Origin of the sequence: Gracilibacillus sp. YIM 98692 (assembly GCF_010993965.1) — a bacterium.
Taxonomy (GTDB): domain Bacteria; phylum Bacillota; class Bacilli; order Bacillales; family Amphibacillaceae; genus Gracilibacillus.
This window is the reverse complement of sequence record NZ_WIXM01000020.1, coordinates 1-57,671: the sequence shown is the minus strand read 5'-3', so window position 1 is coordinate 57,671 and position 57,671 is coordinate 1. Positions and strand designations below refer to the sequence as shown.

The window sequence follows — 57,671 nt, the reverse complement described above, 5'->3', positions numbered from 1 at the left end:
TAGCTGCTGCTGACCTTTTTTAGCATCGTCATAGCTAGGCGGGGTCATGCGTGTCATCTTACTTTTTGTTACCTTTTCAATAAGGTGAAGATGCGGTACTTCTCTTGGGGTAATAAAAGAAATAGCCTCTCCCATTTTGCCAGCACGACCTGTACGACCGATACGGTGAACGTAGCTTTCCGGATCTTGTGGTATATCAAAGTTGTAAACATGTGTCACACCAGATATATCTAAACCACGAGCTGCTACATCTGTCGCTACTAAAATTTCAATACGGCCAAATTTAAATTTCTTTAAGACAGATGTTCGTTTTCCTTGAGTTAAGTCGCCATGTATCCCTTCTGCGCGAAATCCTCTTGCTTGTAACCCTTCTGTTAATTCATCCACACGCTTCTTAGTACGGCCAAATACAATGGCTAATTCTGGTACATGGACATCTAACAAATTGGTTAAAGTATCAAACTTTTGCTTTTCATTCACTTCAACAAAATATTGATCAATATTGGATACCGTCATCTCTTTTGCTTTTACTTTTACTTCTTCTGGCTGCTTCATTAAAGTAGACGCAATATTACGTATCTCCTTAGGCATTGTTGCAGAAAACAATAAGGTTTGCCTATCTTCTGGGATCGCCTTTAAGATATCACGAATATCATCGATAAAACCCATGTTAAGCATTTCATCTGCTTCGTCCAAAACAGCTGTTTGGACATCATCTACTCGTATCGTACGGCGTCTTAAATGATCTAATAAACGCCCTGGTGTAGCCACAACGATGTGTGGACGGTCTTTAAGTGCTCTAATTTGTCGTTCCATATGCTGCCCGCCATAAACAGGAAGTGTTCGAACACCCTTAAATTTACCTAGTTTGTGCAACTCTTCAGACACTTGAATCGCTAATTCACGAGTTGGAGCTACAACCAAACCTTGGATTTTACGAGTATCTTTATTTATTTTCTCGATCATCGGAATACCAAAGGCAGCTGTTTTACCAGTCCCTGTTTGAGCTTGACCAATAACATCCTTACCTTCGACTCCTAATGGGATTGTTTCTGCTTGAATTGGCGTTGCCTCTTCAAACCCCATTTTTTCTAATGCTTTCATTATCGACGCTGAAATATTTAATTGATTAAACTTTGTCACTATCTTTTTCTACTCCTTTTTTCTTTCAAAATCTCATCTCTTATCATTTATTTTTCTCATTATAATCAGTTTATCCAATATAGCTATATAAAATAAAGGGAAAGGCCCTTTTTCTTCATAAAAATTAATTTAAATTACATGTAAAATATTGACTATTCCTAATGTGCAAAGAAAAAAGCCTTCCTCCACAGTTGGAAGAGGCTTATAAATGACCACTCAATGGATTATTTCATCATAACACACTCTCAATCAAAATTCCATATAATTTTTTCCATGCATGCATATTCTTACACGTTTTGATTATGATTCATGCAAATTACTGATATACTATACTTAAATTCAGCTAGAGAGTAGGTGAGCGCATGAAAGATAGACTGATCTATCCTTATATCGCCATTATGATTGGAGTACTTTCTGTTTCTACTGCTGCTATTTTCGTCAAGCTGGCAGAAAGCGCACCTGCTGCTATCATCGCCAATTACCGACTATTGATTGCAGCTGTCTTGATGCTCCCATATGTATTATTTATGAAACGAACAGAATTGTTACGGTTAGATAAAAAGGAATGGATATTCACGATATTTGCAGGTGTTAGTTTAGCTGTTCATTTCATCGTATGGTTTGAATCTTTCAACTATACATCTGTCGCTAGCTCTGTAGTTATTGTCACCTTGCAGCCTATATTCGCTTTTTTAGGGACTTACTTATTCTTCAAGGAAAGATTCTCTGCTGGAACCATCATCAGCATGTTCATCGCTATTTTTGGCAGTATTATAATCGCCTGGGGAGATTTTCAATTAGCGGGAAATGCTATATATGGAGATGTTTTAGCCTTACTTGGAGCTATTTTTATCACGATATACTTTTTATTCGGTCAACAAGTCCGCAAAAAAATGTCTGCTATCAGTTACACATGTGTGGCTTATAGTGTAGGCGCCTTTATTTTAATCGTGTACAACCTGTTGTTAAAACATCCATTTACAGGCTATGATACGAATCATTGGTTATTTTTCATAGGGATTGCTATTATCCCTACTATTTTAGGGCTTAATTTGTTAAATTGGTCCTTAAAATGGGTCAGTGCTTCTGTTATTTCAATAGGAATTGTATTTGAACCTGTTGGTGCATCCATATTAGCTTATTTTATATTAGATGAAGGTATTACGTGGACTCAATGGTTAGGCGGAATGATTGTACTGTCCGGTTTATTACTATTTATAGCCAGCACAAGACGTAAACGCAAAATGAAAATTACGATCACAAATTAGGCAACGACATTCCCTGATCTCAACTTCAGGAATAGGTCGTTGCTTTTCTTAATAAAAAATGATATACCGACTGAATGACGATATCTTTATCTTCTCCTAAGCAAATTAAATGTTTGGAATCATGAAAATATATAATCTCTGCATCTACTGGAATTTCTTTGTCTAAATAGTGTACAGATTTATATGGAACCATGCCGTCCTGTATGCCTTGTGCAATAAAAACAGGACAATGGATTTGCTTTAGGTAAGGTTTTGTAAATTTCATACATTTCAAAAATTCTAAATTAGCAGAAAGTGGGACAGAACCGTACTTCCCTTTATAATGATTGAATAACGGATCCTCTTTCAATTGTTTTTTTATGGCTTTTTTACCAAAGTCAAGAATATCTATGCTCATTTGTGAGATGCTTATAAATTTTCTAGAAGTAGACAATAATACGAGTTTTTCGCATGGGTACGACGCTGCTAAATAAGCGGCAATCATCCCCCCCATTGAAAATCCGATAATATAAATAACATCGTGTTTTTCTTTCAACTGTAAATAAGCATCCTCTGCCGTAGAAATCCAATCCGTATAAGAAACATCACCTAAATCTAATGCTTTACCATCATCCCCTAACCCATGACCTGGTAAACGGGGTGACATAACTTCCCAATCGGTTTGTTCTTTTAAATATGTAGCTAGGGGCTCGACTTCATAAGGACCACCGGTGTAACCATGGATAAGAAGACAAGCAGTCATACACACTCTTCCTTTCACTCTTTCTTATAATTCACTTACTCTTGTTGCTTTTTCTCACAGCAGTTGTAACCGGGCATTACTTTAGAAAAAAAGCGCTTAGATACCGCTCCGGAAATACACTTCACTTTCCGCGGGTAGCACTTCAGCTTCCTCTTCAGCAAAGTACGCTCACCACGAGGGATCTTCAGCCGTTGCTTTCCCGAAGGATTCCCTTGTATATTTCCTCTGCTAGTGAGAGGTAAGAATCATGATCATATGTTAACTTGTAAAAACAAGATCCTTGCCGATGCGGGACAAGGATTTTTTCAAAATATAATAAAACACATTTATTTTTGGAAAGCTTTTAGAAAACTACCGACGTTCTTAAAGATTGGTGACACTTGATTATAGGTACTAGCAAGTTGGTTGACGGTTTGAAACACCTTGTCAAAATCCATCTCACCATTCTTATCTTGAAAGTAGTGAACAAATGGATTCGGCTGTTTCCCCATTGGTACTTGGGGAAAAGACGTATCTTGCTGAATAGGCATTAAAGGTTTTTGGTAATATTGATAAGGTGTTACAGGTCCTTGCATTTGGTTTACAGGCTGATTTTGAATGAAAGACGGATTGACTTGTTGTTCATACATAGGCATATGATATGGATACGGAACTTTTCTATACATATTATCCATTCTTATCCCTCCATTTTCGCACATCTTTTCTAGTTTTAGCCTATGCGAAAAATGGAATTTCGTTCACGCTTTATAAACCAAGAACTTCTTTTAATTTATTTCTTTGAAATCCCAGTAAACGACAATGTTTACTCACGATAACAGCTGGCGTCAAGTACAGTCCGTTTTCCTGTAACTTCTCTAAATTATCTCTATTTTCTGATGTATTAATTAAATGAAATGGTACGTTATACTCTTCTAAAAAAGTTACCAATTGATTGCATTCTTGACAGCCGTCACTTACAAAAACTTGTATTGGTTTCCCATTCATCGGTGATCCTCCTAGCTGCATGATCATTTCATGCAAACTATTCCCCTCACCAATTTCTGCTAAACCTTTGTTTATTTTCCCGAAGAATTATCTGCATATGTACCAAGTCTTTTCAAGAACTCAATCGTTTGTATCTTCTCTTCTGTTTCTAACCCTGCGGTTATAGCTTCTATTTGCTTCCAATGTTCTGGAAAAATCTGATTCAATAAATCTTTTCCTTCTTGTGTAATGGAAGCATATGTTATGCGACGGTCATTGGGACATGGATTCCTTTTCACATATCCCTTTTTCTCCAGTTTATCTACAACATATGTAATACTTCCACTCGCTAATAAAATACGATCTCCTATTTTTTGCAGCGGCTGTTCTCCTCTATGATAAAGCAGCTCTAAAACACCAAAGTCCGTTGTATTAAGACCATGACTTCTAATATCTTTGGCAACTTGATCTGCTACCGATCGATAGGCTTTGGATAATACAACAAAAAGCTTCAGGGAAGGGTCCTGCTTTTTCTCATAATATATTTCTTTTTCCTCTTCCATCCCTTTCATCCTCTCAACTTCAAGATACTTTATATGTCATGCTTACAGTTAACCTTCACCGTCAAGGGTGGCTAAATACAATTTTAACTTATGTTTTTATTTTTTTGTTCATTTGTATATCTAAGATAACATAAAACGAAGCGATGTACACCGTAATTTGTGCAAATATCTTCCAATCGCATGAGCCAAACATAAATAAATGTAATTAACAAAACGAAACTAAACCTTTAACACCCCAATATTATATACGCAGAAAAAAGAAAAAAGGTTTCTAAAATAAAGAAAACTTGTCGATTGACGAGCCTTTGGCGAAGTCAGAGACGTAGTTGCACTTATCTATATTCCTAGAATTGTCCACTACGTCGAAATTGCTTCCTTGCTGACAATTTATACTTTCCTATAAAAAAAAGAAGCAAGAAAAGTTGTATTTCTTGCTTCTTAACTCATTACTTCTTTCATTTTTCTTGCAACTTCTTGTGGATTCTCTGATTTTGTAATAGCACTGCCCACAATGATGATATCAGGATCCTCTTTCGCAATTTCAGGAAGCGTATCTAAATGGACTCCACCAGCTACGGAAGTTTCGAAATGATATCCTTTCACTAAAGAGAATAAGTCGGTGTTAAAGCTACCTTCTTGTTGTTTGTCTTTACCAACGTGCAGACTCACAAGGTCTACATTTAAATCTTGTAATTGTGCAATTTTATCGCTTGAATCGACTTCCAACAAATCAATCATAATACGCTTTTCATATTCTTCTGCTACCTTCAAAGTATCCTTAATGGTTAAACTAGAAGAAAAAGCCATTACAGTAACAATATCTGCACCTGCATCAAAGGCTTGTTTTGCTTCATGCTTACCTGCATCACAAGTCTTCATATCTGCTAAAATTTCTTTGTTGGGGTACAGTTCTCGTAATTCACGTACAATGGACATGCCATATTCTTTAATAACTCCTGTTCCAACTTCCACGATATCTATAAACTCTTCTGTTTCCTTTACAATCCGAATACACTCTTCTCGTGGCAGCCTGTCTAAAGCTAATTGTAATTTCATCAAAAAACCCCTTTACCTTTCTATTACATCTATCTCACCAAGACGCCCTTGCACATCTTCATAATAAGGAAGCCCTTCATTATCTCCAATGACTCCTACTACCATAGAACCTATCGTGTTGGCAAAATCAAGTGTTCTTTCTAGTGACCAATCATGTAAAATCCCATAAAGGAAACCTGCATTAAAACCATCTCCAGCTCCTACTGTATCCACTACCTTTGGAGCTTTTACTGGCCCAGCTTCTATATATTCGCCGTTATGATAACCAACAGATCCATTCTCTCCTTGTTTAATTGCTATATAGGAAATCTCTAATTCTTTCAAAGCACCTACGATTGCTTTTGGTTCTTTTTCTCCGATAATGATTTCCATTTCTTCGTCGCCAGCAAGCAAAATATCCACATGAGGAAGTATCTTGGATAATGTATCCCTTGCTGCTGCCTTCGACCACATGCGTAAACGAATATTCGGATCAAAGGAAATTTTAACATCGTGTTTTTTAGCTAAAGAAATAGCTTGATCGAATATTTCTATATTTTTGGGATCAATAGCCGGAAAGATTCCTGTCAAATGTAACACTTTGGCTTGTTTAAAATAGTCTTCATTCAAATCAGCCGGTGTCATTGCTAAGATAGGAGACTTATCACGATAGTAAAACGTCCTCACATTTCCATCTTCCATAATCTCTTTAAAATTCAGAGAAGTAGGATAATGATCCACTAGCTGAACCTGTGACACATCAATTCCTTCCCCACGAGCAAAATTTTTAATATACTTTCCAAATTCATCATTTCCTAAAGTGCTAATATAACCAGATGATAGTCCAAGGCGGGAACAACCTATTGCTAGATTCAACTCTGCTCCTCCTATTTTTTTATCAAAACTATTTACAAATTTCATAGGACCTGTTGAACTAGGGTTAAAGGCAATCATTGCTTCCCCAATAGTAATCACATCATACATTTTCGCTCCTCCTCTGCTTGTCTTGATGATGTCTGAAAATCAGCCTTTCGTTAAGACCATATTTCTATCTTACCGTTACGTCCCTCTATGACTTTATCAGCCATATCAATAAAGAAACCTGTTTCCACGACACCAACAAGTAATTTCAATTTCTCATGTAAAGCTTTTGGATCCATAATGTTATGAAACGTACAATCCAAAATATAATTTCCATTATCCGAAATAAATACGTCTTTTCCTTTTTTTCGTAATGTTGGAACACATCCAAATAAAGCAATCTGTTTCGCTGTTATATTCCATCCGAACGGGAGTACTTCAATGGGAAGAGGGAAAGTGCCCAACTGTTGGACGACTTTTGATTCATCCACAATAATAATTAGCTTTTCTGCCATAGTATCCACTATTTTCTCCCTTACCAAAGAACCTCCTCCACCTTTAAGGAGCTGTAACTGAGGGTCTACCTCATCGGCACCATCTATAGCAAGATCAATATGCTCTACTTCTGTAAAATCCGTTAGAGGGATTCCTAATTCCCTTGCCAAACACTCCGTCTTAATGGAGGATGGGATCCCCCTTATCGTTAATCCTTCCTTTTCTATCCGATCTGCTAATCTTTTAAGCATCCAATTTACTGTAGATCCTGAACCTAGCCCGATGGTCATCCCATCTTTGATTTCGTTGACCGCCTCTTCTCCAGCTATTTTTTTGTTATAATCCATATGATTGGTAACTCCTTCTTTTATCTCATCAGTCCATCCAAACCATTAAAATAATGTCGGGTTTATCAACTTCGGAACATAAAAAGCAACATCAGGGAAAAATGCAATAAACATTAATACGATAATGACAATAATGATATACGGTAATACAGCTCTAAAGGATCTTTCAATGGAAAGCTCCCCAATTTTAGCGGCAAGTAATAAGCATAGCCCATATGGCGGTGTCACAAGGCCTATAGCTAACGTAATAATGACAATTAAACCAAGATGTATTGGATCAATGCCAAACTGTAATGCAGTTGGTAAAATAACAGGAACAAATAATATCATTGCTGGAATCGCATCCATAAATGTTCCAACAAAAAGAAAGAATGCAATAATGATTAGTATAAAAATGGCTTTGGAACCAATGCTGTTGGTAAAAAATTCTTGAGCTAGAGTCCCTAATTGGTAATAACTCATTAGCTCACCTAATGCACTTGCTGTAGCTAATGCAAATAGGGATAGTGAGCTTAACGCTAACGTATCGACAATTATTTTCGGTAAGTCTTTTAACTTTAAAGTTTTATAGAAAAACATGCTGATGAATAACGTATATAAGGACGCTATTGCTGCAGCTTCAGTTGCTGTAAATATCCCTGAAACAATGCCCCCAATAATAATCAGGACCGTCAGTAAGGCAGGCAGACTTTCCATGAATAATTTGAATATTTTAACAAATTCTACTCTTGCTGATTTAGGGTATTTTCTCTTTACAGCAATAATATACGTAAAAATCATCATACTTAATCCAATTAAAACTCCTGGCACAATTCCGCCAAGGAACAATGCACCGACAGATGCATTCGCAATACCAGCGAAAATAATCATTGGAATACTCGGTGGTATAACCACCCCTACGGTAGAGGATGCTGCGGTTACTCCTACCGCTGTTTCTTTGTCATAGCCTTTTTTAATCATGCTTGGAATAAGGATTTTTCCAACGCCTGCCGTGTCTGCTTGTGAAGCACCAGAAACACCAGCAAACATCATAGACACTAGAATGTTTGAATGTGCTAATCCTCCACGTATTGGCCCGACAATGGCTAACGCTAGATCAACTAATTTAACTGAAATTTTTCCAGAGTTCATTAAGTTAGCAGCTAAGATGAATAATGGAACTGCTAATAATACAAATGAATCTAACCCATTTAACATCTTCATCGGAACCGTCATTTCAGGAATGTATGGAATGTTCATAATTCCTAACAATGCTACTATACCGATGACAAATGCAATAGGCACACCGATAAACAGTAAGACAATAAATAATCCTATTAGTAGAAAGCCCATTATCCACTTACCTCCCTTAATGATTTTACGTGCTGAATCACATGTGATATTAAATAAACAACCATCGTACCTGCCATAATCGGAACCGCAATCCACACATACCCCATTTTCATCTCTGGAAGTGACACCCAATTATAATTCCAAAAACGCTGTACAGTCAGGATACCAAAATAGAATATGGTAATATTAAATAGAATAAGCATTGTATCTATGATTAAGGAAAGCATTATTCGTAATTTCCCTTTTAATTTTCTTTGTAAAAGGTCAAAGGTGAAATGCTCTTTTCGATTAACCATTACAGACGCACCCATAAAAACTGCCCATATAAAAGAATAATTCGCTACTTCTTCTGTCCAAATAACTGAAATTCCTAGTTGACGTGTAGTAATTTGAATCAAAATGACAGCAAAGAATAGCGCCAAAAATATGGCACCTGCTGCTAATTGGATTTTTTCTAGTGTTTGAATAAGCTTTTTCATGCTGTCCCTCCTCTTAACAAAATTTCACAAACGACACCTCCTAACATCACATACAGTACATGAAACCTATAACTTAACTAGGAAGTAATTAGGCTAATCATTTTGCAAGTGGCTTATTTTAGTTGGAAGGAGTTGTCCTAAAAGTCAACTTACTCTACACACAACTGGAATATACTTTCCGCTTGCTCCTTGCGAGCTAAACCTCACAGTTGTGTCTCTTAATCTCGCTTTCCCACAGCAATGTCGTATATTCCAGTTGATGAAACTGTTAACTCATCCACGTTCTTGAATTATGAACTTCTTTATTCCATCTCTCTAATTTGCTGCAGAAGATCTTCTGCTCCCATTTCTTTTGCTGCTTCATCTTGAATAGGTTTTGCTAAATCAATGAATGGCTGTCTGTCAATTTCATTCACTTCTGCCCCATCATCTAACGCTTTTTGCTTATATTCTTCTTCCTGCGTATATAGTGCTTCTCTCTCTGCTTGCACAGACTCTTCAGCAGCTTTCAAAATAATTTCTTTTTGCTCATCTGAGTAGGAATCAAACGTGTTGCCATTCACTAATAGCAATCTCGTTGTATAATCATGGCCTGTTTCCGTAATATACTTGCCATTTTCAGTCGTGTGGTGATTTTGCTGCACAAAGTATGGATATGCATTTTCAGCAGAATCTACAACACCTTGCTGCAGCCCTTGATATAATTCACCCCATGCTACAGATGTTGGAACCGCTCCAGTTTGCTTCCAGTAATTCGCTACAACTCCTGATGTTTGCGTTCTCAATGTTAAACCCTTTAAATCATCCATGGATTGAAGTGGTTTTTTACCATAATAGTGTCTTACACCAGCTGTCCAATAGCCGACAATCTTAAAATCATTATTTGATTTTTCATTAATAATTTCTGCTACTTGCTGACCAATTTCACCGTCCACCACATTTTCCCAATGATCATAACTACTAAATAAATATGGCAGTGCAAATAAATCTACTTCTTTAATTCCTGTTTGTGTCATAAATCCTGGGGAAACAAGGACAACATCCGCTCCACCTGTTTGCAATTTCTCAACAAGCTCTGATTCACTTGTACCAATTGTTCCGGCGTGTACCTCTACTTCAATAGCCCCGTCAGATTCCTCTTCTGCTACTTCTTTAAACTTCACTAATCCATCTTGATATGGGTTTTCTGTTGATGTTTGATTGTGTGCAGCAATCAATTTAATACTATCTACTGAATCACCATTTTCTCCATTCGCACTGTTATTTCCACAACCCGCTATAATAGTTGTCATTGCAACTAATAATAAAAATGCAATCCTTTTCATTTTAAACGCCCCTTTTTTATTAATTATGATAAATTCAATTCCTTTTGCATTGTAACAAAACGACTTGCCTGTAATGCTAGATTGTCATAGTCTTCCCTTGTGTGAAGCTTCGATACATTTACTAAGTTACTTCCAATACCCACAGCTTTACTTCCATGAGCAATAAATTCATTCATATTATCTAACGTAACACCACCTGTTGCCATTAATGGAATATGGGGTAATGGACCGTGAACATTTTTCATATACTTTGGACCAAATGCATCTGCCGGAAATACCTTCACCATGCCAGCTCCATGTTCGTAAGCAGTTACAATTTCTGTCGGTGTTAAGGCACCAGGTATATTTAAAACGCCATATCGATTTGTCAGTTTTAAAGTTTCTGTATTTAAGGTAGGGGAAACAATAAACTCTGCCCCAGCCATAATAACTGCTCTTGCTGTTTCTGGATCTAAAACAGTTCCAGCTCCAATGCCAATTTTCCCGCCATACTCCGCAACTGCTTTCTCGATTAGATTGGTAATGCGGGGAGTTTCAGCAGTTATTTCAACAGCTTTAACCCCACCTTCATCCAATGCTTTTAATATAGGAATTATATTGTTTTCATCTGCTTTTCGAATAATGGCGACAACTTTGTGCTCACTAATTGTTTGAATAAGTGACATTACTAACATCCATCCTATTCTAAATTTGCATGTTTTTTATTTAAGCTTGATTCATCTTCTATTTCTTGACTTTGCAAAAGATAAACGATTACAGCATCTAGCAATAAATGTGCTGATTGATCAAATTGACTTCCCAACGGTTGAATAGTATCTGGTTCATGTGGCAGTCGCTTTTTCGTTGCTGCTGGAATCTGAACATGACAATCACTAATCTTTCCGATTCCCGAGTCTTTATTTGTTGTGACTAGAGCGACTGCTGCTCCCACACTCTTAGCTTGTTTTGCATAATACTTTAACGTTTCCGTGCTTCCAGAACCAGAAATAACAAGTAAAATATCCTCTGCTTCAATACTAGGTGTAATGGTCTCTCCTACCACATAAACATGATAGTTACTATGCATTAAACGCATCGCAAATACTTTCCCTACTAACCCAGAACGTCCAGTACCGGCTATAAATATTCGCTTTCTTCCTTTTAACTCATTAGCTAATTGCTTCAACTCATCGGCATTGATTCTTTTCAATACCTCACTGATTTCATTTGCAATGGTTTCGGTTACCTGTTTCATTTGCATCACCTCTATATTACGTTTTCAAAACTGTATGAACCATTTCTACTAAACCGATTTACTAAACCGGTATAGTAAAAGTATAAAATACCTGTAAGCGTTTTACAAGGCTTTTTTTTTAATATAACCTGTATATTTATGGGAATGCTTTTCATTTACATCATATCACTGTATTATTGTTTAATTCCTTGGAAGAATCCCTGATGATAAGCTCACAAGGAAACGTCAACTCATGATTTTCTATCTCTTCTTTATTAATTTGTTTTAATAATAATTCAGAAGCCTTTTCTCCCATGTGATAAGATGGTTGAGCAATAGTTGTCACAGGTGGATGAACCAAATGTGCAAAAGGAATATTATCAAAAACTGCCAACGCGAAGTCTTTACCGACTTTCAGCTTGTGTTCCTTGGCAAATTCTAATACCTCTAAAAACACAAGGTCATTTCCTGCTAAAATAGCTGATGGCGGATCATCTAACGCAAATAGTTCTTCTAGTTCTTTTTTTATCTTCTTAATATTTGCGCTAATCATGAATGGTTGGCGTATTTCTATTCCATTATCTTGCAGCGCTTTTTTATAACCTTCTTGTCGTTCCACCCTAGTGGAAATTGTTAAAGGTTCTGTAGCAATAGCAATCTGCTTATGGCCATTTTCCATAAAATGCTCGATTGTAGTTTTCGTTGCTTCTATATTATTAGAAACAACGGATGGAGCTATTAAATCAGGTACTTTTCGATCCATAAACACAATCGGATACCCTTCCTTCATCATCCTTTTATACAGATCAAAATTTTCACCAGTTGGAAAAATGATCAGTCCATCCACTTGTTTAGCACGAAGCATCTCAATATATTTCTTTTCTTTCTCCGGATCATTATCTGCGTTACATACGATGGTATGAATATCATGTTTGTTAAAAAAGTCCTCAATAGAGCGACTCACTTCTGTCGAGAAACGGTGCATGATATTCGCTACAATGATTCCAACCGTTGATGTACGCTTTTGCTTTAAGCTTCTGGCAAGATAATTGGGTTGATAATGAAGCTCCTCAATGGCAGCTTCTATTCTCTTTCTTGTATCTTCACGCATATACTCGTACCGTTTATTTAAAAATTGTGAGACTGTACTTTTAGATACGCCTGCTTTTTTGGCTACATCTGCCATTGTTATTTTCCCCATAACATCTACCTCTTCATTTCGATAATCTTAGGATGATTTGTGCCATGTAAATGTGACATTTGCATAGATTCTACATTCATAATTGTAATTCTTCATGTTGTATTTGAGCCATATACTTGTTTATTCCGTTCAAATCCATCGGAAATTCCAACGCTTTCATTATATTAACCGGAAAACGACGAAGAATTCGTGTCCATTCCGCATCCTCCTTATTGGGAAGCGGTACAGTAATAAGTTCATCCTCTTGTTTCTCCACATGTTTAAAATGGAGATAACAGACATGACCTGCTAATTGTTCCAATGCGTTTTCTACATCTTGATTTGTATAATACCAGTTTCCGGTATCAAATGTCATGTTAACAGGAATTTGTTGATGAGTAGCTTGTGTAAAAAAGGATGCTAGTTTTTCTATATTGCCACCATACATCGTTTGGTCATTTTCCACCAGGAGTTGAACACTATGATAAGACTTCAGAAATTCTTTCAATGGTAGAAAATCAGAAGTATTCTTTTTATAATGCCCTAGTGAGACTTTTACCCAATTTGCTCCTAATTGCTTTGCCTCTAAAAAAACTTGTTGCAATGCTTCTTTATCAAACGTTCCATTCTCAAGCCAAAGCTCAATTGGTGCCGAATAAACAATAAACAAATTGTACTTTTCCGTTTCACTTCGAATCTCTTTTAGCGGGAAACGACCTTCTGGGAATAACTCTCTGCGAATTTCTACCCCATATGCTCCCGATTTAGCAACATGTTCCACAAACCAAGCCTGACCTCTACGCTTTACTGTGTCATAAGGAAAGGAGTTTAATGGAATAATAACACCACTCATAAGAACCCCCCCTTCATACATAAACCGATTTACTAAACCGATTTATAAATAATATAACATCCATGTAAGCGCTATTCAAGAGAAAATCCATATTATTATAAGATCTAATTTTTGGTAAAACATCCAATTAAGAAAAACCAGGCAAAACCCGCCCGGTCCTGAATGATTTTTCTAATATGCATACATTTCATAGTTGAAAAAAAACTGCAACATAAGCCTTAAAAAAGCTCTGAATACCGCTCCAGAAAGCGAGTGTTTTGCAGCAGCGACGATTTAGCACTCTTCTTTAAACGAGTGGGAGGAAAATATTTATAAGTTATTGAGTAGTCTATGGATATTACGAACAAATTTTATACTTTCTGTTATGATAAAGAAAACTCGTTGATTGACGAGCCTATGGCGAAGTTAGAAATGTAGTTGCTCTTATCTATCTTCCTAATCGTGGTATCTACGTCGAATTCACTTGATCTGTAACATGATATAAATTCTGATATGCTAAAAAAGAGCTGTCTAGAAATGACAGCTCACCTTTCGTCCTCTTTATTTCTTAATGCTTAGCCTAACTGTTCTTTTAAAAATTCTAATACATCGTCCGGTGTTTTCGTATAGGCACTATGACGGTGTGCAATTTTCTCACCATTTTGGAAGATCAAAAGACTTGGAATACCCATTACTTCATACTTCTCTGCTAAACCTTGGACTTCATCACTATTTACTTGATACCATTCATGTTGGTTATATTGCTCCATAATATCACCGATAAACATATCCATACGTTTACAATCAGGGCACCAATCCGCAAAAAATTTAATAATGACTGGGTCCTCTGATGCAATCACTTCATTAAATTGATCTACCGATTCAATTGCTTTCATGGCAAAAACTCCTTCTCGTTGTTCTTCATCCAAAATCTATCATGACGTACCCATTAAAGCAAATATTCTGTTTTACTTATACTCTACTCTCCCTAATAAGAAGGCAAATAATAAGCCTCCAGCAAACGTACCGATGCATACAACTGTTTCCCATACATCTGCAGGCCATCCAGGAAAAATAACAAATACAGAACCTATGACCATTCCAATCACAAAAGCATATGTACCATATGGAAAATGTTCAAGAAAGTAAAAAATAAGTTTACTCATTATCATGATTCCAAGAGCAATACCTAACCCTACAATTCCGATAATAAGGAGATTTAAATCTTTAATCGCACTGATGATAGTTGTGTAAGAACCAATAACGTACAACAAAAATGACCCGCTAATACCAGGTAAGATCATCGCAGCACTAGCTACAAATCCAGATACAAAAATCCAAATATAAGTTGACGTAGAAAAGCTCGTCACTGGCTCTGGTTCACCTACTTGAAATAATGCCATCGAACCAACTATAATCCCGCCTGCCACAATCAAGATAATATGTTGGACTCTAAATGTATTTTTAGCATTGGCTTGATGAAATAAAAAAGGTAATACCCCAACAATTAAACCTAAAAAAGCAAATTGTGTTTGCTTTGGATAATACTCAAAAAACCACTCTATTATATTTGCTAATAAAAATACAGCAGTTAAAATCCCGATTCCTAATGGGACTAAAAATAATAGATGTTTTTTAAAATCCTTACTAAAAAAACCATTTACTGCTTCAATCAACCGGTCATAGATACCTAGAACCACAGCTATTGTACCTCCACTCACACCCGGCACAACATCACTCGCCCCCATGAGCATCCCTCGATAAATGTTTCTCCACTCCATATTCTACTCTCCATTTCCTATTCTTTATCTAAAAATTGAAGCTCTGATAGCCTTCTGGAAAGGTGCTCCTTTATCTCATTTTGATGCTTATTTACATGAGATAATTGGCTTTCTGATACTTTATGTAAAGGCAACACCTTAAAACCTGTCATTCTCCCATTCTTTATTTGATAGTCTACAAATGTAGGCAAAAAAGCCGGAGAATGGACTTTCACATGTTGATCCTGAAGATCCTTTTCAATAGAAAATTGCAACATTCCTCCTATTCGGCGATATAAGGTATTTTGTCCAGACAAGAAATTCCCCAGAGAATAAGCCACTAATGTCTGATTTCCATCTTTCCCTTCAAGCCACTCCAATGGTTGTAAAACGTGAGGGTGATGACCGATCACTACTTCTACACCCATATTTGCTGCATATTGCGCTAACTGTTTTTGTTCTGAACTCGCAAATCGCTCATATTCACTTCCAAAATGATAACTTAACACCGTGACATCGGCTAATTTTTCTGCCTTCTGCACATCTTGTTTGATCTGCTCCCAATCCATCCGATTGACTAAATAATCTTTACCTGCAGGGGTTGGAATACCGTTCGTTCCATACGTATAGCTTAAAAAAGCTACCGAAATTCCTTCATCCGTTTCGATGACACGAATTTGATTACGGTCTTCTCGAGATTTAAAACTCCCTGTGTACTCCATTCCTATTTTTTCATAATAGCGTATCGCATTTTGAATGGCTGTTTCCCCGCGATCTAGAATATGATTATTTGCCATTGTGACTAGATCAACTCCCGATTGTTGGATGGCATCTGCCAAGGCATATGGACTGTTAAACCTTGGATAGGAAGATAATCCTATGTCTTCTCCACCTATTACCGTTTCTTGATTCGCTATGGTAATCGTCGGCCCTTGTAAATAACTAGTGACGGGTTCAAACATTGGGGTGAAATCATAACCGTCCTCTGTTGCCGCATCTTCATAGACTCGGTTATGAATTAATAAATCACCAATTGCTCCAATCGATATCTCAATACTCCCAGGAAAAAATGATTCAAACAGCACTCCTGTGTCACCTTTTTTGACATCCATAGGATTATTCTTCCCTTGATGATTATTAGCATTATAATTAGACGGAGACGGTGTACAAGCTGCCATGATTAATAGCCATAACAACACATAGATCAATGGTTGTATACGCAATGTTGATGATTCCCCTTTATACTCATGCTTGCTAATCCTCGAAGTTCTATTTTATCACGGTGAACAATCGTCCGTAAGACCCACACTTCCAGACTTAGAATAATGAAAGAAGTGAGGAATAACGGACGCTAGCACCCTGATAAGTTTCGCTATCCATCAGCGGGGGATGAAGCCCCCCACTGATGGAAGTCCCTCTGTATGGAAGCTAACTTCATTTTAACATAGGCATGGAAATTTATTTTGAATATTTTGTAATGAATATACGTTTTTTATCGTCTTTATAGTGTAGCCCATTTTACAAGGAGGACAAACATGATTGAAGTAAAAAACGTAAGCCAGACCTTTCAATTAGGTAAAAAAAATGATCAAACACACCTGAATGTATTAAATGATATTTCATTTCAAGTTGAAAAAGGAGAAATCGTAGCAATTACGGGAAGAAGTGGTTCTGGAAAATCTACGCTTTTAAACCTGGTTAGTGGATTCATGCAGCCCACACAAGGTCAAATCTTGATCAATGGGGTTGATGTGACAGCATTAAATGAAGGGGATTTTGCTGATTTTCGTTTAGAACATATCGGTTTTATTTTTCAAAGCTTTCAACTAATTCCCAGCATGACCGCTTATGAGAATGTAGAACTGCCACTTGTCTTAAAAGGAGTATCCGAAAAGGAAAGAGAATCGATTACAAAGAACACTTTACAAAAAGTTGGTTTAGAAAACTATATGACCTATTACCCTAGTGAACTATCAGGAGGACAGCAGCAAAGAATCAGCATTGCTAGAGCGCTTGTCATAGAACGGCCTATTATTTTAGCGGATGAACCAACAGGTAGCCTCGATAGTGAAACAGAAGCAGAAATACTAGAGATTATTCAGCAGCTGAACCGTGATTTAGGTATCACTTTTTTAATTATCACACATGATCATAAAGTTGCTCAATTTGCGAATAAACAGATTCATATTCATGATGGGAAAATAATAGAAGAAGGTGTTGCGATATGAAGTTTAAAGACCAATGGCGATTTGTTCGCCGAAATATGAAACGAAGTAAATCACGAATTTTTATGACTGTTCTTGCAACAGCAATGGGCTGTGCTTTTTTAATTGTATTAGCATCTGTAGGTTTTGGATTACATGATACTTTAGTAAAAGATATGCTAGAAAACCGAACGGTTACGCAAATACAAATAGCCGGGAAGGATCATGACGGGGAGTTTCAACAAATTACGGATAAAGAGATAGAAGAGTTAGAGTCTATGGAAAATATAAAAGCTGTCACAAGGCGTATGAACCTCAGGCAATCTCCGACCTATCAAATAGAAGATTATACAGGATATGGGCAGACAGTTGTTGCTCATTTTCCGTCTGAAATCAAGGCAGGGCTGGAGTTAGCTGACGGTAGATTACCCGAAGCAGATAATGAGGTTGTCGTTGGCTCTCATTTTTCTGAACAATTAGTTTCTACTGAGAGTGAACAGGAAGAAATCTATGATGAAAACGGCGATATAAAAGAGGCTTATCAGTATGATGAAGGCCTTGCTGGCAAAGAGATAGATATGATTGTGACCAAATCTTCTTCTAATGGAGAAGAGGAAGAATCCAAAACCATTTCTCTGAAAGTGACGGGTGTGGTCGAAGCGCCTGCTAGAGATTGGATGCGAGATAACACGGTGTACATATCGAAAACCATTTTAGCAGAAGTGGGAGCTTTTACTGGTACTGCTCGTGGTGCTAGATCTAGCCAAGAAGATAGGCATGTTGCACAAAATAGCGAGGGATACGACGAAGTATATGGGTATGCGAACAGCATGGAAGAAATTAGTGACATTTCGAGTGACCTAAAAGATCAAGGGTATCATGTATACTCTGCTGCGGATGAGCTAAAAAATTTGAATATGTTGTTTACCATCGCTAAAACCGGCTTGATATTCATTGGAACGATTGCGATTATCATTGCTTCTATTGGAATTTATAACACGATGACGATGGCGGTAACTGAACGAACACCTGATATTGGAATCATGAAAGCAATGGGAGCACACCCGAAGAAAATCAAACAAATTTTCTTATTGGAGAGCAGCTATATTGGCCTGCTGGGAGCCATTATAGGAACCATAGCAGCTTACTTGATTAGCCTCCTCGTTAATACTGGGCTACCGATGATTTTAGAAGCAGCTTTCCAAGAATCGTTACCAGAAGGATTTAAGTTTTCTGCTATTCCTCTATCGTTAATATTGATTTCGGTTGGGATTTGTTTACTAGTTACGATTATTTCTGGATTAAAACCGGCAAAACGTGCCACACAAGTAGATGTGTTAAAGGCGATTCGGAGAGAAATTTAAATTAAAAAATGAAGAATTTGCAGCTGCTAATGATCTTGTGATTTCTTAGCAGCCGAGATTTGTAGAGGGATTTCCATCATTTGGGGATTACGGACAATTGTTCACCGTGATAAATCATATTTCTTCCTTAATGATTCTGGAGCCATTTTTACCATTTGCTGCAAAATAAGTGTGGCTACCATTACATCATCTAATATACCGAAAAACAGTAAAAAATCAGGTATTAAATCAAATGGGAAAATGATATAAGCCGCGATTAAAAGAATAGATGCCAGTTTAGATGTGATCTTTACATCACCTGATAGGAAGAATTCTTTAAAAAATGGGAAAGATTTACGAAATTTAAATAGAAACTTTAATCTGCTGAAAAATCGCATAAAACATCCCTCTTTTCTTTTTTAGTCCAGTATCAAATCATAAATGAGTCAGACTGTAATTCATTTAATTTTAAACAAGAAAGTATAATCAGCTGTGGAACGATGCGGGACTCCTTTTCGTATATCATTCCCCTTAATCATAACAGAAAAACCAGTAAGGTTAGCCCTTACTGGTTTTTCTGTTTCTTCGCTGCTTTTTCTCTTTCATTTTTGTTTAGTATCTTTTTCCGCAGGCGGATTGTATCAGGTGTCACTTCGCAATATTCATCATCATCCAAGTATTGAATCGCTTCTTCTAGCGATAACTTTCTTGTTTTTCGAATAGTCGCCGTTTGATCCTTTGTTGCGGAACGCACATTAGTTAAATGTTTTTCTTTTGTAATATTAACGGTTAAATCATTTTCGCGATTGTGCTCCCCAACAATCATCCCTGCATATACTTCCGTACCAGGCTCAACGAAAATAACCCCTCTGTCCTCTAAATTCATAATACCATATGTGGATGCCTTCCCGTTCTCTAAGGCTACTAGAACACCTTCACGTCTACCGCCAACTTGTCCTTTTACAACTGGCGCATACTCTTCGAATGTATGGTTGATAATACCATACCCTCGAGTTTGGGTCATAAATTCCGTTGCATAACCGATTAGCCCTCGAGATGGCACCTTAAACTCCATTCTAACTTGTCCTGTTCCATGGTTAACCATATCTATCATCTCGCCTTTACGAGCACCGAGCGATTCCATGACTGGACCTGTATAATCCTCTGGCACATCGATTTGCACACGTTCAACCGGTTCACATTCTACCCCATCAATTTCCTTGATAATTACCTGCGGCTTCGATAACTGCAATTCGTAGCCTTCACGGCGCATATTTTCTACTAAGATAGAGAGATGCAATTCACCACGCCCTGAAACAATCCACGCATCAGGGGAGTCTGTAGGGTCCACTCTCAAACTAACATCCGTCTCTAGCTGTGTCATTAAGCGCTCTTCAATTTTTCTTGCTGTAATATACTTTCCTTCTTTCCCTGCAAACGGACTGTTATTCACCACAAAGGTCATTTGCAACGTCGGTTCATCAATACGTAAAATCGGCAGTGCTTCTTGATTTTCGGTTGGACAAACCGTTTCGCCGACGTTAATATCTTCCATCCCTGCTACGGCAATAATATCCCCTGCTTGAGCTTGTTCAATTTCCACTCTTTTTAAGCCGATAAATCCAAATAACTTGGTTACTCTAAAGTTTTTCACTGAACCATCTGTTTTTAGAAGCGATACTTGCTGTCCCACTTGGATCGAACCTCTAAACACACGCCCTACTCCAATTCGGCCAAGGTAATCATTGTAATCAAGCAATGTAACTTGGAATTGAAGAGGCTCTTCTCGATTATCAATTGGTGCAGGAATATTCTCCAGAATCGTCTCAAAGATCGGCTCCATTGTTTCCTCTTGTTCTTCTACTTCTAGCTCATAGCTAGAAGTTCCATTCAATGCAGATGCATAAACGACTGGAAATTCCAGCTGCTCATCGTCTGCACCAAGCTCAATGAATAGATCTAAAACTTCATCTACTACTTCATTTGGACGAGCATTTGGACGGTCAATCTTATTTAAAACAACTACTGGATGAAGCTTTTGCTCCAACGCTTTCTTCAGCACAAATCGGGTCTGCGGCATACAGCCTTCATAAGCGTCCACCACTAACAGTACACCGTCTACCATTTTCATAATTCGTTCTACTTCACCGCCGAAGTCAGCATGTCCAGGTGTATCTAATATATTAATATGTGTATCTTTATAATCAATTGCCGTATTTTTTGCTAAAATAGTGATTCCACGTTCTTTTTCAATGTCATTGGAATCCATCGCACGTTCGTCTACTTGTTCGTTTTCACGAAAAGTACCAGAATAATGTAGCAATTGGTCTACTAACGTTGTTTTTCCGTGGTCAACGTGGGCAATGATTGCAATATTACGAATTTCTTCTCTTACTTGCGTCATCTGCATTCTCTCCTCTTAATGAACGTTCAAAATATATCAACTTATCCAGTATAACACAATATTATTTTAATCATATACTGAATGTTTCTTTTTTTCATAATGCGAAAATGAAACCGTAAAAACAGCACCGCCTAACCGATTATTTTCCGCTTTAATAGTGCCATCTGACTGTTCGACAATTGCTCGGGCGATAGCTAAACCAAGCCCTGTCTCACCACTTTCTCCTTTGACAAAACGATGAAATAACTTAGACAATAATTCTTCATCCATACCTTCTCCGTCATCCATTACTTCCATACAGACTTGTTTGCCTTTTTGATAAACCGATAGCTCTACTTTATGGTTTGCATGCCTTATTGCATTTGTCACAATGTTCATGATAGCTTGAAGCATTTTATCATGATCAAAAGAAACAATGTATGGCTCTACCTTTTTCACTTCCCACTTTATTTCTTTTTCATTCGCTATTGGCAATGCTCGTTCGGTAATTTTTTCTACAAATTCTTGTAAATTTACCTCTGTTTCATCATAAATACTCTCTTCACTATCTAATTTAGCCAGTAATATAATTTCGTTAATAATTTTCTTTAGCCGGTTAATCTCTGCCACCATTACATTTAATCCGCGTTCTGCTTCTTCATTCTCAAAAACCCCATCTCTGATTCCTTCTGCATAACCTTGTATCGTCATCAAAGGAGTTTTTAATTCATGACTAGCATTTTGAAAAAAATGACGCTGTGATTGAATAAAGCTATGCAATTCATTCGCCATATCTGACACACTCTGCTCCACTTCCTTAATTTCACCCGTGGCTTTAATCTCCTGCATATCGTCAAACTTTCGCTTTTCTATTTTCTTCAATTGATGCTTCAATTGCGTTAATGGTGTAACGAGCTTAGATGTCAAATAATGACTTAACAAAACAGCTACCGCTATACCGATTAAAAAGATTAAACTCAGCCGCCATAACAAGCTTTTTTGTACTTCCTGTAAATCATCTAAGGGAGTCAATAATACAAGATGCTGCGTAGAAACGATTGAATAAAAAGGTAAGATAGACACCACGTATTTTTCATTATCCGCTTGCCATAACGGTTGTTCTGTCTCTTCCATATCATATCGATCTACCCAATCATTGACTACTTCTAACTCAGGTATGGATGAAAAAATAATTTGGTTAGATCGATCATCGTATGCAAATACTTGTAAGTTATATTGCTCTAACATATCCAGTAGCCGCTGTACATTAGACGTATTATTTAAATCCTGGTATAAAATAAAATTTACAATGAGCTGTCCTTTATCCTCTAATTGACGCTGCTCATCTTTAATTAACATTTGCAGCATTTGGGAATAAATCGTAATACCTGCCACTGTCATGATAACAACTAATAATGTTGTAAATGCAATCGTTAATTGATATTGTAATTTCATTATTCATTCTCATCCAAATGTAGTCTATATCCATATCCCCAAACCGTTTCAACAGGAAGCTTATCTAACTTCTTCCTTAAACGTTTGACCAAATCATCTACCGCTCGATCACTCCCGAAATAATCATCTCCCCAAACTAAGGATAATAATTCTTCACGGGAGAATGCCCTATTAGGCCTTGTTGCAAATATCTCTAACATATCAAATTCTTTGGCTGTTACTTCTATTTCTTCCTCATGCCAAAACACTTGTCTTGCTTGTTTATCAATTTTTAACCCTTGTTGTTCAATAAAGTCAGGTTGCTTCTGCTCCTGTTGCAACTGACCTTCCGCCCGCTTAAATAGACGTTTCACACGAGCAACAAGTTCTCTAGGACTAAAAGGCTTCGTTAAATAGTCATCACTGCCTAACTCTAAACCTAAAATTTTATCTACTTCCTCATCTTTAGCCGAAATAATAATAATAGGTACTTCACTAACTTCCCTTATCTTCCGGCATAATTCATAACCGTCCATTCCTGGTAACATAATATCTAAAATCCACATATCCGGATGCTCACTATAAGATTGTTCCCACGCAGCCTCTGCTGTTTCCATCATGGTTACTTGATAACCTTCCTTCTTTAGATAGGCTTTCACTATATCTCTAATATTCGCATCATCTTCTACAATGTATATATGCTGATTCATTGCTAACACCCACCTCTCTTTGTTAGTATTTTCGCACATTTTTTTCAAAAAATTAAGCAGTACTCCTCTTAACTTCATGCTTTACACATTATTTCCACAATTATCCCATTAATGTGCCATAAGTAATGGGTAGAATGAAAGTACAATAAAAAAACAAAGAAAGGGTGTGAATAGAATGAAGGAAGAACAAAATGATTTATATAATCAAGAACACAGACCAGAAACGAAAACAACCAAAAAGAAAGATCAAAATATGCTTTCTATGCTTTTAAGCGGTGTAGCAGGAGGGTTAATTGTCGCTCTATTCGGTGGAGGGATTATCCTCTCGATGATAGATGATCAAGAAGAAATAAGTCAGCAAGAAGTGGAGCAACAAACACAAGAAACACAGACTACGGAATCATCCGCCATACAGGCAACCAATGTAGCAGCAAGCAATTCTAATTCGTTATCAGGTATTGTAGAGAATGTTTCAGATGCGGTGGTAGGTGTATCAAATATACAACAGACAAGTTTATGGGAAGAGTCTGACGCAGAAGGTACAGGATCAGGCGTTGTGTATAAAAAAGATGGCGAATACGCTTATGTCGTAACCAACAACCATGTTGTCGAAGGTGCACAGGAAGTAGAAGTTATTTTAACAAATGGAGAGCATGTATCAGCTGAACTCATGGGTACGGATGCCTTAACAGATCTCGCAGTACTTCGAATCCCAAGTGATCAAGTAACGACCGTAGCACCAATTGGATCTTCTGCAGACTTACAAGTTGGGGATACTGCGATTGCGATTGGTAATCCACTAGGAACTGAATTTGCCGGATCTGTCACAAAGGGAATTATTAGTGGATTAGATCGTGCAGTAGATGTTGATTTAAATAACGACAGACGAGCAGATTGGACAACAGAAGTGATTCAAACAGATGCCGCTATTAACCCTGGCAATAGTGGTGGAGCCCTTATTAACGAGCAAGGTGAGGTTATTGGAATTAACTCCATGAAAATTGCATTAGGTGCAGTCGAAGGTATTGGATTTGCTATCCCTATTGATGATGCAAAACCTGTAATTGAACAGTTAGAAACAGAAGGGGAAGTTACTCGTCCATTTATCGGTATCAGTGCTGTGAACCTAGACACTGTGCCAGCACGTCATAAACAAGACACATTAAACTTAAGTGAAGATGTAGAGGAAGGCTTAGTGGTAGCACAAGTAGAAACAGGTTCTCCTGCAGATAGCGCCGGATTACAAAAATATGATGTCATTACCGCCATTGATGATCAAACACTATCTTCAATGTTAGATTTAAAAACTTATCTTTATAAAGAAACCAATGCCGGAGACGAAGTAACCATAACTTTTTTACGTAACGGAGAAGAACAAACCACTACCCTAACCCTGTCTGAACAGGGAAACCTTTAATATAGAATAGAAACCGGGCATTTAACTGCTCGGTTTTCTTAATTTTCTAATGAAAACGTTACCTATTTTTGATAAAGTAAAATAAGATAGAAATATATTGGAGGGATGAATAATGACTACTTCAAATCAGACGGTTATTGGCTTTATTGGTGCTGGTGTAATGGGGAAAAGCATGGCAAAACATTTAATCGATGCAGGGTACGATGTTCATTTATTTACAAGAACAAAAGAAAAAGCGAAAGACGTAATCGAACATGGTGCAGTTTGGGAAGATACGGTTGCAGATGTTGCCCAAAAAGCAAATGTGATCATGTCCATCGTAGGCTACCCAAGTGACGTAGAGGAAATATATTTTGGCGAAAACGGTATTATGGAAAATGCAAAACCAGGATCTTACATCATCGATATGACTACCTCTGATCCTCAATTAGCAGAACAAATTGACCAAAAAGCACGAGAAAAACAGCTACATAGCTTAGATGCACCTGTGTCAGGCGGAGATATTGGCGCTAAAAATGGCGCCCTAACAATCATGGTCGGTGGAAAACAAGCAGATTTTGATTATGTCCTGCCTATTTTTGAAGTAATTGGTACCAACATTGTCCGTCAAGGGGAAGCTGGCGCTGGGCAGCATACGAAAATGGCCAACCAAATCACCATCGCTTCGAATATGATTGGTGTTTCAGAAGCTATTATGTATGCCAAGAACGCAGGTTTAGATCCGGTACGTGTTCTAAAGAGTATTTCGCAAGGAGCTGCGGGAAGCTGGTCTCTTTCCAACCTAGGCCCTCGTATGATCAAAGGAGATCTAGCCCCTGGTTTTTATATTAAACACTTTATCAAAGACATGAAAATTGCTTTGACTTCAGCCAAACAAATGGGCTTACAAACGCCCGGTTTAGAGCTTTCGTTACAATTATACGAAGAGCTAGCAGAAAATGGAGAAGAAGACCGAGGTACACAAGCTTTAGTGAAATGGTTTGAGGAATACAGCAAAAGCACCGTGTAAAAAATTTCCCCAAAACTTATATTGATTTCTTGACTAAAAGTTTGTTACAATTAATGCTTGCAAGAGACAATGTAAATAAAATCACCCAACCTAAACACATTTATATCTTGCAAATATGAATTGATAGGTGGTTATAACATGGAGAAAAAAGAAAAATATCAAGTATTGTTGTATTACCAGTATGTCAAAATGGACGACCCTGAAGGTTATGCAAAGGAACATTTACAGTTCTGTAAAGACTTAGGTCTAAAGGGACGTATTCTTGTTGCTCATGAGGGTATTAATGGTACAGTCTCTGGTACTGTAGAACAAACCAACAAGTATATGGAGACCATGCATGAAGATCCTCGCTTTAAAGATATGGTCTTTAAAGTGGACGAATCAGATGGCCACGCCTTCAAGAAAATGCACGTAAGGCCTCGCCCAGAACTTGTAACATTGCGTCTAGAAGATGATATTAACCCGAAAAAAACAACTGGTCAGCATTTAAGCCCTCAAGAATTTTATGAAGCAATGCAAGATGAGGATACGGTTGTATTAGACGCTCGAAATGACTATGAATATGATTTAGGTCATTTCCGTGGTGCGATTAGACCAGATATCGAAACCTTTAGAGAACTTCCTGAATGGGTCGAGGAAAATAAAGATAAATTAGAAGGTAAAAAAGTACTCACTTATTGTACAGGTGGTATCCGTTGTGAAAAGTTTTCTGGTTGGCTTGTAAAACAAGGGTTTGAGGATGTAGGGCAACTTCACGGCGGTATTGTCACTTACGGAAAAGACCCAGAAGTACAAGGCGAATTATGGGACGGACAATTATATGTGTTTGATGAACGTATTTCTGTTCCCGTTAACCGCAAGGAACATGTTATTGTTGGAAAAGATTACTTTGACGGAGAACCTTGCGAACGTTACGTGAATTGTGCCAACCCAGAATGTAATAAACAAATTTTGTGCTCAGAAGAAAATGAGCATAAATATATGCGCGGATGCACACATGAATGTCGTGTACACCCTCGCAACTTATATGTAGAAGAACACAATTTATCACTAGAAGAAATAGAAGCACGTCTTGAGCGTATTAAAGAAAAAGACGGCGTTGAAAATAAAGCATAAATGATGAGTTTGAAGGCATGTAGCAGGGATGATATTATTCCGTTACATGCTTTTTTAATGTTATGCTTAGGAAAAAGGAGGGCCATATCTTATGTCTATTTATGATTACCAAGTGGAAGCCATAAACGGAGAAAAAATTTTATTAAAGAAGTATAAAGGAAAAGTATTATTAATTGTCAATACTGCAAGTAAATGCGGGTTTACTCCTCAATATGAAGGATTGCAAAACCTGTATGAGAAATATCACGAAAAAGGATTAGAAGTGCTCGGATTTCCAAGCAACCAATTTATGAATCAAGAGCCTGGTACTAATGAAGAAATTGAACAATTCTGTCAAATGAACTATGGTGTTTCTTTTCCAATGTTTGCAAAAATAAATGTTCGCGGTGATAAAGCTCATCCACTGTTTCAATACTTATCATCCCAAGCACCTGGCGTAGTATCGAATCACATTAAGTGGAATTTCACTAAATTTTTGGTCGATCGTGAAGGACAAGTTATAAAGCGTTACTCCCCAAAAACAACACCAGAAAAATTAGAAGCGGAAATAGAAAGTTACTTTTAATCAGCAATTAAGCATGATACCTTATAAAACTATATGTGCAGAATAACATCCATAAATACCAAAACCCGACCATTTCTTTACGATTTTTCTGAAATTCATACATATTTCGTAGTAGAACCAAACTGCGCAATAGAATAAGTTGCAGTGTGAAATACCGCTTCAGAAATATACTTCGCTTTCCGCGGGCTCGCACTGAGCCTCCTCGCTCGTTCCTCACTGCGGGGTCTCAGCGTCTTCGCTGTTCCCGCAGGAGTCTACGTATATTTCTTCCGCTAGCGAGTAGTAAGAACTATAATTTTTTCACTTAAAACAAGCACCAATTAGCTGCGGAAAAAGGCGAGACTCCTGTGGGAAAGGAACCCCGCAGGAAGCGCCCTTTGCTTCCGAGGAGGCTGAAGCGTTCCCCACGGAAAGCGAGTGTTTTTCCGCAGCGACGATTAAGCACTCATCTTTAAACAAGAGGGAGGAAAATATTGATAGGTTACTGCGCAGTTTATGGATATTACGAACAAATTTTATGTTTTCTTCTGTTATAAAGAGCTTGGCTTTTGTTTATGAAAGCCAAGCTCTTTTATAATGATTAAAGAAAAAAGTTTTTTAGTGAATCCCATTCTTCTAGTGTTAAGGTTACGCCTTTTCCCATTTTTTCATGATCAGGAGACCAATCACGAATATCGTATTTTGGCTCACGATCATTCCAACTAATAAGGTTCACTTCCTTTTTCCACCCTTTAGGTGATTCAGAAAGTACGGCAACATGCTCAACGATTTCATATTTAATAGCCATATTAACACCCCTTTCTCTAAGATCCATGTTCCATTTCAAAAACTTGCTGCACATCCTTGTCTCCTCGACCTGATAAATTGACGATAATAATATCTTCCTTATCCAGTTCTTTTGCTAACTCCATAGCATATGCTACAGCATGCGCACTCTCCAATGCCGGGATAATCCCCTCTGTCTCTGATAATACCTTGAAAGCATGCAAGGCTTCTTCTCCAGTTACTGTTACATATTCTCCTCTGCCTGCTTCTTTCAAATAGCTGTGTTCTGGACCAATACCTGGATAGTCTAAGCCTGCCGCGATCGAGTAAGTTGGCTTAGGATTTCCTTCTTCATCAAGTAAAGTTAAACATTTAAATCCATGAATAACTGCTGGAACCCCCTCTGTTAAAGATGGAGCTTCAGAAGGTTCCACCCCAATAGTTCGAACACTATCCTCTTCTAAGTAATGAGAAAACGCTCCAATGGCATTACTACCACCGCCAGCGCAAGCCACAACTGCTGCAGGAAGCTTCCCTTCTTTTTCAAGAATTTGATGTTTTGATTCTTCACTAATAACAGATTGGAAGAACTTTACCATCGTTGGGAAAGGATGAGGTCCAACCGCTGATCCAAGTAAGTAAAACGTATTTTGATAATTTTCTATAAGATCTCCTAAAGCAGCGTCAACTGCATCTTTTAAACGACCTTGTCCAGCATCAACACTTTTTACCTTTGCTCCTAATAATTCTATTCGGAAAACATTAAGTGCTTGGCGTTTTATATCATGTTTGCCCATATAAATGGTACAATCCATGCCAAACATAGCACATGCTGTAGCTGTGGCAACACCATGCTGTCCCGCACCTGTTTCTGCAATCACACGCTTGGCTCCCATTCGCTTTGCTAATAAAATTTGCCCAATAGCATTATTAATTTTATGAGCCCCAGTATGATTTAAATCTTCTCGTTTTAAATATATCTTTGCACCATTTTGTTTTTGAGATAAATTTTTGGCATATGTTAGTGGATTTTCTCTGCCGACAAATTCCGCTAATACTTCTTTAAATTCTTGTATAAAAGCTGGATCATTTTTAGCCTTTTCAAATTCTTCTGTTAATATTTTCAGTACATTTTCTAAATCTTCTGGTACATAGCTGCCTCCAAATTGGCCAAATAACCCTTGTTCACTCATCGTAATATCTCCCCTTTTTCTCTATTATCTCTATTTTAAGTGAACCAATAAGCAGATACAATTTATTTTTAGCATTTTCTTTTTATAGAGAGTACTTCCATCAGCGGGGGTTTTCTCCATCCCCTACTGATGTTTAGCAAAACTTATCAAGGTGCTGGCATTTGTTATCTCCTACGTATGCTTCATTCTTTTTTATAGAGTAAATGAAACATTAGTATGATGAGAATTACAAAAACCGCTAGGATATAAAATAAATTAGAAAAGCCGGTTAAGGTAATAATCCAACCTAAAACAAAGGACCCTAAGGCAATCCCGGAATCATACATAGTGAAAAATGTAGCAGTTGCATAACCACTTCTAGTTGAATCTACTTTCTCTACAGCTAAAGCTAGTAAAAATGGTAATAAGGAACCATACCCTATACCAATAACGCCTGCTGTTATTAAGAAAATAACAGGGGAATACGCAAAGCTAAGCATGATAAATCCTATAGAGAACAGCACCATACAAGGAATGATTACGGGCTTAGCCCCTCGCCAATCAAACTGTCTACCAAGAAATGGTCGAGAGGCTAACATCGTGACAGCAAAAACAAAGAAGAAATAGCCTGAGACACTTTCCAGTCCTCTTGAGCTTGCAAAAACAGATATAAAAGAAACAATACTGGAATAAGAAAAAGCTATTAGAAGACCTACCAAAGAAATAGATAATGCTTTTTCCTCAAACAAATCATGTAGAGAGAAAGTATTCCCCTTTTCATAAGAGGAGTCTACCATATCATGTGCTTTCACGAGAAAAGCACAGATCACGCTCACAATGGTAAATATATTTAGTATCACAAAAAGCATTTGGTAAGAAACCAGCTGAATTAATGTTAGACCTAGAAAAGGACCGATAACAATCGCCAAATTCATGGACATCGTAAAGTACCCCAATCCTTCTCCTCTTCGTGTAGCTGGAACAATATCTGTTGCAATAGCTGAGGTAGCCGTCGTCACAATCGCGAAAGAAAATCCGTGGAAGAAACGTAACCACAGTAATGGGACAAACCCATTAACAAACAAATAAATAATGGTTGTCACTGCAAACAATATGGTTGCCACTAATAACATTTTCCTTTTTCCGAAGCGAGCTAAAATATTACCAGAAAACGGCCTAATAAGTATGGCTGCAAGCAGCATCACCGTGACAACCAAACCACCCTGTGCTTCCGTTCCATCCCATTCATCCATCACAAACAATGGCAAAGTAGTTAGTAGTGCGTAAAAACTGATAAATACAAATAAGTTGACGAAAGAAATACTAAAAAAATTCTTCGTCCAAATCGATTGTTCTGACATGCTATTCATATCTTTCTATACCGAGTTTTTCTAATAGTTGTTGAAGCTGTCTTTGCTCTTCTTCTGTTAGTTTTCCAAGAAATCGTTGTTCAGACTGCTTAACAGCTTGGATAATCTCAGGATAGTATTGTCTAGCATTATCAGTCAATGTGACCAATCTTTCTCGCTTATCCTTACCAATTGTTCGTTGCACCCAACCACTTGTCTCCATTCTTGCCAACGTTCTTGTAACAGTTGGTGCTTCCACCTTTAAATATCGCCAAATCTCTGTCTGAGTCATATCACCTTTTTGATACAAAGTATATAGAATGGACCATTGGGAGGAATATAAATCAAATGGCTTCAGTGTTAGGTTTAATTCGTTCATAAAAAGTCTTATTTTCTGATTATATAAGTGCAGTAATTGACTAGTATCCATGGAAGCTCTCCTTTTCGAAATATATTTACCTAGGTAAATAATCATTTGTATTAGTATATAGGAATATCAAAATAAAGTAAAGATTTCTGTATTTGGAATGTAGTTAGGTACTTGTCCATGAAAATAATAAAGAAAACTCGTCAATTGACGAGCCCTTGGTGAAGCCAGAGAAGTAGTTTCGCTTACTTATCTTCCTAATTAGAATTCACTTCATCGGTAACACGATATAAATTCTCCCTTAATATAAAAAGCATTTAATGGCCTTGCCAATAAATGCTTTCTAAATTATGAATTTCTAATTATTGAATATTGTTTAAAAGGTTAGCCATCTCAATAGCTGAAACGGCCGCTTCTGCTCCTTTATTTCCTGCCTTTGTACCTGCACGCTCGATCGCTTGCTCTATGGTATCTGTTGTTAAAACACCAAAAATAACGGGAATGCCTGCATCCATTGAAACGCTAGCTACCCCTTTAGATACTTCATTACTTACATAATCAAAGTGTGGTGTAGAGCCTCGAATCACTGTTCCAAGGGTAATCACCGCATCATATTTTTTAGTCTCCACCATTTTTTTCGCTACAAGTGGAATTTCAAATGCGCCTGGTACCCATGCAATTTCTACATCATCTGTGTCAACACCATGACGTTTTAAAGCGTCTTCCGCTCCACTCAAAAGCTTTCCTGTAATAAATTCATTAAATCGACCAACTACAATACCTACTTTTAAACCAGTTCCTACTAAATTTCCTTCATATGTTTTACCCATTTTATATGCCTCCCCCATCTTGATGACGTTCTACATGTAATAAATGATCTAATTTTTCAAACTTTGTCTGTAGATACTTTTTGTTATTTTTATTTGCTGGAATTTCTATTGATTTTCGATCAACTAATTCTAGCCCATATTCCTTCATGCTTGATAGCTTACGTGGATTGTTGGTGAGCAAATGAAGTTTTCCAACTCCTAAATCTCGTAATATTTGGGCACTTATAGCATAATCTCTTGCATCATCCGGAAAACCTAATTGGTGATTTGCTTCCACTGTATCATAGCCCTCTTCTTGCAATTGATAAGCTTTCATTTTATTTATCAATCCAATTCCACGGCCTTCCTGTCGCATATATACGAGGACACCGCGTCCTTCTTTTTCAATTTCTTCTAATGCTCGTGCTAATTGCGGACCGCAATCACAGCGTTGTGAACCAAACACATCCCCTGTTAAACATTCCGAATGAATGCGGACAAGTGTAGGTTCATCTTGCTTTAAATCCCCTTTATAAAGGGCAACATGCTCTTTCCCAGTATATTTTTCTGTATAAGCAACTAATTGAAAATCTCCGTAAGCAGTTGGCATGTTAACTTCCGCTTCCTTGGTAATGAGTTTGTCATGCAATTTTCGATATCGAATAATATCTTGGATCGAAACCATGACCATATCTTGTTCCTCTGCAATTTTTTCAAGATCCTTTTGTCTTGCCATCGATCCATCTTCTTTCATAATCTCACAAATAATAGCTACCGGATTTTTACCTGCTAATCGAGCTAGGTCAACAGCTGCCTCGGTATGACCTGAACGCTCTAATACACCTGCATCTTTAGCCACTAGCGGAAATACATGGCCTGGTTTCTTAAATTCAAAAGCTGTTGTATTTTCATCCAATAGCTTCTCAATAGTTAGAGAGCGTTCATGTGCACTAATTCCCGTATGAGTTGTGTGATAGTCAATACTCACCGTAAAGTTCGTACCGTGATCATCCGTATTATCCGCAACCATTGAACCTAATTGAAAACGATCTGCATATTTTTTGGACATTGGTGTACAAATTAATCCACGGCCTTCTTTTGCCATATAGTTAATGACTTCTGGTGAGACATGGTCTGCTAACGCGACAAAGTCTCCTTCATTTTCTCTGTCTTCATCATCCACAACAATGACGATTTTGCCTTTATTTAAATCTTCTATTGCTTTTTGTACTGTGTGCTTCATTGTTGTCCCCCCTTTAAAATCCATAGTCTCGAAGCTTTTCTTCCGTTAGCGATGAGGATGGTTTGTTGGTATGTTTAGCTTGCACGAGTGTTTCCATGTATTTCGCAAGCATATCATACTCAATATTAACAATATCTCCCTGTTTTTTTTCTCCTAAAACCGTTGCTTCTTGTGTTTCAGGAATTAAAGAAATAATAAACGCCTTTTCCTCCACACCAAATACTGTTAATGACGTCCCATCTACTGCTATCGAACCTTTTAATGTAATATATCTAGTATCTGCTTCTGGAACCGTTATATAGTAGTATTTTGCATTGTCTTCAACCCATGTTCTTTCTATATTTCCAATTGCATCCACATGTCCGGATACAAAGTGCCCGCCAAATCTCCCATTCGCATGCATGGCGCGTTCTAAATTCACCTCTGATTGAGCCTTTAAGTGGGCTAGGGAGGAACCTCTAAATGTCTCTGGAATCACATCCACGGTAAATGTATCTTGTTCATAGCTGGTTACAGTTAAACAAACACCGTTGACCGAAATACTATCACCAATGTTAACGTCACTCGTTACTCTTTTCCCGCGAATTTTCATAGACAACGCTTGATTAGATTGCTGTATCGATTCAATCCGCCCTCTTTCCTCGACAATTCCTGTAAACATTTATTAGGCATCCCCTTTCGGCCGTGCAATAATCTTAAGGTCTGGACCTATTTGCTCTACCTTGATGAAATCTAAAGGCTTCGCTTCCTTCATCCATTCTGGCGACTTTCCTCCAACAACAGATCTAGCATTTTGTCCTCCTAATAGTTTAGGAGCAACATACCAATGACATTCATCAAATAACTCTTCTTGCAAAAATGCTTGATGAATGGTACCGCCACCCTCCACATATAAGGATTGTACTTTGCTTTCCGCAAGCATTTCTAACATGTCTGGAAGATATATTGTACTCGTTGGCATTTTCATCACTTCTACATGAGGGTAATTTGTTTCTACATAGCTGCAATCTGCTTCAGATCCACAAACCAGCCATGTCGGAGCCTCTTTATTAAAAATGTGATAATGATTTTGTAACGATAAATGGGTATCTAAAACAATACGAATGGGATTTTTTCCACCTTGGGGCAATCGAGTAGTAAGATGGGGGTTATCTTTTTCAATCGTTTTACTGCCAACCAATATGGCATCATGGATATGCCGCTCTCTATGGACATCAGTTCGCGCTTCTGTTCCGGTTATCCACTTACTATCACCAGTAACAGTTGCCGTTTTTCCATCTAACGTCATCGCAGCTTTTAATGTGACGAATGGACGTTTGTTATTTATATAATGAAAAAATTTTTGGTTTAATTGGAGAGCTCTGTCTTGATGGATGCCAACTTCTACTTCTATGCCAGCATCCTCTAATATAGCAATGCCTTTCCCTGATACTTTAGGATTCGGGTCAACACACGCAATATACACCTTATTCAATCCATGCTTGACGATCAGTTCTGCACATGGCGGTGTTTTACCATAGTGTGCACATGGCTCTAGTGTTACATATATATCAGCACCTTCTGCCTTATCACCAGCTTGCATAATAGCATGCACTTCTGCATGCGGCTCACCAGCTTTTAAATGAGTACCAACACCTAGTAATTCACCGTCCTTGACGACTACTGCGCCGACAGATGGATTCGGACTTGTTTGACCAGCTGTCGCTTCAGCAAGAGATAAGGCAAGCTCCATCCATTCTTCCTTTTTTTTCATTCAACCACACCCTTCCTGTTTTAATTTCAGAAGAGCGAGCATACGAAAAGCCCTAGGAACACACATTCCCAGGGCTTTATAGTTCATTTCTAAATAGCACAAAATCATCTATTCTTCGAAAAAAATAGAGTTCTGTTCACCATTTCCTTTTCCCATCCAGACTATAACTGTCGGCTTTGGAATCTCACCAAATCCACCTTCACATGTAAACATGATCCGGGTCACGGACTAAAAGCTTATTGCTTATCACCGTCGGTCGGGAATTGCACCCTGCCCCAAAGGAATTCCATCATATATAAAATTGTTATAATACCATTATTTATAAATATTATAAAGGATACACTTTACAATTGCAAAAAATTAATACCGCCCTCGGTGAAGGCAGCATTCCTTACCATTTGGTACGAAGTATCTCTTCTTTTTTTCTGGAATATTCCTCTTCGCTAATAATATCATCTTCTTTTAAACGATGAAGCTGGCGAAGTTTAGATTCATAATCACTGTCATCAGAAACCACTCTATTGTTTTCATTTTTCTCTCGCTGTACATCCACTTGATAAGAGGAAACCCCTTTATTCGAGAATACATTCACAGCATGATAACCAGTTATGGCAAGCGCAATTAAAGTCCATATGACGCCAAAAAAGCCCATATGTGACATTTGAGTAGCACCAATGAAAATAAAAATGATACCCACGATCATTCCTAAAACAGACGCACTTTTACTTGGTTTAACACGATAACGTTGAAACACCAGCATCCCCCCTGCAACAATAAGCTATATATACATTACGATTTCGTTAGTCATTTTGTTTCATCTATTTAACATAACCCTTTTTGCACAGTAAACATAAACTACGACGTAATACTATCATGACTTTCTAACATTCTTTCTTAGATGAGTGCTAGTCCGGCGCTGCGGAAAAACACTCGCTTTCCGGGGGCAGCACCTCAGCCTCCTCACTCACCAAAACCGTTCGTTGCAGGGTCTTCGGAAGCTGCTCTTCCCCCAGGAGTCTCGCATTTTTCCGCAGCTTGGTAAGCTTTTCTATTGATGTAAGAAAGAATTCTCGAAATGTTGATTTTATGAGTATCATACTTTCCATTATCAGGTAATTACTACCAGCGGAGACAACATACGTAGACTCCTGCGGGAACAGCTCGAGCTGAAGATCCCGCAGACAGCGAAGATTGAGCTGTCGAGGAAGCTGAAGCCGTGCCCGCGGAAAGCGAAGTATGTTGTTGGAGCGTCTTAATAGCAGTAACCAAAAATCAGGGAGATATAGACGTACTCCATTTACATTTTACTATTGCGCAGTTTGGTTCAACTGTGTAGTAAATGCGAGGGAGTCTTTTTAAGAGATTTGATGTTCATCTTCTCCTAAAATTCTTACTTCTCTTTCTAATTCAACGCCAAATTTATCTTTTACTGTACGTTGGACCATTTCTATTACTTTTATATATTCGGTTGCTGTTGCATTGTTTTTATTAACGATAAAACCTGCATGTTTAGTCGATACCTCTGCGCCGCCTACCCCTTTACCTTGCAGATTACTGTCTTGAATCAATTTCCCTGCAAAGTATCCTGGCGGCCGTTTAAATACACTTCCACACGATGGATATTCTAACGGTTGCTTCGATTCACGCTTATAGGTTAAATCATCCATCACTGCTTTGATATCCTCATAATTGCCTGGTTTTAGCTGAAAGGTTGCTTCTAACACAATATAGCCCTTCTCAGCAATATTACTTGTTCGGTAAGCAAGGTCAAATTCTTCCGCTTTTTTTCGATAAGCATCACCATTTGAATCTACAACCAGTGCATGGTCTAGACAATCTTTTACCTCACCGCCGTAAGCACCTGCATTCATATATAATGCGCCACCTACAGTTCCAGGGATACCACATGCAAACTCTAATCCGGCTAACTTTTTAGCTAAGGCAAAACGAGAAGCATCAATGATACGTGCTCCACTTTCTGCAATAACTTTATTTCCTTCTTGTTTAATGGCATCAAATTTCTTGAGACTGAGAACAATGCCGCGAATTCCACCATCGCGTACAATTACATTCGAACCATTCCCCAGTAATGTAAAAGGAACCTGTGTTTTTTTGGCATATCGAACTACTTCTTGTACTTCTTCTACTGTACTCGGAGTGACAAAAAAGTCTGCTTTTCCACCTAATTTGGTATACGTATGATTTTTCAAATGTTCATCCACTAATATATGTTCGGCTGTTACAACCTTTTGTAAATCCGTTAATATCTGTTCTTTATTCATCCAGAATCAATCCTTTACGATTCTATTGTGCAAAACTCTCCACACAATTAATCCTTATTATAGCAATAACAAAATATGAACTGCAAACCCTTCGACAAAAATCGAGAGGCGCTAGTCACCTCTCGATTTTGTCAAAGAAAGGCTAGTCTTAATAAGGAGACTAGCCTTTACTTTAAAGTTTTTAGGATTATTACCCCATTAATGCAATCATAAGGGCTTTTTGTGCATGCAGACGATTTTCTGCTTCTTGAAACACTACTGATTGTGGCCCGTCAATGATATCAGCTGTTACTTCCTCGCCTCGATGTGCTGGTAAACAATGCATAAAAATCGCATCTTCTTTTGCATAAGCCAATAGATCTTTATTCACTTGATAATTAGCAAAAGCTTTCTCACGTTCTATCTGCTCACTTTCCTGTCCCATACTAGCCCATACATCAGAATAAATAACATCCGCATTTTTCACTGCTTCTGCCGCATCTTCTGTAACTATCACTTCTGTTCCATCTGCAAAAGACTTGGCAAGCTCCGTAATTTTCGTCTTTGGCTGGTAATCCTTCGGTGCAGCAATGGCAACATCTAACCCCATTTTTGCCCCACCTATCATAAGTGAGTGAGCCATGTTATTTCCATCTCCAATATAAGCAAGCTTTAGACCTTCCAGTTTTCCTTTTTCTTCTTTAATCGTTTGTAAATCAGCCAATACCTGACATGGATGATAGTCATCTGTTAATCCGTTAATAACAGGAATCGAAGCATTTTCAGCTAATTGTTCTACATCTTGCTGAGAAAAAGTTCGGATCATAATACCATCAAGGTATCCTGAAAGAACTTTCGCCGTGTCCGAAATCGGTTCTCCTCTTCCTAATTGAATGTCATTTGAACTTAGGAACAATCCCATACCACCTAATTGATATATACCAGTCTCAAAGGAAACGCGTGTACGTGTTGATGATTTTTCAAAAATCATTCCTAAAGTTTTACCTTTTAACGGTTCATACATCTCACCATTTTTCTTTTTTTGTTTCACTTTGTCTGCTAGCTCTAATATATAGGCAATTTCGGCTTTCGAATAATCTGCTAATGTAAGCAAGCTCCTGCCTTTTAACTCTTCTGCGAAACTCAACGTGATACACGCTCCTTTTTGTTCTGTAAATTATGGTCTGTTAGATAGTTACGTATGGTCATAGGATCTTCCATTTCTTCTGTCGTTGCTTGAATATACGCTTTTAAGGTATCGTTGGATGTAAAACATAACGTATCAGACTTAAGTGCAGCCTCTCGTAAGGATACGTGTTCATCTTTCTCGCCTGTTCTATTCGTATCACAAATAAATGCGTATTCTTCCATCATTGTGTTTGATTCTGCTTTTTCTAAGTCTATAATACTTCTAAAATCGATACCGTGATGTTTGGCTATAGCTTCTGTTGCTTGATCAATATCAATAGAAACTGGTAATTGCTTCAATAAATGAGCAAGCTTTTCATCCATTGTAGTCAATGATAAAAAGATGCTTTTCTGACTAGTCGCCTTCTTCAAGCTGTTTTCTGTCCAGCCAAAGGCTTTCGCCATCGCTTTTTCCACTGTTGTACCTAAACCAATGGCTTCCCCTGTTGATTTCATCTCTGGACCAAGAACTGGATCTACACCTGGGAGTTTATGTGTAGAGAATACTGGCATCTTCACGGCATAATAGGGAACTTCTTGATGTAAACCAAGTGCCCATTCTTGATCCTTTAACGACTCACCCATTTGGACACGTGTCGCTAAATCTACCATTTGCACACCAGTCACTTTACTGGCAATTGGTACAGTTCTAGATGCACGAGGATTTACTTCTAATACATACACCGTCTGACGATCTTCACTTAACACAAATTGAATATTCATAATCCCTTTCACATCTAAGGCTTGGGAAATTTGCTGTGTATATTGTTCAATCATCTGCTTATGCTTATCGGTTAAGTTTGGCGCTGGGAAAATAGCAACACTATCGCCTGAGTGAACACCTGCTTTTTCCACATGTTCAAAGATACCAGGGATCAAAATATCATCTCCATCACACACTGCATCGATCTCTACTTCATACCCTTCAATAAATCGATCGATTAACAATGGGAAAATACGCTCATCATGCACACTTGCTTGTAAGTCGTTTAAATATTCCACTAATTGTTTCTCATTATGCAGAATTACCATTCCTTGCCCGCCAATAACGTAAGATGGGCGCAACAAAATCGGATAACCAATTTTTTCTGCAACAGTCTTTGCATCTCGTACAGCCATTACGGTATCCCCTGGAATGTGTGGAATTTCAAGCTGTTGTAATAATTGATAAAATTGATCGCGATCTTCCACAGCTTCAATTGATTTTAATGCAGTTCCTGCTATAGATACGCCTGCTTTTTGTAAACCATCTGCTAAATTAATAGCTGTTTGCCCGCCAAATTGAACGAGAACCTGATCCGCCTGTTCTTTTTCAATGACATGCAACACATCTTCTACTGTTAATGGCTCAAAATATAAATGATCTGCCGTATTAAAATCTGTACTTACTGTTTCAGGATTATTGTTCACAACGACTGCATCAATGCCTTGGCCTTGCAAGGACTTTGCTGCATGTACGGAACAATAATCAAACTCTACCCCTTGACCAATTCGAATCGGACCAGAACCTAGCACAAGCATACGTTTCTGTCCTTCTAACGACTCTACTTCATCTAATTCATTCCATGAACTATAGAAATATGGCGTTTCTGCTGAGAATTCTGCAGCACATGTGTCTACCATTTTGTATGATGGAGCTAATTGATTGTTCTTGAATTTTCGGCGAAGCTCACTTAATTCAACTTTCCATATATTAGATAAAACTTGATCAGCAAAACCAAATGCTTTGGCTTCTTTTAAATCAGCTGGAGTTACTGTTTCCCATTCCTTAGCAGCTAATTGTTGCTCCTTATTTATAATGGATTCTAATTCATATAAGAAGTAATGGTTAATCAGTGTAATCGCATGAATTTCGTCAACTGTCATACCACGCCTTAATGCTTCGGCTACTATAAATAGACGTTCATCTGTCGCCTTATCTAAAGCATTTTCCAATTCCTCATCACTCAATTGGTTGAGACCTGGCAGGTGCACAGAATCTAGCCCTATTTCAAGTGAACGAATCGCCTTATGAATCGCTGACGGGAAATTACGAGCAAGTGCCATTACTTCTCCTGTTGCTTTCATTTGTGTCCCTAAAAGGCGATCTGCTTGTGTGAATTTATCAAACGGCCAGCGTGGTATTTTTGCAGCAATATAATCAATAGCTGGCTCGAAACTTGCATACGTATCACCAGTAATCGGGTTTTTTACTTCATCTAAATGATAACCCAATGCCAATTTAGCCGCAATTCTAGCAATTGGATAGCCAGTTGCTTTTGATGCTAACGCACTAGAACGACTGACACGCGGATTTACTTCGATAATGATATAATCATCGTTTTCCGGATTTAAAGCAAATTGAACATTACAACCACCGATTACTCCAAGTTCACGAATAACTCTACAAGAAGAGGTACGAAGCATCTGATATTGACGATCCGTTAACGTTTGTGATGGAGCAACGACAATACTGTCCCCAGTATGCACACCGACTGGATCAAAATTCTCCATATTACAAACAATAATGCATGTATCATTTTCATCACGCATTACTTCGTACTCTACTTCTTTCCAACCTTTTACACTTTGTTCTATAAGTACCTGGTTAATTGGACTGTAATGCAAGCCATTTTTGACAATAGTACGTAATTGGTCTTCATCTTCAGCTATACCTCCGCCAGCTCCTCCAAGTGTATAGGCTGGTCTAACAATAATGGGATAGCCAACTTTTTCAGCAAAAGCTATCGATTCTTCGATAGAGCTAGTAGAAAGACTTTCGGCAATTGGCTCCCCGATATCTTTCATCAATGATTTAAATATGTCACGGTCCTCCCCTTTTTGAATCGTTTCTAGAGGAGTTCCTAACAATGTAATATCATATTCATCTAAAACACCGGCACCATCTAATAACATCGCCATATTTAGACCTGTTTGACCGCCTAAAGTAGGCAAAATGCCATCTGGTTGTTCTTTTTCAATAATTTTAGTAATCGAATCCTTTGTAAGTGGCTCTAGATATACTTTATCTGCGATGTTTTCATCTGTCATGATAGTTGCAGGATTGTTATTTACAAGAATAACTTCTACGCCTTCTTCTTTTAACGCTAAACAAGCTTGCGTTCCAGCGTAATCAAATTCGGCCGCTTGCCCAATTACAATTGGACCTGAACCGATGACTAGCACTTTTTTTATGTTGTCTAACTTAGGCATGCTGCTTCTCTCCCTTAGTAATAAACTGCTGAATAAAATCTACGAAGATATGATGTGTATCGATTGGTCCAGGATGTGCTTCAGGGTGAAACTGCACGGTCATGAGAGGCTTTGATTTATGTTTTAACCCTTCTACTGACTTGTCATTTACATTCACATGTGACACATACCAATCTGAAAATGGAACCGTATCATAATCTACCACGTACCCATGGTTCTGAGAGGTAATCATGACCTTTCCTGTTAATAAATCTTTTACAGGGTGGTTGCTTCCTCTATGCCCATATGGCAATCTTTTTGTTTTTGCTCCATGAGCCAATGCCACTAATTGATGACCTAAACAAATTCCCATTGTTGGGTACTGTTCGGAGATTTGTTTTATATTTGGTGACAGATAATCCAATGATTCTGGGTCCCCAGGTCCATTAGATAACAGAACACCATCAGGATCTAGTGACTGTATTTCAATAAATGTGGTGTCGAATGGAACTATAGTTACATCACAACCTAGAGCTAGTAATGAATTAGCAATAGAATGCTTGTAACCAAAGTCGATTACAACAACATGCGGTGCAGGATGTTTAGCTGGTGCCTCTGTTTTAAAAGTCTTTTTCTCTTTAATCGAAACCGTGGAAACAATATTAGGGTTTACAGATGTTTTAACTGGTTGATCAGAAGGGTCATTGGTAATCTTCCCATACACTTCGCCTTCTTCACGGATAATACGTGTTAAGGCACGTGTATCGATTCCAGACAATGCTGGTATTTGATATTGTTCTAACATTTCAACTAAAGTTTGTTTTGATTCATAATGATCCGGATTATCACTCGATGTTGAAACAAGAAACCCGGCTAAGGAAGGCTTGATACTCTCAAAATCAATGTCATTGCACCCATAATTTCCGATTAAAGGATACGTCATGGTCACAATTTGATCAGCATAAGACGGATCAGTCATTACTTCTTGATATCCTGTCATCGCTGTATTAAAAACAAGCTCTCCTTCTGTATATTTTGGTTTACCTAACCATTTCCCCTCTAATACGTCTCCTGTATTTAAAACCAGATAGCCATTCATCTCTTGCATCTGACATCCTCCCCAATCTTATTTAGATCTTTCTTTTTATTTATTCAAAAGTGCTTATTTTAGTTCATTCGCACAGTTATATTTAATAATTATACCATTAAACTTATATTTATACATATTAATTCAAAAAGAAAAACTAAGCCTCCAGCTGAGGCAGAGACCTAGTTTTACGGTAAATCTATTATTTTAATACATTAACCTTTTCTGCATAAACTGCTATCCATTGCTTGCTATTGCTTAACACGTTTTCTGCTTGTTTAATTTGATCTTCCACTCTATTCTTAGCTGTTCCACCGACAACATTTCTAGCATTCACTACGGCCTTAGGTGATAATACATCGTAAATATCTTCCGTAATCAATGACGAGAATTGCTGGAAGTCTTCTAAAGATAAATCTAATAAATACTTATTTTCTTGAATACAGTGTAAGACTACTTGCCCCACTACAGCATGTGCTTCACGGAAAGGAAGATCTTTATTCACTAAGTAATCCGCTAAGTCTGTCGCATTCGAAAAGTCTTCAGCTACTGCTTCATACATATTATCTTTTTTCACTTCCATTGTCTCAACCATCGGTGCAAACAATGCAAGTGCTCCTTTCAACGTTTCAACCGTATCAAACATGCCTTCTTTATCCTCTTGCATATCTTTATTATATGCAATTGGCAATCCTTTTAATGTCGTTAGCATCCCCATTAAATGACCATACACACGGCCAGTCTTACCACGTACAAGTTCCGCTACATCTGGATTCTTCTTCTGTGGCATCATACTGCTTCCCGTACAAAACGCATCATCTAATTCGACAAAGTTAAATTCAGCACTAGACCATTGCACGAGCTCCTCACTTAATCGAGATAAATGCATAATAACTAAAGACGCATTGGATAAAAATTCTACAACAAAATCACGGTCACTTACCGCATCCAAACTATTTTCGACAACTCCATCAAAGTTTAACTTTTCCGCTACAAAATGACGGTCAATTGGGAAAGTAGTTCCAGCTAGTGCTCCAGCTCCAAGCGGTGAACGATTCACACGCTTGAAACTATCCATTAAACGCTCTGTATCTCGTTGAAACATAGACACATATGCCATCATGTGATGGGCGAACAACACAGGCTGAGCACGCTGTAAATGGGTATAGCCTGGTAAAATCGTATCCAAGTTCTGTTTTGCTTGGGTTTGTAAAGCTTCTTGAACCTTTGTCAATAGCTCTACTAGCGTCACGATCGAATCTCTTAAATACAAACGCATATCTAAGGCTACTTGATCATTTCTACTTCTACCTGTGTGTAATTTACCACCAACAGCACCGACTTCATCAATAAGCAATTTTTCCACATTCATATGAATATCTTCATTTGCTTGAGTAAGCTCCGCTTCACCAGCTTTAATTTTTTCCGCTACAACTTTCAACCCTTTTTTAATGGTGTCGGCATCTTCTTTAGAAATAATTTCACATTTTGCCAGCATTTCTACATGCGCAAGACTACCTTGAATATCATATTGTGCTAATTTTTGATCAAAGCTAATCGATGCTGTATATTCATCTACTAATTCATTTGTTGGTTTTGTAAATCGTCCGCCCCAAAGTTTCATTGTTTCACTGATTCCTTTTTATCAATTTTTGTTTTTTCCATAATTTTCGCTTTATCGGCGTGTACATTGTTTACAGTAGAATGTACTTTTGTTGGTAAGCCCCACAGCTTAATAAAGCCAAGTGCTGCATCATGATCAAATTGGTCACCTTTATTGTAAGTAGCAAGGTCTAGGTCATAAAGAGAATTATCTGATTTACGTCCTATAACAAATGCTTGCCCTTTATAAAGTTGAACTTTTGCAACACCATTTACATACTTTTGTGTTTCTGTAATAAATGCTTTCAGCGCATCTGTTAATTGTGTGAACCATAAGCCATCATAGATCGCCTGCTCTAGTTGTTGCTCTACAACTGGCTTGAATTTGGTTACTTCTCTTGGAAGTGTAATGGTCTCAATTTCGTGATGAGCCTTGATAAGCGTCATCGCTGCTGGCGCTTCATAAATTTCACGTGATTTAATACCTACAAGACGATTTTCCACGTGATCAATTCTGCCAACACCATGCTTACCAGCAATATCATTCAATTTCAAAATCAATTCATGTAATGGATATTCCTGACCATTAATCGCTACTGGCTTCCCTTGTTTGAATTCAATTTCAATAATCTCTGGCTCATCAGGTGAATCAACCGGATTAGCCGTTAATTCAAATGCATCTTCAGGCGCTACTGCCCATGGATCTTCTAAAATACCACATTCATTTGCACGTCCCCAAAGGTTTTGGTCCACACTGTAAGGACTATCTAAATCGATTGGAATTGGGATACCATTATCTTGCGCATATTTAATTTCTTCATCTCTAGTCATTTTCCACTCACGTACAGGTGCTACAATTTTAAGGTCTGGATTCAATGATTGAAAAGCTACATCAAAACGAACTTGGTCATTACCTTTACCGGTACAGCCGTGTGCAACTGCCACAGCTCCTTCTTTTTCAGCGATATCTACTAACACTTTTGCGATAAGTGGACGAGATAGTGCTGATACTAGCGGATACTTATCTTCATACATTACATTCGCTTGTAATGCAGGTAACACAAAGTCCTCAGAAAATAGCTGCTTTGCATCTACTGAATAAGATTTAATCGCACCAACATCAATAGCTTTATTTTTTACAAATTCTAAATCTTTTCCTTCTCCTACATCTAAACCAACTGCAATGACATCATAATCATATTTATCTTGTAACCATTTAATAGCAACAGAAGTATCTAATCCCCCTGAGTATGCTAGAACCACTTTTTCTTTGCTCATGTGTTATCTCTCCTTAAGTTATATATATGTGAATATTTTTATTTGTTGTGATTGATTATGTATTATTATGCACTATAAAGTATATTAATTCAATAGTTATAGCGAAATTTTTTTACATTTTTAAAAAAAATTCATGATGACCTTTACATAAAATCCAACAAAATAGAAGGGTGAACCAACAAACAATAGTATATGCACAAAAATGAATAATTATGAATAATGACTGAAGAAATTTTTCTTGTAACCATTTATTAGGATCAGCGTCTAATTAAATAAAAGAAAGGGTGGTCCGTGTTGAAAAAGTATTGGTTTTTGGGATTTATTACCTTAATTTTATTGCTTCAAGCATGTTCAAACAATCAGTCATCAGAAGACTCTTATGATAGGAGCAACGAAGCTTCTTCCGATACGGCTTCCAGTGGAGAAATGGGGTTTGAGGAAAAGGAATCTGTTGCTTTGGAAAATAGACAACAAGAAACAACAGAAATGGAAGAGGCTTCAGATACTGACGTAGAAGAAAGGCAAGATGTAAATGGTGAAGAGCGAAAAATTATTTATCAAGCGAACCTTTCTGTAGAAACCAACACATACCGTGATACTATTTCATTCATAGAAGAAAAAGTGGAAGAATATAACGGTTATTTAGTATCTTCAGAAAGTTATGGCAGACAAGATAAACAGGATCGTAGAGCAACAATGAAATTGCGCATACCTGCCAATAGTTTTGAAGAATTTTTAACCATGATAGAGGATGGAGACATCAATATAATGGAACGATCTGTAAGAGGGAAAGATGTGACAGAACAGTATGTAGATCTGGATTCAAGACTAAAATCTAAGAAAGTGGTAGAAGAACGTTTACTATCGTTTATGGAAGAGGCGGAAAAAACAGAGGATTTATTAAAAATATCTGAGGACCTAGCTAAAGTGCAAGAAGAAATAGAACAATTAACAGGGAAGATCCGTTATCTAGAGAATCAATCAGACTTTGCCACGATTGACATTCGTATTATAGAACGAGATATTCAAGTTGCATCTGTTCAAGATGAGTCATTAAATACTTGGGAAAAAACAAAGGAACAGTTTATGAAAAGTATTAATTTTATAATAACAGCCGCTTCCAGCCTTTTTATATTTACAATCGGCAACCTCCCTATTTTTATATTTATAGCCATCATCTTGGCCATCACATGGATCATCATCAAAAGAAAAACCAAGCCTAAATCAACCTCATGATATTCGATAAAATAGAGATGATCTGGAAATTAGCTCACTGAACACGCAACAGGAATATACTCCCTTTCCGGGGATCTCGGATATTCCTGTTGCTGAATCCAACTTATCAGTAAAATTTGCTTTTAAAACAACCGTTTGTTATGAACACAAATTAATATTGCTCTAGATTCACTTCTTGTTTTGGCTTTCGAACTAGGCCCATAATACCTGCAATGACATAGAATACGCCGGCAAATAAGGCAAACCCGAAAGTAATCAATGTTGTTACACCACCGACAACGATAAGTAAGATACCTGCAGCTTTAGGTTTTTTGTTTCCTTTAAATAAAAACATAGCTACAATGCCGAGAATCACACATAGAATAGCACCTATTAATATTATAGTACCTACCTGCCCCATTCCTTGCATCATCATCTGTAAGTCATTAATTTCATTTTGACTAACATTAGGATCTTGCTCCACGATATCTTCTAAAACTCCTTGATTATTTTCTAACCAAATAATGAGGCCGCCAAAAAAAGCTCCGAGCGCATAAACAAATGCACCAATAATTGTTAACACAACTTCTACTGTTCTTTTCAATATGTTTCTCTCCTTCCTTAGTCTCTCTACTAACGGAAAACTCTTAACCATTATATACGATGCTAGCTAAAAAATGTTTCAGATTTTTATAGACAACCTTACCCATTCTCTTCACGATATAATCGATTGGCGGCATGTTGAACAGAACCTATCCCATTTCCAAAGAAAATGGCATGTTTGATCGCCTGATAGACAAATTGCTTACTTGTCTCAATAGCACGATAAACATTATGACCTTTTGCAAATTCTGCTGTTAAGCATGCAGCAAAACTGCATCCTGCCCCGCTTGTATGTATCGTATTCACTAAATCTGTTTGAAATAAATGCAAAGAATTACCATCAAATAATACATCAGTTGCTTGATTGTCTATACTGCCACCTTTTATGAAGACATATTCAGGCCCATATTGATATAAAGCTTTTGCATCATCCTTTAGTTCTTCTATCGTTTCTGGCACTTTTTTGTCCAAAAGCTTTGCTGCCTCTAATCGATTAGGCGTTATAATCGTTGCCTTCGGAATCAGCTTAGCTTGGAGTGTTTCAATTGCATCATCTGCCAATAACTGAGACCCCATCTTACCTATCATGACAGGGTCCACAATGATATATGAGACAGGATTCTCTGCTATTAAGTGAGATACTTTCTCTATAATTTCAGCGGAAAACAGCATCCCTGTTTTAACTGCATCTACTCCTACCATTTCTATTGAGGCATAAAATTGTGCCTCAATCTCTTCTATTGGTCGTATAAATATTCCCTTATCTACTCTAGATTGATTTGCTACAGTGGCTGTTATAACAGACATTCCGTATACCTCTTGTTCTTGAAAAGTTTTTAAATCTGCTTGTATACCAGCACTTCCCTGAGCAGCTGAACCAGCAATGGTTAACACTCTTTCCATTGATTCACCTCGATGCTTTTCTTTTATTCCTATTATATAGCGACAAAGAACCATATAATCATAATAATTTGAATAACTACCTTAGCAAATGCACCACTTAAAAATCCTAGTAAAGAACCAATAGCAGCTCGTATAGCATCATGAGTGCTTCTTTTTTGTAACCATTCTGTTACTAGAACAAACAAAAATGGGACAATTATAATGCCAAAAGGAGGTATAATGAAGGAACCAACAATGACACCTATAGCTGCCATGCGCTCTCCCCATTTACTGCCGCCATATTTTTTCACAAAATAACTATTTGCAATAATATCAGAGAAGATTAAGAGTAATGTAAATACGGACATCGCTACCCAAAAGAATATGCCTATATTAGCTGTTGCCAGAAGAAATTGATAAATCAAAAAACCTACCCAAATAACCAATACAGATGGAATAATAGGAAATACAATTCCTATAAATGATAAGATGAAACAGGTTGCGATCAGTATCCACCACAATATATCCATAAAGTCTACCTACTTTCTAAAACATATCAAACGCTCGTGTTTTCCTACTCAAAGATAACAAAAAAACGTTTACAAAACCACCTTAAATTGTACTTACATCGGCTATTGTCGGTCACGTCCTGTGACCAACGCCGATACTAGAACGCCCTGTTCGTCGTACTTCAATCCTAAACTTGGCTTCTACGTCGACTTCCTTCTTGCTGAGGAGGTTATACTATCTTAACGTGTAAAAGAAAACCTTACGGGTAATCCGTAAGATTTCCTTCTCTACATATAGTTTTTTATTCTCCTGCTAGAATATCTGCAAAAGCTTTGACATACGGAGGTAAATCAGGTGGTCTGCGACTAGAAATAATATGGCCGTCTACAACGACTGCTTCATCACTCCATAGCCCGCCAGCATTAGTCATATCATCTTTAATACCTGGTGTACTAGTTACTTTCTTACCGCTCAGTATTCCTGCAGAGATTAAAACCCAGCCAGCATGACAAATTTGACCAATTGGCTTTTTCTTTTGATCCATGTGCTGTACCATTTTCAGCACTTCTGGATATCTTCTTAACTTATCTGGCGCCCAACCACCAGGAACAAGTATAGCATCATAGTCTTCCGCATTGACATCATCAAAGGAAAGCTCCGCTTGTGCAGGGACACCATATTTCCCTTTATAGGTCTTGTCTGATTCTTTTGCCACTAAATCTACTTTAGCACCTTCCTCACGAAGGCGTAAAACCGGATACCAAAGTTCAAGATCTTCAAAATCTTCTTCAACCAGCGCAATGACTTTTTTATTTTCTAATCGCACATCCATGTCCTCCTTTTTCGGTACTATCATTAGTGTACCAAAATCAAATAGGTTATTTCGAGCCCTGACTCTTGTCAGATTTACCTTACATGTTTTAAGAAAGCGGCTGCTATGGACCTAGGATTGTTCGACTGGCTGATAGCAGATATCACCGATACTCCAGAAGCCCCTTGGTTGCTTAAATGGATGACATGACCGAGGCGAATACCTCCAATCGCAACAACTGGCGTGTCCCCTGTAATAGAACAAATATGTTGTAAACCAGCATCGCCGATCGGAACTTTTGCATCCTCCTTCGTATTTGTAGAATAGATCGGACCAACTCCAATATAATCCGCTCCATCTTCTACCGCTTGCTTTGCTTCTTGTTCATTTGTAGCAGATACGCCAATATACCAAGAGGGAGGACACTTTTGTCTAACAGAGCGAATATTTTCATCATCTTGTCCAACATGTACACCATCCGCATTAACAGCTAAAGCAAGTTCGACATCGTCATTCACGAGAAAAGGAACATTATAATCATGACATAGCTCTTTCATTTGTATCGCTAACTGCTTTTTCTCATCCCCAGTAAGGGCTCCTGCCCCTTTTTCACGAAACTGAAAAAGGGTAATCCCCCCTTTTAATGCCTCCTCTAAAACATAGAGAGGATCTTGATCTGTATTATTACTCCCCATAATAAAATATACACGCAATAGTGATTCGATCATTTTCGATCTTCTCCTACTTGAGAATAAGTTACTTTACTTCTCTCCTCTACTTCTTCTGCCATTAAATCATGAAGCTCGTCTAGAAAGCGAACTGCAAAGCTTCCAGGACTTCTTGTCTTATCCGCAGCTTTTTCTGCTGCAATACCATAATAGCTTATAGCACTTGCTGCAGCTTGTAACACATTTCCCTCTACAGCTAGAAATGATGCGATAACCGATGTTAATAAGCATCCAGTTCCCGTTACTTTAGATAGTAATGGATGACCATTTGAAATAAGGTAACCACTTGATCCATCATACACCAAATCTTGCGCACCTGTAATAGCAACAGGTACTTCCCATTTATGAAAAGCAGCTTCAGCCAGTTGCTCTAAATGGAACTCTCCTTCAGAGTCTACGCCTCTTACTTCTGCTTCCACCCCTGCTAGACTAGCTATCTCTCCAGCATTACCTCTGATTATAGATAATTTCACTTCCCGTATGATACGTTCTGCTGACTTTGTACGAAGCGGAGTAGCTCCTACACCTACTGGATCTAATACGACCGGAATCCCAACTTGATTAGCTGCTTTTCCAGCTAAAATCATAGCATCCACTTGATCCTGCGTTAAAGTCCCAATATTCAGTACAACAGCGTTAGCTATACGAGCCATATCTTCCACTTCTTCTTTCGCATGTGCCATGACTGGAGAAGCTCCCATTGCATAAAGTCCATTTGCGGTAAAATTCATCACCACTTGGTTAGTTATATTATGGATAAGTGGCTGCTTCTCTCTCACTTGTTCTATCATTCTAGCCCAATTTTCCATGCTGGACACCCTCTCTATTTGCTGTTCGGCAATCCTTGTAAACGGTGGCCCCAATGGTTGGTAGGACCATTTCCTTTTCCTAACATTAGGGAATACTTAATCGCATCCGTAATAAACGCTTTTCCTATTTCTACTGCTTCTTTCACCGTTTTCCCTTTCGCTAACTCTGCCGTAATGGCAGCAGAAAAAGTACATCCTGTACCATGAGTATGCTTTGTATCTAATCTTTCAGACGTGAAATAGGAAAACTCTTTTCCATCATATAACACATCTTTTGCTTCACCCGTTAAATGACCACCTTTTACAACCGCTGCTTGTGCTCCTAATTCTTCCACAATATACTTAGCAGCTTTTTCAGCATCTTGGTTGGTTTCGATAGAAAAATCAACTAAGAATTCTGCTTCTGGTACATTTGGTGTAACGATAGTGGCTAAAGGAATAAGTAGATCTCTAATGACAGCACGGGACTTTTCCTCCATAAGCGGGTCGCCGCTTTTTGCCACCATAACAGGGTCAATCACGTATGGGGTATCACTATCTTTTAATTTTTCTGCAATAAGTTCCATCATATCAATAGTCGCAATCATACCGGATTTAACAGCATCTGGCTTGATATCATGCCACACTGCATCAAATTGTTTGCTGATAAAAGATACAGGCAAGTGTTCCACTGCTTCTACCCCCATTGTATTTTGAGCTACAATGGAAGTAAGCACGCTCATACCATATACTTCTCTTTCTTGAAAGGTTTTTAGATCTGCATGAATGCCTGCTCCACCTGTTGGGTCTGTACCCGCTATGGTTAATGCACTGCGTACTATACTCATGCTTGTTTCACCTTCCCCTCTAATGAAAAAGGCCATTCTTCTACACGGTAAGCCATTTCCCAAAATAAGTATTCTAGTTGACAGCTTTTCATGAAAGCGTCTTTTGCTTTTTCCTTTTCACTTTCTCCTACATTTTGTGCCCATTTATCCAGCTTTTCTCTTAAAGTACTAGTTACGGAATCCACTTCTTCCTTAGCATAGAAGGTAATCCAATCGTAAAAGGGATGATCTGGAGCCGGTTTGTACTTCTCTTTTAAATAATGACCAATTTCCAAATAAGTCCATGGACAAGGTAACAGTGCAGCGATTAGTTCCCCAATACTACCATGTTGGGACACACTCTTCATATGCTTGACATAGTGATCTGCTGTAGGTGGTAACGGATATCCTTGTACTTCATCATAAGAAACCCCTGCTACCTGACACAAGTTATGATGCGGATGTATTTCACTATTTAAAATAAAAGATATTTGATTATGAAAATAGGTCATATCGTCCCTATGATCACTCTTAGCAATAGCTAATCCGTAAATATTAATAAAAGCATTTAGATATTCAAAGTCTGCTTTCACATAATGAATAATAGCTTCTTTCTTTAGATTTCCTTCCCCTAGACCTGTCACAAATGGATGCTCAAATATCCCTTGATATACATCATCTGCTATTTTTCTTAACTCATCTGAAAAACCCATTTTTATTCCTCCCCTTGTTATAAATGAAAGACCAGCTAAAGAGGTTAAAAAAACCGCTCTACGTAAAAGCAGAGCGGTTTGAATACTATAAAGATAAATTCTTCATACAGTAGTATGTTCCAACTCCACTTTCCTACGCTGGCGCTAACCAGTTCAGGTTCAAAGGGATAAAGAAACACTATTCTTATCTCAGCCGTTCGAACGGCACCCCTAGCGGATCTCTCTTATTCATTTATGTACAATAAAACACTAATGACACTAAATGTCAAGCATAAGAAAAACGAAGGTTTGTGTCATGTGTTAAAAATTAACGCTATACCTGCACTGTCGAAAGCTTACTCTATTACACCAAAGGATTGTAAAGGCCAAATTCGCATTTTTACATCACCAATTATATCCTCTTCATCTATAAAACCAAAGGACCGACTGTCTTTGCTTACACGACGATTATCACCCAGTACAAAATATTTTCCCTCTGGGACGATTTCCTGACCAGTGATATCGACAAGAGTAAAGTCATTTGTCAATTGGTCTCCCTCTGGTAATAACCTTTTAGTATCCTCTAAATATTGTTCCTCTACTTTTTTTCCGTTAATGTATAACTGGTCATTATCCATCTTGACACTATCCCCTGGAACCCCAATAATTCTCTTCACATAGTTATCCCTTGAATCTGGTGCTTGAAATGCGATTTCGTCAAAACGTTCAATTTTACTGACCTTACTTAAAATAATACGATCGCCATCTTCTAGGCTTGGCATCATGGATTCCCCTTTAACAACAGATGGAGTGATCAAAAAATGCCGGCAAACTAATACAATAATTAAAGCAATCGCTAACGCCTTAAGCCATGAAAGTAGCTCAGCGATAAATTTGTTGTTCATCATGTCCCTTCTTTCATTCGAAAAATATTTACTCCATAAAACCAGATTCATATCTCCTTCTATTATATTTATGTTATTCTTTGTTAATGTTAAGAAAAGATTAACTCATTTACTTATTTTAGCATACAATTGATGTTTTTGTTCTTTATAAAGCCAGAAAGCAGGTGAACTTTTTATGAGTAGTCACATGAATAAAATGGGGATTACTATTTTTATAGCAGGGATCATTATACTTGCGATAAATTTACGTCCAGCTATAACAGCGGTTGGACCTATTATTGGAATCATTCGTGATGATCTTGCCATGGCCAACTGGAATGCTGGACTAATTACAAGTTTACCCTTATTAGCATTTGCTATTATGTCCCCTATTGCTCCCCGTATGGGGAATAAAATTGGCAATGAACGTACGTTACTCATCGGTTTGTTGATTTTACTTGGCGGCATATGGATTCGCTCCATCGCCTATTTATTATGTTTATTTATCGGAACTACACTTGTTGGTGTTGGGATTGCCATCATTAATGTCATTTTACCTAGCACTATTAAGGCAGCTTTTCCTACTAAAATAGGGCTCATGACAGGGCTTTATACGACTTCGATGGCCGGTTTTGCGGCTATTGGTTCAGGCCTGAGTGTTCCACTAACCAATCAGCTAGGATGGAAACTTTCATTAGCTAGTTGGAGCATGCTAACCATCATCGGGGTTTTTGTTTGGGCATATGCAATGAAAAAAGCACCTATTAAGGAAAGCGTAAAATTATACGAACCTAGTACAAAAAGAATGCTTCGCTCTGGCCTAGCATGGCAAGTAACAATTTTTATGGGACTGCAATCGTTTCTTTTTTATGTGACTATTTCATGGCTAGCGGAAATTTTAATTTCCAATGGGTTTACAGCTGCAACAGCTGGCTGGTTTATAGCCTATATGCAATTTATTAGCTTGCCTCTTACTTTTCTGACACCAGTGCTCGCAAGTAAGTTAACCAATCAAAAGATGATTGTTCTTAGCTTTGGTACTTCTGCATTGATTGGCTATATAGGACTCCTTTTTTCTAGTCCATTATGGTTAACAGTTCTTTGGGTAACACTTATTGGTTTTATGCTCGGTTCCAGCATTAGTCTTGCCTTAACTTTTTTAGGGCTACGTACCGAAAATGCACAACAGGCAGCAGAACTATCAGGAATGTCACAGTCATTTGGATACTTACTTGCATCGATTGGCCCTTTTACGATTGGATTCATCTTTGACATCACAGGGGACTGGAACCCTGCTATTATCACGATCATCATCATAACATGTATCATGATCGCATTCGGAATAGGTGCCAGCAGGGGAGAATATGTTTTATCAAACGAATAATGTGCAGGAAATACTTCTGTTTTCGATTCACATATAATATTATGTAAGTAGGCTTTAATATAAAGGGGCTGTTTTAAGTGATAAAATACATCGCTTTGCTGATTATAGCAATGACCATCTGGTTCCCCTGTCTACTTACACAAGATAAACAGATTCAGGTTATTTCTATTATTGAAAATAATCTTGTTATTTCAGAAAATTTCGAGTCAACCAATTCAGATCATGATTTAACAGATTCAACATTTTCGTTGGTACTCATACTTTCCTTTATACACAGAACAAAAATAGTTGACCTTCCTATCTTGACATGGACTAGGTTGAAGCAGCTTTTGACACCAGTATTTTATCAATCGAATTATGTGATTTTATCTCCTTTAAAAAGATAATTTTTTAAAGGAGGGGAGATTGGATGCATGTAATACGAATAATCATGGTCTGTATGTTTTCTTTCACCGCTATCAGCCTTATTTCTTATCAAGGTATCGAATTCGTACACGCTTTTATGGATATGATTAAAAATAAATAAAAGAAGTCTGCCAAAAAGCAGAAGCCTCACACTTTCTTGTGTGAGGCTCATTGTATGTTTAGACTGCTTTTGGTTTTAATTCCACATCAATATTTCCTCTTGTTGCTTTAGAGTATGGACAGAAATCATGAGCTTGTTTTGCTAACTCTTCTGCTTCTTCTTGTGTTACACCTTTAATTTCAACATTTAAGACAACACCAATTTTAAATCCACCATCTTGTTCATCTTTTAAAAGACTTACTTCTGATGTAATGCTGGAATCTATCTCTTTGTTTTGCTTAGAAGCCATCAAGTTTAGTGCACCATCATAGCATGCAGAATACCCTGCTGCAAAAAGTTGTTCTGGGTTAGAACCTTTTCCATCTCCGTCACCAGCAGGATTGACTAAATCAAGATCAATTAAGCCGTCATCTGACTTAACATGGCCATCTCGACCACCTTGTGCTGTTGCTTTTGATGTAAATAAAACATTACTCATTATTAACCACTCCTCATCTAAAATTAAAACCAGATTATGGTTTTACACCTATATTCTATCAACACTATTCCTTTTCCTCCAAATGTTTAAACCTTTTTTAGGAAGAAACAAATTTCTTTACATCAACTATAATCATTGCCATATTAAAAAAGAATATTTAATTTAATTACAGGAGGGATCCAAGCATGCAAAACTTTACTTACCACAATCCAACAAAGCTTCATTTCGGAAAAGGACAACTGTCACAGTTAACAGATGAGCTTTCTAACTTTGGCCAAAACATTCTGCTCGTTTATGGAGGGGGCAGTATTAAACGAAATGGCCTTTATGATCAAGTTATAGACATTTTAAATAAGGAAAATAAAGAAATATTCGAATTAAGCGGTGTAGAACCTAATCCACGAGTTACTACTGCTAGAAAAGGCGTAGATATTTGCCATAAAGAGAGTATTGATTTTATTCTAGCAGTTGGCGGCGGTAGTACCATAGATTGTACAAAGGCTATAGCAGCTGGGGCTAAATCAGAGGCAGATATTTGGGATATTGTAACGAAAAAAGAACAAGTTACAGGTGCACTTCCTTTTGGTACAGTCTTGACACTTGCGGCAACAGGTTCTGAAATGAATCCTGGTTCAGTTATTACAAACTGGGAAACCAAGGAAAAGCATGGCTGGGGAAGCCCTTATACATATCCTGTTTTTTCCATTTTAGATCCCGCCTTTACTAAGTCAGTGCCCAAAAATCAAACCGTTTATGGCATCGTAGATATTATGTCTCATGCACTTGAGCACTACTTCCATCATGAAGAAAATACGATTCTCCAGGATCGCATGGTGGAAGGTATATTAAAAACGGTAATCGAAACAGCACCTAAACTATTAGAGGATTTAGAAAATGAAACGTATCGTGCTACAATCTTGTATAATGGAACAATGGCATTAAACGGTATGGTAAGTATGGGGTATCATGGGGATTGGGCGACTCACAACTTAGAGCATGCGGTTTCTGCTGTACATGACATTCCACACGGAGGTGGTTTAGCGATTCTTTTCCCTAATTGGATGAAATATTCTATTGATGAGAACATAGATCGTTTTAAGCAACTAGCGATTCGATTATTTGATGTGGAGCCTGAAGGAAAATCAGATAAAGAAATAGGACTAGAAGGTATTGATAGACTACGTGCATTTTGGAACAGCATTGATGCACCAGCTGCACTTGATGACTATGACATTACGGAAGATTCGATTGAAGAAATGGCAGACAGAACAGTAACAGCGAAACCGGAATTTGGTAACTTTAAATCATTAAATCGAGAAGATGCTATTGCGATCTATAAAGCTTCCTTATAAAAACTCTGGCAAAATCGACCCGGTTCTATTCACTTTATCCGCACCTAATTCGCATCAGAACCAAACTGCGACATAAGCCTTAAAAAAGCTCTGAATACCGCTCCAGAAATATACTTCGCTTTCCGGGGGCACGGCTTCAGCTTCCTCGGCAGCAAACTGCCTGCGGGATCTTCAGCTCGCGCTGTTCGAAGCCACTGAAAAAGTCCTCCATTTTTTAGGAGGACTTT

Annotated in this window: 56 protein-coding genes, 1 pseudogene and 2 riboswitches (1 of these 59 running past the window's edge); of the genes and pseudogenes, 10 read left to right on the top strand and 47 right to left on the bottom strand. The window is 37.8% G+C overall.

Annotated elements, in window-relative coordinates; genetic code table 11:
- Positions 1 to 1,143: the 5' portion of a degradosome RNA helicase CshA gene (gene cshA / locus GHD00_RS14895; RefSeq protein ID WP_163538956.1), read on the bottom strand. Its footprint begins 309 nt before the window's first position; 1,143 of the gene's 1,452 nt are visible here — the first part of the coding sequence; its start codon is at positions 1,141 to 1,143; its stop codon lies off the left edge, out of view.
- A 362-nt stretch (positions 1,144 to 1,505) separates the two neighbouring features.
- Here cshA and GHD00_RS14890 point away from each other — a divergent pair, with 362 nt between their 5' ends.
- A complete protein-coding gene (locus GHD00_RS14890) occupies positions 1,506 to 2,411 on the top strand; it encodes a DMT family transporter (protein WP_163538955.1) in 906 nt (301 codons plus the stop codon).
- Between the two features lie 25 nt (positions 2,412 to 2,436).
- Here the strand turns inward: GHD00_RS14890 and GHD00_RS14885 are convergent, their stop codons facing one another.
- From GHD00_RS14885 to GHD00_RS14805, 17 genes are all read right to left on the bottom strand, one after another.
- On the bottom strand, positions 2,437 to 3,153 hold the full coding sequence (locus GHD00_RS14885; protein WP_163538954.1) for an alpha/beta hydrolase: 717 nt from the start codon (positions 3,151 to 3,153) through the stop codon (positions 2,437 to 2,439).
- A gap of 326 nt (positions 3,154 to 3,479) precedes the next feature.
- A complete protein-coding gene (locus GHD00_RS14880) occupies positions 3,480 to 3,827 on the bottom strand; it encodes a YppG family protein (RefSeq protein WP_163538953.1) in 348 nt (115 codons plus the stop codon).
- 70 nt (positions 3,828 to 3,897) lie between these two features.
- Positions 3,898 to 4,137 carry a glutaredoxin family protein gene (locus GHD00_RS14875; protein WP_163538952.1) on the bottom strand — a complete coding sequence of 80 codons (240 nt, stop codon included), beginning with the start codon at positions 4,135 to 4,137 and terminating at the stop codon, positions 3,898 to 3,900.
- A 71-nt stretch (positions 4,138 to 4,208) separates the two neighbouring features.
- Complete coding sequence (locus tag GHD00_RS14870) at positions 4,209 to 4,679, bottom strand: MarR family winged helix-turn-helix transcriptional regulator (protein WP_163538951.1); 471 nt, start codon at positions 4,677 to 4,679, stop codon at positions 4,209 to 4,211.
- Positions 4,680 to 5,117: 438 nt separating this feature from the next.
- Positions 5,118 to 5,735, bottom strand: coding sequence for a 3-hexulose-6-phosphate synthase (gene hxlA, locus GHD00_RS14865; RefSeq protein ID WP_163538950.1), 618 nt, complete (start codon positions 5,733 to 5,735; stop codon positions 5,118 to 5,120).
- Positions 5,736 to 5,747: 12 nt separating this feature from the next.
- Positions 5,748 to 6,698 (bottom strand): sugar kinase, encoded by a 951-nt coding sequence (locus GHD00_RS14860; RefSeq protein WP_163538949.1) that lies wholly within the window; start codon positions 6,696 to 6,698, stop codon positions 5,748 to 5,750.
- Positions 6,699 to 6,748: 50 nt separating this feature from the next.
- A complete protein-coding gene (gene rpiA / locus GHD00_RS14855) occupies positions 6,749 to 7,417 on the bottom strand; it encodes a ribose 5-phosphate isomerase A (RefSeq protein WP_163538948.1) in 669 nt (222 codons plus the stop codon).
- Positions 7,418 to 7,462: 45 nt separating this feature from the next.
- Positions 7,463 to 8,749, bottom strand: a complete 1,287-nt coding sequence (locus GHD00_RS14850; RefSeq protein ID WP_163538947.1) for a TRAP transporter large permease — start codon at positions 8,747 to 8,749, stop codon at positions 7,463 to 7,465.
- A complete protein-coding gene (locus tag GHD00_RS14845) occupies positions 8,749 to 9,228 on the bottom strand; it encodes a TRAP transporter small permease (RefSeq protein ID WP_163538946.1) in 480 nt (159 codons plus the stop codon). Before GHD00_RS14845 ends, GHD00_RS14850 begins: the two co-directional genes overlap by 1 nt.
- Positions 9,229 to 9,530: 302 nt before the next feature.
- Complete coding sequence (locus tag GHD00_RS14840) at positions 9,531 to 10,553, bottom strand: TRAP transporter substrate-binding protein (protein WP_163538945.1); 1,023 nt, start codon at positions 10,551 to 10,553, stop codon at positions 9,531 to 9,533.
- Positions 10,554 to 10,576: 23 nt separating this feature from the next.
- Positions 10,577 to 11,218, bottom strand: a complete 642-nt coding sequence (locus tag GHD00_RS14835) for a bifunctional 4-hydroxy-2-oxoglutarate aldolase/2-dehydro-3-deoxy-phosphogluconate aldolase (RefSeq protein WP_163538944.1) — start codon at positions 11,216 to 11,218, stop codon at positions 10,577 to 10,579.
- 14 nt (positions 11,219 to 11,232) lie between these two features.
- Positions 11,233 to 11,787: a 6-phospho-3-hexuloisomerase gene (gene hxlB / locus GHD00_RS14830; protein ID WP_163538943.1), complete on the bottom strand. Its 555-nt coding sequence runs from the start codon at positions 11,785 to 11,787 to the stop codon at positions 11,233 to 11,235.
- A gap of 160 nt (positions 11,788 to 11,947) precedes the next feature.
- On the bottom strand, positions 11,948 to 12,967 hold the full coding sequence (locus GHD00_RS14825) for a LacI family DNA-binding transcriptional regulator (protein WP_163538942.1): 1,020 nt from the start codon (positions 12,965 to 12,967) through the stop codon (positions 11,948 to 11,950).
- A gap of 76 nt (positions 12,968 to 13,043) precedes the next feature.
- On the bottom strand, positions 13,044 to 13,799 hold the full coding sequence (locus GHD00_RS14820) for a sugar phosphate isomerase/epimerase family protein (protein ID WP_163538941.1): 756 nt from the start codon (positions 13,797 to 13,799) through the stop codon (positions 13,044 to 13,046).
- A 554-nt stretch (positions 13,800 to 14,353) separates the two neighbouring features.
- Positions 14,354 to 14,674, bottom strand: coding sequence for a thioredoxin family protein (locus tag GHD00_RS14815; protein WP_163538940.1), 321 nt, complete (start codon positions 14,672 to 14,674; stop codon positions 14,354 to 14,356).
- 72 nt (positions 14,675 to 14,746) lie between these two features.
- The gene (locus GHD00_RS14810) at positions 14,747 to 15,559 is read right to left on the bottom strand and encodes a DUF368 domain-containing protein (RefSeq protein ID WP_163538939.1); all 813 of its coding nucleotides are present in this window, start codon (positions 15,557 to 15,559) and stop codon (positions 14,747 to 14,749) included.
- Positions 15,560 to 15,576: 17 nt separating this feature from the next.
- Positions 15,577 to 16,761 (bottom strand): CapA family protein, encoded by a 1,185-nt coding sequence (locus tag GHD00_RS14805; RefSeq protein WP_240468719.1) that lies wholly within the window; start codon positions 16,759 to 16,761, stop codon positions 15,577 to 15,579.
- Positions 16,762 to 17,073: 312 nt separating this feature from the next.
- Here GHD00_RS14805 and GHD00_RS14800 point away from each other — a divergent pair, with 312 nt between their 5' ends.
- Positions 17,074 to 17,766: an ABC transporter ATP-binding protein gene (locus GHD00_RS14800; protein ID WP_163538938.1), complete on the top strand. Its 693-nt coding sequence runs from the start codon at positions 17,074 to 17,076 to the stop codon at positions 17,764 to 17,766.
- Positions 17,763 to 19,106, top strand: coding sequence for an ABC transporter permease (locus GHD00_RS14795; RefSeq protein ID WP_163538937.1), 1,344 nt, complete (start codon positions 17,763 to 17,765; stop codon positions 19,104 to 19,106). The genes GHD00_RS14800 and GHD00_RS14795 overlap by 4 nt, the downstream gene beginning before the upstream one ends.
- Positions 19,107 to 19,207: 101 nt before the next feature.
- On the opposite strand, the gene GHD00_RS14790 is transcribed toward GHD00_RS14795, so the two are convergent.
- The 4 genes from GHD00_RS14790 to GHD00_RS14775 form a co-directional block, all read right to left on the bottom strand.
- Positions 19,208 to 19,483, bottom strand: a complete 276-nt coding sequence (locus GHD00_RS14790; RefSeq protein ID WP_163538936.1) for a YkvA family protein — start codon at positions 19,481 to 19,483, stop codon at positions 19,208 to 19,210.
- A gap of 167 nt (positions 19,484 to 19,650) precedes the next feature.
- On the bottom strand, positions 19,651 to 21,489 hold the full coding sequence (gene typA / locus GHD00_RS14785; RefSeq protein WP_163538935.1) for a translational GTPase TypA: 1,839 nt from the start codon (positions 21,487 to 21,489) through the stop codon (positions 19,651 to 19,653).
- A 66-nt stretch (positions 21,490 to 21,555) separates the two neighbouring features.
- On the bottom strand, positions 21,556 to 22,923 hold the full coding sequence (locus tag GHD00_RS14780) for a sensor histidine kinase (RefSeq protein WP_163538934.1): 1,368 nt from the start codon (positions 22,921 to 22,923) through the stop codon (positions 21,556 to 21,558).
- The gene (locus tag GHD00_RS14775; protein WP_163538933.1) at positions 22,923 to 23,612 is read right to left on the bottom strand and encodes a response regulator transcription factor; all 690 of its coding nucleotides are present in this window, start codon (positions 23,610 to 23,612) and stop codon (positions 22,923 to 22,925) included. Before GHD00_RS14775 ends, GHD00_RS14780 begins: the two co-directional genes overlap by 1 nt.
- Positions 23,613 to 23,787: 175 nt before the next feature.
- On the opposite strand from GHD00_RS14775, the gene GHD00_RS14770 reads away from it, so the two are divergent.
- The 4 genes from GHD00_RS14770 to GHD00_RS14755 all read left to right on the top strand — a co-directional run bounded on the left by GHD00_RS14770 (position 23,788) and on the right by GHD00_RS14755 (position 27,719).
- Positions 23,788 to 25,029 carry a S1C family serine protease gene (locus tag GHD00_RS14770; RefSeq protein WP_163538932.1) on the top strand — a complete coding sequence of 414 codons (1,242 nt, stop codon included), beginning with the start codon at positions 23,788 to 23,790 and terminating at the stop codon, positions 25,027 to 25,029.
- A gap of 112 nt (positions 25,030 to 25,141) precedes the next feature.
- Positions 25,142 to 26,038, top strand: coding sequence for an NAD(P)-dependent oxidoreductase (locus GHD00_RS14765; RefSeq protein ID WP_163538931.1), 897 nt, complete (start codon positions 25,142 to 25,144; stop codon positions 26,036 to 26,038).
- Positions 26,039 to 26,176: 138 nt separating this feature from the next.
- Positions 26,177 to 27,154 (top strand): oxygen-dependent tRNA uridine(34) hydroxylase TrhO, encoded by a 978-nt coding sequence (trhO, locus tag GHD00_RS14760; RefSeq protein WP_163538930.1) that lies wholly within the window; start codon positions 26,177 to 26,179, stop codon positions 27,152 to 27,154.
- Positions 27,155 to 27,245: 91 nt separating this feature from the next.
- Positions 27,246 to 27,719 (top strand): glutathione peroxidase, encoded by a 474-nt coding sequence (locus GHD00_RS14755; RefSeq protein WP_163538929.1) that lies wholly within the window; start codon positions 27,246 to 27,248, stop codon positions 27,717 to 27,719.
- A 580-nt stretch (positions 27,720 to 28,299) separates the two neighbouring features.
- Here the strand turns inward: GHD00_RS14755 and GHD00_RS14750 are convergent.
- The 15 genes and pseudogenes from GHD00_RS14750 to GHD00_RS14680 all read right to left on the bottom strand — a co-directional run bounded on the left by GHD00_RS14750 (position 28,300) and on the right by GHD00_RS14680 (position 45,764).
- Positions 28,300 to 28,506, bottom strand: a complete 207-nt coding sequence (locus GHD00_RS14750; RefSeq protein WP_163538928.1) for a YdbC family protein — start codon at positions 28,504 to 28,506, stop codon at positions 28,300 to 28,302.
- Positions 28,507 to 28,522: 16 nt separating this feature from the next.
- On the bottom strand, positions 28,523 to 29,677 hold the full coding sequence (trpB, locus tag GHD00_RS14745) for a tryptophan synthase subunit beta (RefSeq protein ID WP_163538927.1): 1,155 nt from the start codon (positions 29,675 to 29,677) through the stop codon (positions 28,523 to 28,525).
- Between the two features lie 182 nt (positions 29,678 to 29,859).
- Entirely contained in the window at positions 29,860 to 31,026 is a 1,167-nt protein-coding gene (locus tag GHD00_RS14740) for an MFS transporter (RefSeq protein ID WP_240468718.1), read from the bottom strand.
- Positions 31,019 to 31,435 (bottom strand): MarR family winged helix-turn-helix transcriptional regulator, encoded by a 417-nt coding sequence (locus GHD00_RS14735; RefSeq protein WP_163538925.1) that lies wholly within the window; start codon positions 31,433 to 31,435, stop codon positions 31,019 to 31,021. Before GHD00_RS14735 ends, GHD00_RS14740 begins: the two co-directional genes overlap by 8 nt.
- Positions 31,436 to 31,734: 299 nt before the next feature.
- Positions 31,735 to 32,202, bottom strand: a complete 468-nt coding sequence (gene ribH, locus GHD00_RS14730; RefSeq protein ID WP_163538924.1) for a 6,7-dimethyl-8-ribityllumazine synthase — start codon at positions 32,200 to 32,202, stop codon at positions 31,735 to 31,737.
- Position 32,203: 1 nt separating this feature from the next.
- On the bottom strand, positions 32,204 to 33,424 hold the full coding sequence (locus tag GHD00_RS14725) for a bifunctional 3,4-dihydroxy-2-butanone-4-phosphate synthase/GTP cyclohydrolase II (RefSeq protein WP_163538923.1): 1,221 nt from the start codon (positions 33,422 to 33,424) through the stop codon (positions 32,204 to 32,206).
- Positions 33,425 to 33,437: 13 nt separating this feature from the next.
- Positions 33,438 to 34,085: a riboflavin synthase gene (gene ribE, locus GHD00_RS14720; RefSeq protein WP_163538922.1), complete on the bottom strand. Its 648-nt coding sequence runs from the start codon at positions 34,083 to 34,085 to the stop codon at positions 33,438 to 33,440.
- Positions 34,013 to 35,177 (bottom strand): annotated as a pseudogene (gene ribD, locus GHD00_RS14715) (bifunctional diaminohydroxyphosphoribosylaminopyrimidine deaminase/5-amino-6-(5-phosphoribosylamino)uracil reductase RibD). The gene ribE and the pseudogene ribD overlap by 73 nt, the downstream one beginning before the upstream one ends.
- Before the next feature lie 140 nt (positions 35,178 to 35,317).
- A riboswitch (FMN riboswitch) is annotated at positions 35,318 to 35,464 on the bottom strand.
- Between the two features lie 104 nt (positions 35,465 to 35,568).
- A complete protein-coding gene (locus tag GHD00_RS14710; RefSeq protein ID WP_163538920.1) occupies positions 35,569 to 35,931 on the bottom strand; it encodes an SHOCT domain-containing protein in 363 nt (120 codons plus the stop codon).
- A 601-nt stretch (positions 35,932 to 36,532) separates the two neighbouring features.
- Positions 36,533 to 37,459: a UDP-N-acetylmuramate dehydrogenase gene (gene murB, locus GHD00_RS14705; protein WP_163538919.1), complete on the bottom strand. Its 927-nt coding sequence runs from the start codon at positions 37,457 to 37,459 to the stop codon at positions 36,533 to 36,535.
- 190 nt (positions 37,460 to 37,649) lie between these two features.
- Positions 37,650 to 38,585, bottom strand: coding sequence for an ornithine carbamoyltransferase (argF, locus tag GHD00_RS14700; protein WP_163538918.1), 936 nt, complete (start codon positions 38,583 to 38,585; stop codon positions 37,650 to 37,652).
- Positions 38,582 to 41,818 carry a carbamoyl-phosphate synthase (glutamine-hydrolyzing) large subunit gene (gene carB / locus GHD00_RS14695; RefSeq protein WP_163538917.1) on the bottom strand — a complete coding sequence of 1,079 codons (3,237 nt, stop codon included), beginning with the start codon at positions 41,816 to 41,818 and terminating at the stop codon, positions 38,582 to 38,584. The genes argF and carB overlap by 4 nt, the downstream gene beginning before the upstream one ends.
- Complete coding sequence (locus GHD00_RS14690; protein ID WP_163538916.1) at positions 41,811 to 42,905, bottom strand: carbamoyl phosphate synthase small subunit; 1,095 nt, start codon at positions 42,903 to 42,905, stop codon at positions 41,811 to 41,813. The genes carB and GHD00_RS14690 overlap by 8 nt, the downstream gene beginning before the upstream one ends.
- Positions 42,906 to 43,086: 181 nt before the next feature.
- Complete coding sequence (gene argH / locus GHD00_RS14685; protein ID WP_163538915.1) at positions 43,087 to 44,508, bottom strand: argininosuccinate lyase; 1,422 nt, start codon at positions 44,506 to 44,508, stop codon at positions 43,087 to 43,089.
- Positions 44,505 to 45,764, bottom strand: coding sequence for an argininosuccinate synthase (locus GHD00_RS14680; protein WP_163538914.1), 1,260 nt, complete (start codon positions 45,762 to 45,764; stop codon positions 44,505 to 44,507). The genes argH and GHD00_RS14680 overlap by 4 nt, the downstream gene beginning before the upstream one ends.
- A gap of 294 nt (positions 45,765 to 46,058) precedes the next feature.
- On the opposite strand from GHD00_RS14680, the gene GHD00_RS14675 reads away from it, so the two are divergent.
- Positions 46,059 to 47,000: a DUF4349 domain-containing protein gene (locus GHD00_RS14675; protein ID WP_163538913.1), complete on the top strand. Its 942-nt coding sequence runs from the start codon at positions 46,059 to 46,061 to the stop codon at positions 46,998 to 47,000.
- 151 nt (positions 47,001 to 47,151) lie between these two features.
- Here GHD00_RS14675 and GHD00_RS14670 read toward each other — a convergent pair whose 3' ends face one another.
- The 9 genes from GHD00_RS14670 to lepB all read right to left on the bottom strand — a co-directional run bounded on the left by GHD00_RS14670 (position 47,152) and on the right by lepB (position 53,725).
- Complete coding sequence (locus tag GHD00_RS14670) at positions 47,152 to 47,583, bottom strand: DUF4064 domain-containing protein (RefSeq protein WP_163538912.1); 432 nt, start codon at positions 47,581 to 47,583, stop codon at positions 47,152 to 47,154.
- Positions 47,584 to 47,681: 98 nt separating this feature from the next.
- Positions 47,682 to 48,485: a bifunctional hydroxymethylpyrimidine kinase/phosphomethylpyrimidine kinase gene (gene thiD / locus GHD00_RS14665; RefSeq protein WP_163538911.1), complete on the bottom strand. Its 804-nt coding sequence runs from the start codon at positions 48,483 to 48,485 to the stop codon at positions 47,682 to 47,684.
- A gap of 32 nt (positions 48,486 to 48,517) precedes the next feature.
- On the bottom strand, positions 48,518 to 48,994 hold the full coding sequence (locus GHD00_RS14660) for a DUF456 domain-containing protein (protein ID WP_163538910.1): 477 nt from the start codon (positions 48,992 to 48,994) through the stop codon (positions 48,518 to 48,520).
- 281 nt (positions 48,995 to 49,275) lie between these two features.
- A complete protein-coding gene (locus GHD00_RS14655) occupies positions 49,276 to 49,800 on the bottom strand; it encodes a type 1 glutamine amidotransferase domain-containing protein (protein ID WP_163538909.1) in 525 nt (174 codons plus the stop codon).
- An 80-nt stretch (positions 49,801 to 49,880) separates the two neighbouring features.
- Positions 49,881 to 50,513, bottom strand: a complete 633-nt coding sequence (gene thiE / locus GHD00_RS14650) for a thiamine phosphate synthase (RefSeq protein ID WP_163538908.1) — start codon at positions 50,511 to 50,513, stop codon at positions 49,881 to 49,883.
- Positions 50,510 to 51,322, bottom strand: coding sequence for a hydroxyethylthiazole kinase (thiM, locus tag GHD00_RS14645; protein ID WP_163538907.1), 813 nt, complete (start codon positions 51,320 to 51,322; stop codon positions 50,510 to 50,512). Before thiM ends, thiE begins: the two co-directional genes overlap by 4 nt.
- A 14-nt stretch (positions 51,323 to 51,336) precedes the next feature.
- On the bottom strand, positions 51,337 to 52,149 hold the full coding sequence (gene thiD, locus GHD00_RS14640; protein WP_163538906.1) for a bifunctional hydroxymethylpyrimidine kinase/phosphomethylpyrimidine kinase: 813 nt from the start codon (positions 52,147 to 52,149) through the stop codon (positions 51,337 to 51,339).
- Positions 52,146 to 52,841 (bottom strand): thiaminase II, encoded by a 696-nt coding sequence (tenA, locus tag GHD00_RS14635; RefSeq protein WP_163538905.1) that lies wholly within the window; start codon positions 52,839 to 52,841, stop codon positions 52,146 to 52,148. The genes thiD (GHD00_RS14640) and tenA overlap by 4 nt, the downstream gene beginning before the upstream one ends.
- Before the next feature lie 113 nt (positions 52,842 to 52,954).
- Positions 52,955 to 53,063: riboswitch (TPP riboswitch) on the bottom strand.
- A gap of 113 nt (positions 53,064 to 53,176) precedes the next feature.
- Positions 53,177 to 53,725, bottom strand: a complete 549-nt coding sequence (lepB, locus tag GHD00_RS14630; protein ID WP_163538904.1) for a signal peptidase I — start codon at positions 53,723 to 53,725, stop codon at positions 53,177 to 53,179.
- Between the two features lie 175 nt (positions 53,726 to 53,900).
- Here lepB and GHD00_RS14625 point away from each other — a divergent pair, with 175 nt between their 5' ends.
- Positions 53,901 to 55,088 (top strand): CynX/NimT family MFS transporter, encoded by a 1,188-nt coding sequence (locus tag GHD00_RS14625; RefSeq protein WP_163538903.1) that lies wholly within the window; start codon positions 53,901 to 53,903, stop codon positions 55,086 to 55,088.
- Positions 55,089 to 55,672: 584 nt separating this feature from the next.
- On the opposite strand, the gene GHD00_RS14620 is transcribed toward GHD00_RS14625, so the two are convergent.
- Positions 55,673 to 56,092, bottom strand: coding sequence for an organic hydroperoxide resistance protein (locus tag GHD00_RS14620; protein WP_163538902.1), 420 nt, complete (start codon positions 56,090 to 56,092; stop codon positions 55,673 to 55,675).
- A gap of 185 nt (positions 56,093 to 56,277) precedes the next feature.
- Here GHD00_RS14620 and GHD00_RS14615 point away from each other — a divergent pair, with 185 nt between their 5' ends.
- Positions 56,278 to 57,444: an iron-containing alcohol dehydrogenase gene (locus GHD00_RS14615; protein WP_163538901.1), complete on the top strand. Its 1,167-nt coding sequence runs from the start codon at positions 56,278 to 56,280 to the stop codon at positions 57,442 to 57,444.
- Positions 57,445 to 57,671: the final 227 nt, after the last annotated feature.

Excerpts from the sequence above, each read along its gene's own strand:
- GHD00_RS14890 (WP_163538955.1), top strand. The coding sequence starts at position 1,506 with ATGAAAGATAGACTGATCTATCCTTATATCGCCATTATGATTGGAGTA.
- GHD00_RS14885 (WP_163538954.1), bottom strand. The coding sequence starts at position 3,153 with ATGACTGCTTGTCTTCTTATCCATGGTTACACCGGTGGTCCTTATGAA.
- GHD00_RS14880 (WP_163538953.1), bottom strand. The coding sequence starts at position 3,827 with ATGGATAATATGTATAGAAAAGTTCCGTATCCATATCATATGCCTATG.
- GHD00_RS14875 (WP_163538952.1), bottom strand. The coding sequence starts at position 4,137 with ATGAATGGGAAACCAATACAAGTTTTTGTAAGTGACGGCTGTCAAGAA.
- GHD00_RS14870 (WP_163538951.1), bottom strand. The coding sequence starts at position 4,679 with ATGGAAGAGGAAAAAGAAATATATTATGAGAAAAAGCAGGACCCTTCC.
- hxlA (WP_163538950.1), bottom strand. The coding sequence starts at position 5,735 with ATGAAATTACAATTAGCTTTAGACAGGCTGCCACGAGAAGAGTGTATT.
- GHD00_RS14860 (WP_163538949.1), bottom strand. The coding sequence starts at position 6,698 with ATGTATGATGTGATTACTATTGGGGAAGCAATGATTGCCTTTAACCCT.
- rpiA (WP_163538948.1), bottom strand. The coding sequence starts at position 7,417 with ATGGATTATAACAAAAAAATAGCTGGAGAAGAGGCGGTCAACGAAATC.
- GHD00_RS14850 (WP_163538947.1), bottom strand. The coding sequence starts at position 8,749 with ATGGGCTTTCTACTAATAGGATTATTTATTGTCTTACTGTTTATCGGT.
- GHD00_RS14845 (WP_163538946.1), bottom strand. The coding sequence starts at position 9,228 with ATGAAAAAGCTTATTCAAACACTAGAAAAAATCCAATTAGCAGCAGGT.
- GHD00_RS14840 (WP_163538945.1), bottom strand. The coding sequence starts at position 10,553 with ATGAAAAGGATTGCATTTTTATTATTAGTTGCAATGACAACTATTATA.
- GHD00_RS14835 (WP_163538944.1), bottom strand. The coding sequence starts at position 11,218 with ATGTCACTTATTCAAACAATTAGTGAGCACAAAGTTGTCGCCATTATT.
- hxlB (WP_163538943.1), bottom strand. The coding sequence starts at position 11,787 with ATGAAACAGGTAACCGAAACCATTGCAAATGAAATCAGTGAGGTATTG.
- GHD00_RS14825 (WP_163538942.1), bottom strand. The coding sequence starts at position 12,967 with ATGGGGAAAATAACAATGGCAGATGTAGCCAAAAAAGCAGGCGTATCT.
- GHD00_RS14820 (WP_163538941.1), bottom strand. The coding sequence starts at position 13,799 with ATGAGTGGTGTTATTATTCCATTAAACTCCTTTCCTTATGACACAGTA.
- GHD00_RS14815 (WP_163538940.1), bottom strand. The coding sequence starts at position 14,674 with ATGAAAGCAATTGAATCGGTAGATCAATTTAATGAAGTGATTGCATCA.
- GHD00_RS14810 (WP_163538939.1), bottom strand. The coding sequence starts at position 15,559 with ATGGAGTGGAGAAACATTTATCGAGGGATGCTCATGGGGGCGAGTGAT.
- GHD00_RS14800 (WP_163538938.1), top strand. The coding sequence starts at position 17,074 with ATGATTGAAGTAAAAAACGTAAGCCAGACCTTTCAATTAGGTAAAAAA.
- GHD00_RS14795 (WP_163538937.1), top strand. The coding sequence starts at position 17,763 with ATGAAGTTTAAAGACCAATGGCGATTTGTTCGCCGAAATATGAAACGA.
- GHD00_RS14790 (WP_163538936.1), bottom strand. The coding sequence starts at position 19,483 with ATGCGATTTTTCAGCAGATTAAAGTTTCTATTTAAATTTCGTAAATCT.
- typA (WP_163538935.1), bottom strand. The coding sequence starts at position 21,489 with ATGACGCAAGTAAGAGAAGAAATTCGTAATATTGCAATCATTGCCCAC.
- GHD00_RS14780 (WP_163538934.1), bottom strand. The coding sequence starts at position 22,923 with ATGAAATTACAATATCAATTAACGATTGCATTTACAACATTATTAGTT.
- GHD00_RS14775 (WP_163538933.1), bottom strand. The coding sequence starts at position 23,612 with ATGAATCAGCATATATACATTGTAGAAGATGATGCGAATATTAGAGAT.
- GHD00_RS14770 (WP_163538932.1), top strand. The coding sequence starts at position 23,788 with ATGAAGGAAGAACAAAATGATTTATATAATCAAGAACACAGACCAGAA.
- GHD00_RS14765 (WP_163538931.1), top strand. The coding sequence starts at position 25,142 with ATGACTACTTCAAATCAGACGGTTATTGGCTTTATTGGTGCTGGTGTA.
- trhO (WP_163538930.1), top strand. The coding sequence starts at position 26,177 with ATGGAGAAAAAAGAAAAATATCAAGTATTGTTGTATTACCAGTATGTC.
- GHD00_RS14755 (WP_163538929.1), top strand. The coding sequence starts at position 27,246 with ATGTCTATTTATGATTACCAAGTGGAAGCCATAAACGGAGAAAAAATT.
- GHD00_RS14750 (WP_163538928.1), bottom strand. The coding sequence starts at position 28,506 with ATGGCTATTAAATATGAAATCGTTGAGCATGTTGCCGTACTTTCTGAA.
- trpB (WP_163538927.1), bottom strand. The coding sequence starts at position 29,677 with ATGAGTGAACAAGGGTTATTTGGCCAATTTGGAGGCAGCTATGTACCA.
- GHD00_RS14740 (WP_240468718.1), bottom strand. The coding sequence starts at position 31,026 with ATGAATAGCATGTCAGAACAATCGATTTGGACGAAGAATTTTTTTAGT.
- GHD00_RS14735 (WP_163538925.1), bottom strand. The coding sequence starts at position 31,435 with ATGGATACTAGTCAATTACTGCACTTATATAATCAGAAAATAAGACTT.
- ribH (WP_163538924.1), bottom strand. The coding sequence starts at position 32,202 with ATGGGTAAAACATATGAAGGAAATTTAGTAGGAACTGGTTTAAAAGTA.
- GHD00_RS14725 (WP_163538923.1), bottom strand. The coding sequence starts at position 33,424 with ATGAAGCACACAGTACAAAAAGCAATAGAAGATTTAAATAAAGGCAAA.
- ribE (WP_163538922.1), bottom strand. The coding sequence starts at position 34,085 with ATGTTTACAGGAATTGTCGAGGAAAGAGGGCGGATTGAATCGATACAG.
- murB (WP_163538919.1), bottom strand. The coding sequence starts at position 37,459 with ATGAATAAAGAACAGATATTAACGGATTTACAAAAGGTTGTAACAGCC.
- carB (WP_163538917.1), bottom strand. The coding sequence starts at position 41,818 with ATGCCTAAGTTAGACAACATAAAAAAAGTGCTAGTCATCGGTTCAGGT.
- GHD00_RS14690 (WP_163538916.1), bottom strand. The coding sequence starts at position 42,905 with ATGCAAGAGATGAATGGCTATCTGGTTTTAAATACAGGAGACGTATTA.
- argH (WP_163538915.1), bottom strand. The coding sequence starts at position 44,508 with ATGAAACTTTGGGGCGGACGATTTACAAAACCAACAAATGAATTAGTA.
- GHD00_RS14680 (WP_163538914.1), bottom strand. The coding sequence starts at position 45,764 with ATGAGCAAAGAAAAAGTGGTTCTAGCATACTCAGGGGGATTAGATACT.
- thiD (WP_163538911.1), bottom strand. The coding sequence starts at position 48,485 with ATGGAAAGAGTGTTAACCATTGCTGGTTCAGCTGCTCAGGGAAGTGCT.
- GHD00_RS14660 (WP_163538910.1), bottom strand. The coding sequence starts at position 48,994 with ATGGATATATTGTGGTGGATACTGATCGCAACCTGTTTCATCTTATCA.
- thiE (WP_163538908.1), bottom strand. The coding sequence starts at position 50,513 with ATGATCGAATCACTATTGCGTGTATATTTTATTATGGGGAGTAATAAT.
- thiM (WP_163538907.1), bottom strand. The coding sequence starts at position 51,322 with ATGGAAAATTGGGCTAGAATGATAGAACAAGTGAGAGAGAAGCAGCCA.
- thiD (WP_163538906.1), bottom strand. The coding sequence starts at position 52,149 with ATGAGTATAGTACGCAGTGCATTAACCATAGCGGGTACAGACCCAACA.
- tenA (WP_163538905.1), bottom strand. The coding sequence starts at position 52,841 with ATGGGTTTTTCAGATGAGTTAAGAAAAATAGCAGATGATGTATATCAA.
- lepB (WP_163538904.1), bottom strand. The coding sequence starts at position 53,725 with ATGAACAACAAATTTATCGCTGAGCTACTTTCATGGCTTAAGGCGTTA.
- GHD00_RS14625 (WP_163538903.1), top strand. The coding sequence starts at position 53,901 with ATGAGTAGTCACATGAATAAAATGGGGATTACTATTTTTATAGCAGGG.
- GHD00_RS14620 (WP_163538902.1), bottom strand. The coding sequence starts at position 56,092 with ATGAGTAATGTTTTATTTACATCAAAAGCAACAGCACAAGGTGGTCGA.
- GHD00_RS14615 (WP_163538901.1), top strand. The coding sequence starts at position 56,278 with ATGCAAAACTTTACTTACCACAATCCAACAAAGCTTCATTTCGGAAAA.